The sequence below is a fragment of the Candidatus Methanomethylophilaceae archaeon genome (assembly GCA_017524805.1).
In the GTDB taxonomy this organism is placed as follows: Archaea; Thermoplasmatota; Thermoplasmata; order Methanomassiliicoccales; family Methanomethylophilaceae; genus Methanoprimaticola.
In genome coordinates, this window is sequence record JAFXUX010000023.1 from 1 (window position 1) to 55,925 (window position 55,925).

General features: G+C 55.8%; 59 protein-coding genes and 1 pseudogene (1 of these 60 running past the window's edge). 30 read left to right on the forward strand and 30 right to left on the reverse strand.

Annotated elements, in window-relative coordinates; all coding sequences use genetic code 11:
• The 8 genes from IKP20_04565 to IKP20_04600 all read right to left on the reverse strand — a co-directional run.
• The coding region (locus tag IKP20_04565) for a hypothetical protein (protein MBR4504225.1) at window positions 1-297 on the reverse strand (297 nt) is incomplete at its 3' end.
• 40 nt (window positions 298-337) lie between these two features.
• Window positions 338-1,126 carry a class I SAM-dependent methyltransferase gene (locus IKP20_04570; protein ID MBR4504226.1) on the reverse strand — a complete coding sequence of 263 codons (789 nt, stop codon included), beginning with the start codon at window positions 1,124-1,126 and terminating at the stop codon, window positions 338-340.
• Window positions 1,123-1,950, reverse strand: a complete 828-nt coding sequence (locus IKP20_04575) for a class I SAM-dependent methyltransferase (GenBank protein MBR4504227.1) — start codon at window positions 1,948-1,950, stop codon at window positions 1,123-1,125. The genes IKP20_04570 and IKP20_04575 overlap by 4 nt, the downstream gene beginning before the upstream one ends.
• Window positions 1,947-3,704, reverse strand: a complete 1,758-nt coding sequence (locus tag IKP20_04580) for an ABC transporter ATP-binding protein (GenBank protein MBR4504228.1) — start codon at window positions 3,702-3,704, stop codon at window positions 1,947-1,949. Before IKP20_04580 ends, IKP20_04575 begins: the two co-directional genes overlap by 4 nt.
• On the reverse strand, window positions 3,701-5,485 hold the full coding sequence (locus IKP20_04585) for an ABC transporter ATP-binding protein (protein ID MBR4504229.1): 1,785 nt from the start codon (window positions 5,483-5,485) through the stop codon (window positions 3,701-3,703). The genes IKP20_04580 and IKP20_04585 overlap by 4 nt, the downstream gene beginning before the upstream one ends.
• Before the next feature lie 16 nt (window positions 5,486-5,501).
• Window positions 5,502-6,260 carry an ABC transporter ATP-binding protein gene (locus IKP20_04590; GenBank protein ID MBR4504230.1) on the reverse strand — a complete coding sequence of 253 codons (759 nt, stop codon included), beginning with the start codon at window positions 6,258-6,260 and terminating at the stop codon, window positions 5,502-5,504.
• The gene (locus IKP20_04595) at window positions 6,257-7,309 is read right to left on the reverse strand and encodes an iron ABC transporter permease (protein ID MBR4504231.1); all 1,053 of its coding nucleotides are present in this window, start codon (window positions 7,307-7,309) and stop codon (window positions 6,257-6,259) included. Before IKP20_04595 ends, IKP20_04590 begins: the two co-directional genes overlap by 4 nt.
• Entirely contained in the window at window positions 7,306-8,403 is a 1,098-nt protein-coding gene (locus IKP20_04600) for an ABC transporter substrate-binding protein (protein ID MBR4504232.1), read from the reverse strand. The genes IKP20_04595 and IKP20_04600 overlap by 4 nt, the downstream gene beginning before the upstream one ends.
• Before the next feature lie 219 nt (window positions 8,404-8,622).
• On the opposite strand from IKP20_04600, the gene IKP20_04605 reads away from it, so the two are divergent.
• The 3 genes from IKP20_04605 (at window position 8,623) to IKP20_04615 (ending at window position 11,842) form a co-directional block, all read left to right on the forward strand.
• Complete coding sequence (locus IKP20_04605; GenBank protein ID MBR4504233.1) at window positions 8,623-8,838, forward strand: hypothetical protein; 216 nt, start codon at window positions 8,623-8,625, stop codon at window positions 8,836-8,838.
• Between the two features lie 274 nt (window positions 8,839-9,112).
• Window positions 9,113-10,474 carry an NADP-dependent malic enzyme gene (locus IKP20_04610; protein ID MBR4504234.1) on the forward strand — a complete coding sequence of 454 codons (1,362 nt, stop codon included), beginning with the start codon at window positions 9,113-9,115 and terminating at the stop codon, window positions 10,472-10,474.
• A 102-nt stretch (window positions 10,475-10,576) separates the two neighbouring features.
• Window positions 10,577-11,842 carry an alanine--glyoxylate aminotransferase family protein gene (locus IKP20_04615; protein MBR4504235.1) on the forward strand — a complete coding sequence of 422 codons (1,266 nt, stop codon included), beginning with the start codon at window positions 10,577-10,579 and terminating at the stop codon, window positions 11,840-11,842.
• A 1,161-nt stretch (window positions 11,843-13,003) separates the two neighbouring features.
• Here the strand turns inward: IKP20_04615 and IKP20_04620 are convergent.
• The 6 genes from IKP20_04620 to IKP20_04645 form a co-directional block, all read right to left on the reverse strand.
• The gene (locus tag IKP20_04620; protein MBR4504236.1) at window positions 13,004-14,548 is read right to left on the reverse strand and encodes a hypothetical protein; all 1,545 of its coding nucleotides are present in this window, start codon (window positions 14,546-14,548) and stop codon (window positions 13,004-13,006) included.
• Window positions 14,549-14,561: 13 nt separating this feature from the next.
• On the reverse strand, window positions 14,562-15,308 hold the full coding sequence (locus IKP20_04625) for a CDP-alcohol phosphatidyltransferase family protein (protein ID MBR4504237.1): 747 nt from the start codon (window positions 15,306-15,308) through the stop codon (window positions 14,562-14,564).
• Between the two features lie 34 nt (window positions 15,309-15,342).
• A complete protein-coding gene (locus IKP20_04630; GenBank protein MBR4504238.1) occupies window positions 15,343-16,716 on the reverse strand; it encodes a DUF2029 domain-containing protein in 1,374 nt (457 codons plus the stop codon).
• On the reverse strand, window positions 16,706-17,728 hold the full coding sequence (locus tag IKP20_04635; GenBank protein ID MBR4504239.1) for a hypothetical protein: 1,023 nt from the start codon (window positions 17,726-17,728) through the stop codon (window positions 16,706-16,708). Before IKP20_04635 ends, IKP20_04630 begins: the two co-directional genes overlap by 11 nt.
• 103 nt (window positions 17,729-17,831) lie before the next feature.
• Window positions 17,832-18,101 carry a translation elongation factor EF-1beta gene (locus tag IKP20_04640; GenBank protein ID MBR4504240.1) on the reverse strand — a complete coding sequence of 90 codons (270 nt, stop codon included), beginning with the start codon at window positions 18,099-18,101 and terminating at the stop codon, window positions 17,832-17,834.
• A gap of 9 nt (window positions 18,102-18,110) precedes the next feature.
• On the reverse strand, window positions 18,111-18,278 hold the full coding sequence (locus IKP20_04645; protein ID MBR4504241.1) for a DUF1610 domain-containing protein: 168 nt from the start codon (window positions 18,276-18,278) through the stop codon (window positions 18,111-18,113).
• Between the two features lie 184 nt (window positions 18,279-18,462).
• Here IKP20_04645 and IKP20_04650 point away from each other — a divergent pair, with 184 nt between their 5' ends.
• Both IKP20_04650 and IKP20_04655 read left to right on the forward strand, forming a co-directional pair.
• On the forward strand, window positions 18,463-19,356 hold the full coding sequence (locus IKP20_04650) for a DUF89 family protein (GenBank protein ID MBR4504242.1): 894 nt from the start codon (window positions 18,463-18,465) through the stop codon (window positions 19,354-19,356).
• Window positions 19,353-20,048: pseudogene (locus IKP20_04655) on the forward strand (nucleotidyltransferase family protein). Before IKP20_04650 ends, IKP20_04655 begins: the two are co-directional and overlap by 4 nt.
• Window positions 20,049-20,309: 261 nt before the next feature.
• Here IKP20_04655 and IKP20_04660 read toward each other — a convergent pair.
• From IKP20_04660 to IKP20_04670, 3 genes are all read right to left on the reverse strand, one after another.
• Window positions 20,310-21,260 (reverse strand): glycosyltransferase, encoded by a 951-nt coding sequence (locus tag IKP20_04660; GenBank protein MBR4504243.1) that lies wholly within the window; start codon window positions 21,258-21,260, stop codon window positions 20,310-20,312.
• Between the two features lie 67 nt (window positions 21,261-21,327).
• Entirely contained in the window at window positions 21,328-21,813 is a 486-nt protein-coding gene (locus IKP20_04665; GenBank protein ID MBR4504244.1) for a hypothetical protein, read from the reverse strand.
• Between the two features lie 17 nt (window positions 21,814-21,830).
• Complete coding sequence (locus IKP20_04670) at window positions 21,831-22,271, reverse strand: hypothetical protein (protein ID MBR4504245.1); 441 nt, start codon at window positions 22,269-22,271, stop codon at window positions 21,831-21,833.
• A 353-nt stretch (window positions 22,272-22,624) separates the two neighbouring features.
• On the opposite strand from IKP20_04670, the gene IKP20_04675 reads away from it, so the two are divergent.
• The 4 genes from IKP20_04675 to IKP20_04690 all read left to right on the forward strand — a co-directional run bounded on the left by IKP20_04675 (window position 22,625) and on the right by IKP20_04690 (window position 26,060).
• Window positions 22,625-23,647, forward strand: coding sequence for a kinase (locus IKP20_04675; protein ID MBR4504246.1), 1,023 nt, complete (start codon window positions 22,625-22,627; stop codon window positions 23,645-23,647).
• Window positions 23,640-24,677 (forward strand): HAD-IIIA family hydrolase, encoded by a 1,038-nt coding sequence (locus IKP20_04680; protein MBR4504247.1) that lies wholly within the window; start codon window positions 23,640-23,642, stop codon window positions 24,675-24,677. The genes IKP20_04675 and IKP20_04680 overlap by 8 nt, the downstream gene beginning before the upstream one ends.
• A gap of 71 nt (window positions 24,678-24,748) precedes the next feature.
• On the forward strand, window positions 24,749-25,111 hold the full coding sequence (locus tag IKP20_04685) for an acetolactate synthase (protein MBR4504248.1): 363 nt from the start codon (window positions 24,749-24,751) through the stop codon (window positions 25,109-25,111).
• Between the two features lie 19 nt (window positions 25,112-25,130).
• Window positions 25,131-26,060: a branched-chain amino acid transaminase gene (locus IKP20_04690; GenBank protein ID MBR4504249.1), complete on the forward strand. Its 930-nt coding sequence runs from the start codon at window positions 25,131-25,133 to the stop codon at window positions 26,058-26,060.
• Window positions 26,061-26,092: 32 nt separating this feature from the next.
• On the opposite strand, the gene IKP20_04695 is transcribed toward IKP20_04690, so the two are convergent.
• The 3 genes from IKP20_04695 to IKP20_04705 are packed head-to-tail and all read right to left on the reverse strand — an operon-like array spanning window position 26,093 to window position 28,909.
• A complete protein-coding gene (locus IKP20_04695; GenBank protein MBR4504250.1) occupies window positions 26,093-27,202 on the reverse strand; it encodes a glycosyltransferase family 4 protein in 1,110 nt (369 codons plus the stop codon).
• A complete protein-coding gene (locus IKP20_04700; protein ID MBR4504251.1) occupies window positions 27,199-27,492 on the reverse strand; it encodes a hypothetical protein in 294 nt (97 codons plus the stop codon). The genes IKP20_04695 and IKP20_04700 overlap by 4 nt, the downstream gene beginning before the upstream one ends.
• On the reverse strand, window positions 27,458-28,909 hold the full coding sequence (locus IKP20_04705; protein MBR4504252.1) for a glycosyltransferase: 1,452 nt from the start codon (window positions 28,907-28,909) through the stop codon (window positions 27,458-27,460). The genes IKP20_04700 and IKP20_04705 overlap by 35 nt, the downstream gene beginning before the upstream one ends.
• 113 nt (window positions 28,910-29,022) lie before the next feature.
• On the opposite strand from IKP20_04705, the gene IKP20_04710 reads away from it, so the two are divergent.
• The 7 genes from IKP20_04710 (at window position 29,023) to infB (ending at window position 33,572) form a co-directional block, all read left to right on the forward strand.
• Window positions 29,023-29,664 carry a hypothetical protein gene (locus IKP20_04710; GenBank protein MBR4504253.1) on the forward strand — a complete coding sequence of 214 codons (642 nt, stop codon included), beginning with the start codon at window positions 29,023-29,025 and terminating at the stop codon, window positions 29,662-29,664.
• On the forward strand, window positions 29,661-30,296 hold the full coding sequence (locus IKP20_04715; GenBank protein ID MBR4504254.1) for a hypothetical protein: 636 nt from the start codon (window positions 29,661-29,663) through the stop codon (window positions 30,294-30,296). Before IKP20_04710 ends, IKP20_04715 begins: the two co-directional genes overlap by 4 nt.
• A 103-nt stretch (window positions 30,297-30,399) precedes the next feature.
• The gene (rpl7ae, locus tag IKP20_04720; protein MBR4504255.1) at window positions 30,400-30,765 is read left to right on the forward strand and encodes a 50S ribosomal protein L7Ae; all 366 of its coding nucleotides are present in this window, start codon (window positions 30,400-30,402) and stop codon (window positions 30,763-30,765) included.
• 10 nt (window positions 30,766-30,775) lie between these two features.
• Complete coding sequence (locus IKP20_04725; GenBank protein ID MBR4504256.1) at window positions 30,776-30,988, forward strand: 30S ribosomal protein S28e; 213 nt, start codon at window positions 30,776-30,778, stop codon at window positions 30,986-30,988.
• 5 nt (window positions 30,989-30,993) lie between these two features.
• Complete coding sequence (locus tag IKP20_04730) at window positions 30,994-31,215, forward strand: 50S ribosomal protein L24e (GenBank protein ID MBR4504257.1); 222 nt, start codon at window positions 30,994-30,996, stop codon at window positions 31,213-31,215.
• A gap of 10 nt (window positions 31,216-31,225) precedes the next feature.
• Window positions 31,226-31,675: a nucleoside-diphosphate kinase gene (gene ndk / locus IKP20_04735; GenBank protein ID MBR4504258.1), complete on the forward strand. Its 450-nt coding sequence runs from the start codon at window positions 31,226-31,228 to the stop codon at window positions 31,673-31,675.
• A gap of 148 nt (window positions 31,676-31,823) precedes the next feature.
• A complete protein-coding gene (infB, locus tag IKP20_04740) occupies window positions 31,824-33,572 on the forward strand; it encodes a translation initiation factor IF-2 (GenBank protein ID MBR4504259.1) in 1,749 nt (582 codons plus the stop codon).
• 23 nt (window positions 33,573-33,595) lie between these two features.
• Here the strand turns inward: infB and IKP20_04745 are convergent, their stop codons facing one another.
• On the reverse strand, window positions 33,596-34,372 hold the full coding sequence (locus IKP20_04745; protein ID MBR4504260.1) for a glycosyltransferase: 777 nt from the start codon (window positions 34,370-34,372) through the stop codon (window positions 33,596-33,598).
• Between the two features lie 177 nt (window positions 34,373-34,549).
• Between IKP20_04745 and IKP20_04750 the strand changes: the two genes are divergently transcribed.
• The 3 genes from IKP20_04750 to IKP20_04760 are packed head-to-tail and all read left to right on the forward strand — an operon-like array spanning window position 34,550 to window position 36,559.
• Window positions 34,550-34,945 (forward strand): 30S ribosomal protein S6e, encoded by a 396-nt coding sequence (locus tag IKP20_04750; protein MBR4504261.1) that lies wholly within the window; start codon window positions 34,550-34,552, stop codon window positions 34,943-34,945.
• Window positions 34,945-36,183, forward strand: a complete 1,239-nt coding sequence (locus IKP20_04755) for a translation initiation factor IF-2 subunit gamma (protein ID MBR4504262.1) — start codon at window positions 34,945-34,947, stop codon at window positions 36,181-36,183. The genes IKP20_04750 and IKP20_04755 overlap by 1 nt, the downstream gene beginning before the upstream one ends.
• A gap of 4 nt (window positions 36,184-36,187) precedes the next feature.
• On the forward strand, window positions 36,188-36,559 hold the full coding sequence (locus IKP20_04760) for a twitching motility protein PilT (GenBank protein MBR4504263.1): 372 nt from the start codon (window positions 36,188-36,190) through the stop codon (window positions 36,557-36,559).
• 40 nt (window positions 36,560-36,599) lie between these two features.
• Here the strand turns inward: IKP20_04760 and IKP20_04765 are convergent, their stop codons facing one another.
• Window positions 36,600-37,109, reverse strand: a complete 510-nt coding sequence (locus IKP20_04765; GenBank protein ID MBR4504264.1) for a peptidylprolyl isomerase — start codon at window positions 37,107-37,109, stop codon at window positions 36,600-36,602.
• On the reverse strand, window positions 37,106-37,459 hold the full coding sequence (locus IKP20_04770) for a hypothetical protein (GenBank protein MBR4504265.1): 354 nt from the start codon (window positions 37,457-37,459) through the stop codon (window positions 37,106-37,108). Before IKP20_04770 ends, IKP20_04765 begins: the two co-directional genes overlap by 4 nt.
• 82 nt (window positions 37,460-37,541) lie before the next feature.
• Between IKP20_04770 and IKP20_04775 the strand changes: the two genes are divergently transcribed.
• The gene (locus IKP20_04775; GenBank protein ID MBR4504266.1) at window positions 37,542-38,348 is read left to right on the forward strand and encodes a sirohydrochlorin cobaltochelatase; all 807 of its coding nucleotides are present in this window, start codon (window positions 37,542-37,544) and stop codon (window positions 38,346-38,348) included.
• Window positions 38,349-38,614: 266 nt separating this feature from the next.
• The gene (locus IKP20_04780) at window positions 38,615-40,591 is read left to right on the forward strand and encodes a leucine-rich repeat protein (GenBank protein MBR4504267.1); all 1,977 of its coding nucleotides are present in this window, start codon (window positions 38,615-38,617) and stop codon (window positions 40,589-40,591) included.
• 123 nt (window positions 40,592-40,714) lie between these two features.
• On the opposite strand, the gene IKP20_04785 is transcribed toward IKP20_04780, so the two are convergent.
• On the reverse strand, window positions 40,715-42,079 hold the full coding sequence (locus tag IKP20_04785) for an MATE family efflux transporter (GenBank protein ID MBR4504268.1): 1,365 nt from the start codon (window positions 42,077-42,079) through the stop codon (window positions 40,715-40,717).
• Window positions 42,080-42,503: 424 nt separating this feature from the next.
• Here IKP20_04785 and IKP20_04790 point away from each other — a divergent pair, with 424 nt between their 5' ends.
• From IKP20_04790 to IKP20_04810, 5 genes are all read left to right on the forward strand, one after another.
• Complete coding sequence (locus IKP20_04790) at window positions 42,504-44,804, forward strand: ABC transporter substrate-binding protein (protein MBR4504269.1); 2,301 nt, start codon at window positions 42,504-42,506, stop codon at window positions 44,802-44,804.
• A gap of 324 nt (window positions 44,805-45,128) precedes the next feature.
• Window positions 45,129-46,205 carry an iron ABC transporter permease gene (locus tag IKP20_04795; GenBank protein MBR4504270.1) on the forward strand — a complete coding sequence of 359 codons (1,077 nt, stop codon included), beginning with the start codon at window positions 45,129-45,131 and terminating at the stop codon, window positions 46,203-46,205.
• Complete coding sequence (locus IKP20_04800; protein ID MBR4504271.1) at window positions 46,202-46,390, forward strand: ABC transporter ATP-binding protein; 189 nt, start codon at window positions 46,202-46,204, stop codon at window positions 46,388-46,390. The genes IKP20_04795 and IKP20_04800 overlap by 4 nt, the downstream gene beginning before the upstream one ends.
• 18 nt (window positions 46,391-46,408) lie before the next feature.
• Window positions 46,409-47,008 (forward strand): ABC transporter ATP-binding protein, encoded by a 600-nt coding sequence (locus tag IKP20_04805; GenBank protein ID MBR4504272.1) that lies wholly within the window; start codon window positions 46,409-46,411, stop codon window positions 47,006-47,008.
• A 22-nt stretch (window positions 47,009-47,030) separates the two neighbouring features.
• Entirely contained in the window at window positions 47,031-47,792 is a 762-nt protein-coding gene (locus IKP20_04810; GenBank protein MBR4504273.1) for a class I SAM-dependent methyltransferase, read from the forward strand.
• Window positions 47,793-48,459: 667 nt separating this feature from the next.
• Here IKP20_04810 and IKP20_04815 read toward each other — a convergent pair.
• The 6 genes from IKP20_04815 to IKP20_04840 all read right to left on the reverse strand — a co-directional run bounded on the left by IKP20_04815 (window position 48,460) and on the right by IKP20_04840 (window position 53,335).
• Window positions 48,460-49,410 (reverse strand): hypothetical protein, encoded by a 951-nt coding sequence (locus IKP20_04815; protein ID MBR4504274.1) that lies wholly within the window; start codon window positions 49,408-49,410, stop codon window positions 48,460-48,462.
• 70 nt (window positions 49,411-49,480) lie between these two features.
• Entirely contained in the window at window positions 49,481-49,678 is a 198-nt protein-coding gene (locus IKP20_04820; protein ID MBR4504275.1) for a CooT family nickel-binding protein, read from the reverse strand.
• 1 nt (window position 49,679) lies between these two features.
• Entirely contained in the window at window positions 49,680-50,453 is a 774-nt protein-coding gene (locus tag IKP20_04825) for an AAA family ATPase (GenBank protein ID MBR4504276.1), read from the reverse strand.
• Window positions 50,450-50,692, reverse strand: coding sequence for a DUF4198 domain-containing protein (locus IKP20_04830; GenBank protein ID MBR4504277.1), 243 nt, complete (start codon window positions 50,690-50,692; stop codon window positions 50,450-50,452). The genes IKP20_04825 and IKP20_04830 overlap by 4 nt, the downstream gene beginning before the upstream one ends.
• Before the next feature lie 3 nt (window positions 50,693-50,695).
• Window positions 50,696-51,184, reverse strand: a complete 489-nt coding sequence (locus IKP20_04835; GenBank protein MBR4504278.1) for a hypothetical protein — start codon at window positions 51,182-51,184, stop codon at window positions 50,696-50,698.
• Between the two features lie 279 nt (window positions 51,185-51,463).
• Window positions 51,464-53,335 (reverse strand): hypothetical protein, encoded by a 1,872-nt coding sequence (locus IKP20_04840; protein MBR4504279.1) that lies wholly within the window; start codon window positions 53,333-53,335, stop codon window positions 51,464-51,466.
• A 303-nt stretch (window positions 53,336-53,638) separates the two neighbouring features.
• Here IKP20_04840 and IKP20_04845 point away from each other — a divergent pair, with 303 nt between their 5' ends.
• From IKP20_04845 to IKP20_04860, 4 genes are all read left to right on the forward strand, one after another.
• On the forward strand, window positions 53,639-53,956 hold the full coding sequence (locus tag IKP20_04845) for a hypothetical protein (GenBank protein MBR4504280.1): 318 nt from the start codon (window positions 53,639-53,641) through the stop codon (window positions 53,954-53,956).
• A gap of 236 nt (window positions 53,957-54,192) precedes the next feature.
• Window positions 54,193-54,684, forward strand: coding sequence for a hypothetical protein (locus IKP20_04850; protein ID MBR4504281.1), 492 nt, complete (start codon window positions 54,193-54,195; stop codon window positions 54,682-54,684).
• 685 nt (window positions 54,685-55,369) lie between these two features.
• Window positions 55,370-55,876 carry a hypothetical protein gene (locus tag IKP20_04855; GenBank protein ID MBR4504282.1) on the forward strand — a complete coding sequence of 169 codons (507 nt, stop codon included), beginning with the start codon at window positions 55,370-55,372 and terminating at the stop codon, window positions 55,874-55,876.
• Window positions 55,873-55,925: the beginning of a tyrosine-protein phosphatase gene (locus IKP20_04860; protein ID MBR4504283.1), read on the forward strand. It continues 637 nt past the right edge of the window; only the first 53 of its 690 coding nucleotides appear in the window; its start codon is at window positions 55,873-55,875; its stop codon lies beyond the right edge, outside the window. The genes IKP20_04855 and IKP20_04860 overlap by 4 nt, the downstream gene beginning before the upstream one ends.

The following is a 55,925-nucleotide window of genomic DNA, read 5'->3' on the forward strand; positions in this document are numbered from 1 at the left end:
CTCGGACAATGCTGACGACGATCCGTAGCTCAGGCAGTTGATGGTGTTGAGGTATCCGATGGCCTGGCCTACGGACATCTCCCTTCTCCCCGATTCCCTTATCTCCGCACAGAGCTCGCATTTCAGGATGAGGGCCACGAATCTGATCAGCGAGCGCCCCATCATCGTGTGCTTGTCCGGGGTGCGATGCCTCCTGTCCTCCGATTTGCTGAAGTCGAAAGCCTGCTCGGTCAGCCTCCTGGCGTCGTACGCAGTCATCATCGTGGCCGGAGCGATGTACGACGTCCGCGACGGCATGGTGGAGTTCCTGGAAGGGCGATCCCCCGTCGATCGATTGTCAGAGCCTCAGCCGGATCAGCTTCGCCCTGAAGTCCCTGTCCACGACCTTCATGGCTATCCTGGTGTAGAACCCTGTCCTTTTCCTTAGCATCACCCTCGCATCGGTGAAGAACGGCCTGCATTCGAGATATTCCGTCCCCGTCTTTTCGCAGAACGCGTGGGCGTCGTCCACCGCGAAATACATGGCCGCAGACTGGTTGCCCGTCTTCTTCACGTACTTGGCGGCATATCTCAGCCCGTCCGTGGTAGTCGCGTCGAATACGAGCTCCGCCCCTGGGAAGGCTTCCTTCATCCTCCCGATGACGTCCAGGATCTGCTCTTCATGGAAATACTGGAACACCCCCAGGACGAGGATCATCACCGGCAGGGACTTGTCGACCTCGTCGGCCCACTTCATGTCGAACAGGTCGCCAGCGATCAGGGTCTCCTTGTCCGACGGCGGCAGCAGCTCCCTCCTCAGCCCTATGATCTCCGGGAGGTCCATGTCGTAGAAATGCGCATCCAAGTCAGACAACCTAAGGTAAGCAGTCTCCAATCCTGCGCCGAGATGCACGATGGCGCTCCTTCCGTTCCTTCTGACGAAATCCCTCTCCATGGCATCAGTGTTGTAGTACCTGGCCACGGATGCCAGCAGGGCATACTCCGACGAGCCCTTGGTCACCCCTTCGGGTATCCTGTCCTTCAGCTTCAGGGCGGCGTCGTCCCTGAAGTAATCCGGGAAGCGCTCCGTCGAGTAGATCCTCGCGGCCAGGGGGATGTACAAGGTATCGGGCACGCCATCCGTCATTCGGTCGCCCCCTTGAATCTGACCTCTGCGAAGGTCATGGATTCTTTCCTAAGGCAGCGCTTGAAGAACCACTTGTAGAAGAACGGCAGCGCCTCGTATTCCGGGGGCATCTCGTTCATCACGTCCACCGATTCCACCGTATCCGAGAAGGCGGCGACCTCCTTCCTGGCGTCCTCCATGCTGAAGGGCATCCAGGCTCCCTTGTTTCCCGTCTTCACGACCGCCTTGTTCGACTTCGCCAGCATCCTGGCGTTCTCGTAGTCGAAGACCATGGTCGCCCCCGGGAAACGCCTGCCCATGGCGTCTACGAGCCTCTTCACGTCGTCCGGCTCGAAATAGAACAGGACGCCCAGGCTCATGACGAAAACCTTGTCCCCGGGATTGAATCCGATCTCGTCCATCCAGGTATGGTCGTTGGCATCCTTCCCGATATCGATCTCCCGGTCCTTCGGATCGAACAGCTTCCGCCTGAACTCCATGACCTCGGGGAAGTCGATGTTGACCATCCTGCACTCCCCGTTGTCGATATGGTCGAATATGGTGTCCAAACCGCATCCGAGGTTGACGAGGATGCCCTTCGGATTCCGGGCCAGGAACTCCTTCGCCTTCCTTTCAGCCACGTCCTGCCTCATGCCGTACACGAACTGGGGCCCCTTCCCCATGTCCGACTGCTCTATGTCGTAGTCTATGCGGTCGATGATCTCCTTCGCCGTCGTGTCCTTGAACAGCTGCGGATACATCCGGTTCGCCTTGTACCTCCCGTACAGCGGGAGCATCAGGGTCTCCTGGGGGGTCCCCCTCTTTATCGTCACCTTTTCCTTCATGCGCCTCTGCCTCCTATGTTCCAGTTTCCGGAACCTGACTGCAATCTGACCATGTTGGCGAACGTCCCGTCCCGCTGACGCAGCTCCTCGGGGCTTCCCTGTTCCACGACGCTTCCCCCCTTCAACACGACGATCTTGTCAGCTTCCATGACCGTTCTCATGCGGTGGGCGATGATGATCACGGTCTTATCGGAGATGAGCTCGGAAAGAGCCTGCTGCACCCTGCTCTCGGACTCGGTATCCAAGGACGCGGTGGCCTCATCCATGATTATTATGGGTGCATCCTTCAAGATGGCCCTGGCGATGGATATCCTCTGCCTCTCCCCTCCGGACAGCTTCCCTCCGTTCTCGCCTATCACGGTGCCATACCCTTCCGACAGCCTGGACACGAAATCGTCGCACTGAGCTTTCCTGGCGGCCTCCATGACCTCCTCGTCGGTGGCGCCTTTCCTTCCGATCCGGATGTTCTCCATCACGCTTGTGTTGAACAATACCACGTCCTGGAAGACGATTGAGAACTTCGACATCAGCGATTCCGGATCCACGGTGGAGATGTCGATGCCCCCGAGGGTTATCTTTCCTGAATCTATATCCCAGAATCTGGTGCATAGCCTGGCCACCGTAGATTTGCCCTCGCCCGAGGGTCCCACGAGCGCCGTCACCTGACCCTGCTTCGCGGTGAAGGAGACGTCCTTCAGAACCTTGTGTCCCCCGACGTAGGAAAATCCAACATGGTCGAAAACTATGTCGTAGCCATCAGTGGAGAAGTCCGTGTTCCCACCCTGCAGAGGCATGTCGTTGATCTCCTGTATGCGCTCGCAGTTCACATGCGTGGACAGCGTGGCGGCCAGAAACATCAGCGAGGTGTCTATGGGGGCGTATATGCGGGAGACGATGACGACGGCGGCGATCAACATAATGAGCGGGAGCTCCCCGTTGATGAACAGGATGGATCCGAGGACGGCGGTGGTCGCCATTCCGAGCTTCAGCAGCAGCTGTGCGGAGACCACGAACAGGGCGCAGATGTACTCGTACCTGAATTCCGCGCTTTCCACTCCGTCGAGCTCCTTGTTCAGACGCTTCATATAGGTCGCCTGGGCGTCGTTGGCCTTGAGGTCGTCGGAGCACTCCAGAGATTCCTGGATCATCTCGGTGACGGCCTCCATGCGTTCGAACTTTACCCTGTTGTACTTCTTCTGTATCCTTCCGGACATCACCACGATGGCGAAGGCTATCGGTATGGGCCATACTATGGCGAGACCGATCAGAGGAGACCATATGAGAGTCATCAGCCCGATCACAGGCGTGAATATGAGCGAGGCGACAAGGGCCGGCACCCAGTGGGAGAGCATCGACTCCTGCATCGCCACGTCGCCCATCACCCTCACGCTCAGGTCGGTAGGGTCCTTCTTGGAGAAGAACGACAGCGGAAGCTTCCTCATCCTCTCGGCCAGACCCAGGCGGACACGCGTGCTTTCCTGATAGGTGTCGAAGAAGCAGCGGTTGTACTCGTACCTGTACGCGATTCCCACGCACAGCAGGAGAAGCGCAAGCAGCCCCGCGTAGATCCACAGGTTCAGGTCGTAGTCGTATTCGTTGTCGCCTACGATGTCGGCTATGAACATGATCGTCAGCATCATCGGGATCATGAGCACGACATCCACTATCACGGACGCCCTTACCGCGCCTTTCAAATTCTTCCATCCGGTCTCCGAGAGCGCGTACCTCCTCTTGAGGGCCTGCGAAAGGGTCATACGGCAGCCCCCTTGACCTTCCAGGACAACGCCTTCTGATAATCGTCCCACATCGTCCTGTACCTTCCGTCCATGTCCATGAGATCGGAATGCCGACCGGATTCGACGATGGAGCCGCCGTCCATGACGCATATCACGTCCGCGTTTATCACGGTGGTCAGACGGTGCGCTATGAGCAGCACGGTGCGTCCGCGGGCCAATTCCTCGAAGGCCTTCTGGATGAGGTGCTCGTTCTCGGGATCGGCGAAGGCGGTTGCCTCGTCCATGATGATTATAGGGGAGTCCCTGAGGATCGCCCTGGCGATGGCCACCCTCTGGACCTCTCCGCCCGAGAGATAGACGCCGCCCGGACCTATGAGGGTGTCCAGCCCGTCGGGGAGCTTCGCGATTATGTCTGAGCACTGCGCCGATTCCAAGGCCTTGCTCACCTCGTCGACGGACGCGTCAGGCCTGCCCAGTCTGACGTTGTCCATCAACGTGCCCTTTATCAGATGGTTGTGCTGGAACACGAAGCATTCCATTCCGCGCAAGGTCTTCGTGGAGATGTTCCTGAGGTCCTTGCCGCCCAGGGACACGGTCCCGCCCTGCGGGTCCCAGAATCTGGACGCCAGCCCGGCGACAGTGGATTTGCCGCTTCCGGACGCCCCTACGAGGGCCGTCACGGTGCCGTGCCTCATCTCAAGGGTGAAATCTTTCACGGCAGGAGGCGCATCGGGGGAGTAGGAGAACGTGACGTGCTCGAACCTGAGGGTGCAGTCCTCGGGCTCTTCGGGGGCTGCGGCCTCGGGAAGAGGCTGCATCGCGAGCACTCCGTTTATCCTGGAGAGCGCGTCATCCACCCTGTACGTCTGGTCGGACGTGAACATGATCCTCATCATCAGCGTGGATATCAGGGGCGTGAAAATCACGTAGAACACAATGGCGGCGACGAGGGAGTTGTTGACGCTCCCGTTCTCCAGGAATTCGATGATCACGACGGCCGCCGCCACCACGAACGTCATGCATCCGTTGATGAGCGTGAAGAACTCCGTCATTGGCCTGCGTGCCAACTCCGTGTAATTCTGGCAGTACTCCGCCCACCGGTCGACGGAATCCTTCAGGCTCTGGAATGACTCCACGGTCTGCTGGAAGATCTTGACGACGGATATGCCGCGGATATATTCCACGGTCTGGTTGCTCACGTCGGCCATCGAATTCTGCCACATGGCCATGCTCTCCTGCATGGCGCTCTTCCCCATCATGGACATGGAGACGTACGTTCCGAGGACGACGGGAATCATCGCCGCGATTCCCAGCCTCCAGTCGAACACGAGAAGCAGCGCGACGATGGCGAAAGGCAGCACCTTGGAGCCCGCCAGATCAGGCTGGTTGTGGGCTATGAACTCGTGGGTGGATTCGACGGAGTCCTGTATGACCCTGCGTATCCTGCCAGTGCCGTCCTCGTCTAAAGCCCCGGGCGGAAGGGTCAGCACATGGCCCACCAATGCCTTCTTCATGTTCTTCGATATACGGAATGCGGCCAGATGCGAAACCATCAGCGCCGCGATGTATACCAGGACGGAGGCCACGGCGGTCCCCAGAGCCATCAGTCCGTTGAACACCATGATGTCGGTGGTGCCGTCCAGGGCGTCGCGAACCACGAGCCAGATGAAATAGAAAGGAATGACCGACAGAATCGCGCTGAGACCTGAAAGCACAAGAGACGCGGTGATGAAGCCGTGCCGGCCCTCGGCGTATTTCTCGAATTCCGCTATGCGATTGGATTTATGTCTCTTTTTCATTGTTCCATCTCTGCTGTCATTTAGAGAACGGGGACACCGAACGTATGGGTTCGACGTTGGGAATGCCCCTCGAGTTGACCGATATCTCCGCCTCTACGCCGTAGACGACGCGAAGCATGTCCTCGGTGACCGTCACCGCCGGAGTGCCGGAGGAATACACCTCGCCCTGGTTCATAACGACGATACGGTCCGAGAATCTGGACGCGAAATTGAGATCGTGAAGGATCATGACGCAGGTTATGCCCCTGTCGTCGCATTCCGCACGCATGATCTGGAAGATGTCCAGCTCGCGGCGGAGGTCGAGGTTGTTCGTGGGCTCGTCGAGGATGATGAAGTCGGGTTCAGACACGAGGCACTGGGCGATGGCCACCATCTGCCTCTGCCCACCCGACAGATTCCCCATGTCCTTCTCCGCCAGTTCGTCTATGCCCAGCTTCTCCAACGGCCTGTATGCGATGTCGATGTCCTCCCCCGTGACCTTGAGGCCGAGCTCGTCCGCCCTTCCCAGAAGCATGTATTCGAGAACCGATAGGTCCCTGATCGGAGGCGAGTCTTGGGCCAGATAGCTCATCGAGGGCTTTCCCTCCCCGCCGGCGAATCTGACGGTTCCGCCTGCGGGCTTGAGTACGCCGGCTATGCATTTGGCGAGAGTGGATTTGCCTGCCCCGTTGGGGCCTAGGATGCCGTTGATGCCAGGCATGAACTCTGCGTCTATTCCCTTGAGGACCTCGAAGGAACCGTATGAGAAACGAAGCGAGGATACGGTCAGGCTCATCCGATCACCGACCTCTTCCTCAAAATGAGGTATACGAAGAACGGCACGCCAATGAGCGAAGTGACGACGCCGATGGGCAGGACGGAGGTGAATGGAAGGATCTTGCATATGATCGAGGCGCCTAGGACCATCGCCGCTCCGCATAGCGCCGACATCGGAAGGAAGAACCTCTGATCCTCTCCCACCAGCATCCTGGCTACATGCGGGCCTACAAGTCCGACGAAACCGATCGTCCCCGTGAAGCTGACGGCCGTGGCGGTAAGGACGGATACGCCCAGAATCACGTTGCGTCTCAAACGGGCAACGTTGATTCCCATGGAGCTTACTTTGGCGTCCCCGAGCTTGAGGGACGTGAGCTTCCAGATGTTTATTGCAAAGAATAACGTGCATATGACGATCACCGCTGCAAGGAGCAGTATGTCCTCGTAGCTGGAGTCCCGGCCTATGCTTCCGAACATCCAGAACATTATGCCTGTGGCCGCGTCCTTGCTGGTAAGGGCCTGCACGAGGCTGACAAGGGATTGGAAGAAGAACAGCATCGCGACCCCTATGAGTATAGTCGTAGTCGGGCCGGCGGACCTCCGACTAGCCACCGTGGAAACGACGAGGCATACCAGCATCGCGAACGCGAAGGCCAAAACGATGGTGGAATAGCTTCCAAGAATCCCTGCGCCGATGCCATAGGCGATGGAAAGGGCTGCGCCGAAAGACGCCGCGGCGGATATCCCGAGGGTGTAAGGCTCGGACAGGGGATTGTTCAGGACCGTCTGCATCTCCGCCCCGGCCACTCCGAGCGCGATTCCCGCCAAGAGCCCGAAGCAGCTCTCAGGCAGACGGTAGTAATGCATTATGTTGTAGACGCTGCGAGGCACCGATTCAGAGTCGAAAAGCGCCCGGATGCCTACATCTGGGCCGGCAGAAAGATTTACAAGCATGTTGACGAAGAAGACCGCGACCACGATGCCCAAGGATATGCCTAGGAACAGTGCCCTTCTCTTGTTCAGATGCCGGTACACGGCGCGTCCTGCGGCCTCCTCCGTCCGGATCATGCCATCACATAGCCGAAGTATCCGCTGAACTTCCAAGGCAGGACCGTTCCCAGATCCGTCTCCAGCTGAGCCAGTTCCGCATCGGAGACGAGGCCCTTGTCGATTATGTTCGCCATCTGATATGCGGTGTAGAGGCTAGACACGCTGTGCCTGAGCTCCCCGTATACGAGAGCCACATGCTTGTCCTTGACCGCGTCGAGATCGCTCCATCCGTCGCGGGAGGTGTACTGCGAAAGGGTGGAGGCGGCTTTGGAGTCGTCCTTCTTCGTGAAGAATCCCATGCACTGGTCGCCGGAATAATACGAGGTGTCGACTATGAAAATCCAGTCCGGATCGGCAATCGTCATCTTCTCGATGTTGTACTCCATGTCGACCGGCACGCCAGAAAGAACGTTGGTTCCGAGAAGATCCACCTCGGGAACGCCCATGTTTATGACGCTTCCATATGCGGACGCGGTTACGCCGGGAATCTCGTAGTAGATTCTGACGCTCTTGTCATGAGACGCGAGCTTGGACTTGAGAACGGCAAGCTTCTCGTTATGGAAGGCGACGATGGCATTGCAGCGGGCGTCCTTCTGGAGGATCTTGCCCATGGACCCGTAGTTGGGTTCTGCGACGATCTCCGTCAGGCCGTTGGTGTAGAACATCGTGTTGAACACCGGGACCCCCGAATTGGAGAACAGCTTGTAGAATCCTTCCAGGCCGGTGATCCATGCCATGGTCGCACCGGGAAGAACCACCAAGTCCGGATCGGTATCGAGGATCTTCTCCGCCACAGCGTTGGGGTTCGATCCCATGGAAGTGAACAAATCAGGGCATTTAGGCAGCTTGGAGAGGTTTGGCCAGGTATCATAGATGTATTTTCCGAGCGACGCGTCCCTGGAAGAGATATCGCCGGGCATCATGCAGACGTGGTCGGCCCATCCTTCCCCCCAACAGGATGCGAAGAACTCGACAGTCGATATGTCTGTAAGCGCGACCTTATCGATCTTGTGCTTCACGGTCACGTCCGAACCAAGGGCGTCCTTCACCGTTATAGGCTGGTCGAGGGCCGTACGGTCGTCGTTATGGCTGGATCCGCCGGAGAATGCCAAGTAGATCCCTGCGCCGCATATTACGACTGCGATTGCCGCGATGACGGCTATTAGCTTAGTGTCTATGGAACCACCATGTTTAGGAATACCTAAACATATTTAATTGTTTAGGATTGCCTAAATATATTTAATAATGGCAAATTTTAAAATCAAAAATAAGCAAAGCGAGAGGTTCATAGAGTTCTCCAATGATATCATCCTATCATCTTTGGGGGGCTGATGAATATGAAGGATCAGAAGATGGTGGCTTTGCTGTCAGCCATGGGCAAGGATGCCATGAGCGCCGATGACATCATGGATTCCATGGGCCTCAACAGCAGGTCATACTTCCTGAAGAACTACATTCGTCCGGCCTTGGAATCGGGATTGGTGACGATGACGGGTCCGGATCATCCTCGCAGCCGGAACCAAAAATATCGCAAGACTATAGTCTGATGTCTGGATCGGGCCCAGAATTCCGCTGCGGTTCCTGTCGCACAGCAGTATATCGCCGGAGGATTGAGTGCGCTTTTCTAAGCGGGGCTGTAGCCATGTTTATATCGTCCGGAAACGGTTATCGCAGAAATGAGGGCATCAGCGCGCTTTAACGCATATCGTAGCTCTGACTACGTTGTTCGTCGTCAGATTACATATAAATATGGAATTAGGCATGACTGATGATAAATTTCGAACCGTTTTTTACGGAATTCGTAGAGATAGGTGAACCAACATGGCAGCAGAGAAGAAGGACTACAAGGATTTGACCCCCGAAGAGAGGCTGGAGAGAGCTCAGAAGCCCGGAAAGGACGCCCTGAAGATGCATCCTTACTACGGCGGAAAGATCGAAGTGGTCCCCAAGGCATGCGTCAGGAATTTCGACGATTTCGCGATCTGGTATTCTCCCGGAGTGGCTGAGCCCTGCAAGGACATCGCCAAGAACCCCGATATGGTGTATGAGCACACTTGGAAGTGGAACACCGTAGCCGTGGTATCTGACGGAACCCGCGTTTTGGGTCTGGGCGACATCGGCCCCGAAGCCGCCATGCCCGTCATGGAAGGCAAGGGAATGCTGTTCAAGTACCTCGGAGGAGTCGATTGCGTCCCGATATGCCTGGACACCAAGGATCCCGACAAGATCATCGAGACCGTGAGGCTCATCGCGCCTTCCTTCGGCGGAATAAACCTCGAGGACATCTCCAACCCCAAGTGCTTCGACATTTTGGACGAGCTCAGGAGGGACTGCAAGATCCCCGTCTGGCACGATGACCAGCAGGGAACCGCCACCGTCGAGGTCGCCGGAGCGATCAACGCCATGAAGCTCGTCGGAAAGAAGCTCGAGGAGTCCCGCATCACCGTCATCGGAGCCGGAGCGGCCTCCATAGCCATCGCCAGGCTTATGCTTGCCACCGGATTCAAGCCCGAGAACATGTGCATGTGCGATTCCAAGGGAATTCTGAACCTCGAGAGGAAGGATGTCGAGGGCAGCTTCAGGCAGAAGTGGGAGATATGCAAGAAGACCAACGGAGCCGGCAAGACCGGAGGCATGAAGGAAGCGTTCAAGGACGCCGATATCGTCATCGCCGCATCCAAGCCCGGGCCCGGGACGATCCCGCCGGAATACGTCGATCTCATGGCCGATGACCCGATCATCTTCGCCACCGCCAACCCCGTGCCCGAGATCTGGCCTTGGGAGGCCAAGGAGCACGGATGCAAGGTGTTCGCCACCGGAAGGTCCGACTTCCCCAACCAGGTCAACAACTCCATGGGATTCCCCGCGATCTTCCGCGGTGTGCTCGACGTGAGGGCCAAGACCATCACCGACGAGATGTGCATCGCCGCCGCCAAATCCCTGGCCAAGACCGCCGAGGAGAAGGGAATCTCCGAGGATTACATCGTGCCGACCATGTCCGAGACCAACGCCTTCATCGAGGAAGCGGTTGCGGTCGGATTGAAGGCCCAGGAGCAGGGAGTCGCCAGGCTCAAGCTCTCCGCCCAGGAGCTCCGCGACAGGGCAGAGTTCATGATCACCAGATCCAGATCACTCACCGCCAAGATGATGGCCGACGGGTACATCAAGGAATACAAGGAGTGATCCCGGGGCCATGCCCCTCCCCGGGTTTCCGGGGGCTGCAAACTTTTTGCTTATCCATCTTATTGTTATATATCGGATAACCCATCACACGGACCGATTAAGATGAGGCTTTTCACAGTCGGACCCGTAATGATGTACCCAGATATCCTTGAGGGATCGGGCAAGCAGCTTCCTTACTTCAGGACCAGCCAGTTCTCCGAGATCATGCTGGAATCCGAATCCATCCTGAAAGGGCTGCTCGGAGCCGGGGAAGGTTCGAGGGTCGCGTTCCTCACGGCATCCGGGACCGGGGCCATGGAAGCGTCCGTGGCAGGGTTCTTCGGGCGCACGGACCGCCTTCTGATAATCCGCGGGGGTGGGTTCGGAAAGCGCTTCTGCGAGATCTGCGACGCCCACGGCATACCTCACGACGACGTCGAACTTCCGTTCGGGAAAGCCTTGACCGAAAGCGATCTGGCTCGGTTCGCTGGGACGGAATATTCCGGAATGCTCGTCAACATGGATGAGACCTCGACCGGCCAGCTGTACGACATAAAGATGCTGTCGGCATTCTGCAGGCGCAAAGGGATGTACCTGATCGTCGACGCCATAAGCGCATTCCTGGCCGATCCCATCGACATGGAGAAGGATGGAATCGATGCCATCATAATCAGCTCCCAGAAGGCCCTCTCCTTGGCTCCAGGCATATCCGCGGTGGTCATGAGGCGCGGCATTTACGAGGAGAAGCTTCTTCCCAGGGACTCCGGCCTTTATTATCTGGATCTCAAACGCCACATTCTGGATCAGGAGCGCGGCCAGACGCCCTTCACCCCCGCCGTCGGGATTCTCTTGGATCTCAACGCGATGCTCAGGAAGGTCGCCAAGGAAGGCTTGGAGGCTAAGATAAAGCGCACAGCCGATCTCGCGGCGTATTTCAGGAAGGGGGCATCCGAGATGGGCATCCCGATGCCGGATTACCCGCTTTCCAATGCTGTGACTCCGATACTGTTCGACGGCAATGCGTACGATGTGTTTCTGAAGCTCAGGGACGAATACGACATCACCCTGACGCCCAGCGGCGGAGACCTCCGCGGGAAGATTCTGCGCGTGGGGCACATCGGGAATCTGTCGGAAGAGGACTATGACGTTCTGTTCGACGCTCTGAAGGAAGTTCTGGGCAAGCGAGGGTGCCTCGCCTCTTCCTCTCGCTTACGAAATCGATGTAGGCGCCGCAAGGGAAGCCTCCGGCGCCTTTGCGGCCCCCCTCCGGCGGCGGGGTCATGTAATCGCCGAACATGTGTTCCAGCATATGGTCCCACTCCTGCGGGAGCGGTATTTCGGTGTCTTCGAACGCGTGCATTACTGGCTTCCCGTAATCCTCTTTCTTGAAGATGTAATCCTTGAATTCGGTAGAATGGATCGTGGTGAGCCCGCACTTTTCGCCGGCGGTCATCCGCGCCAGCTTCGAGAAAGATTCGTGGGTCCATCTCAGGCGCCTATGGATTGCCGGAGATTTCACGCGGTCCAATGCGTATATCGAAATGTTATCCCCCCAGATCATGGCGTCGGTCAGAATCCGCCTGGCCTTCCCTGATGGGTAATACGATATAGGGAAGATGTCTATGAACGGCGCATCCCTGTTTATCAGGCCTTCTTCTCCTTTCTCAAGCGAGATCACGTGCGGATGGTTGTCCGCGGAGGGGATGTGGTAGTAATAATCAGAGGGATCCAAACCCTCGGACAGAGCGCGATTGACCTCTGGAATATCCTTCTCCCATACGACCAGATCTATATCGTCGTCCCATGGGATGAAGCCGCTGTGCCTCACAGCCCCCAGCGCCGTCCCGAAATGGCAGTAGAACTCTATACCGTTCCGCTCCAGAACTCTCTTGACGTCTTTGTACATCGAAAGGAGAGCGGCTTGGGTCTCGTTCATCAGCATTCCTCCGGGGTCCGACAACGATCTCTTGGTTTAGTATTGTTCCGTCGGTTCCGATCGCATCGCACAATTCCCGGCCAGGAACGTCGTAAGGATTTGATGCAAATGATACATTATTGTCGCCTTCTAATCTGTTCCCGATGGCACCGGCACAATCATAAAGGATGCGGCGAAGATGCTGAACAGGAACTGCCCAAAGACGATAACTGCCTTCAAATAATCCAAAAGGAGTAAAACTCACGCAATCCATTCGTTTCACAGGAAATTCAGCCTTTGCAAGAAGAGGCGTCGATTATGCCGCTCCAATGCAGATTCGACAGGCCAGACGATATTCTTGAGGACGAGGAGCAGAACATGTATGCATATGCGATGTGATAATGGCCTGTGTGCAGATTTTGCGCCTTTGATTTCGCTAATTGCACCTCCTTATCGATGGCAAATGCTTCACACACGTTTTGGGTTGGAACCGTTAATTGCGAAAAAACTATTTTCTGCAAATAACGAAAATCATAATTGCGTAAATTCAATTTTTCGCAATTAAGAAGAAGGCAGACTCATTCGAAAGAAATGATAAAAATCGTAATCATTCGAGTCATTCCATCATATGGCTGTCAGCCCATGACCTTGGCGGCTATTTTCCTGAGGCCATCCGGCATTATCGAAAGGAGGATTTTTTTGTCCTCTTCCTTGGAGAAGCGGAGGACAGCGAATGCGTAGGCCAAGAATACGGCGGCGAAGAGAGGGATTATTGCGGTCCACGTTCCAGGGATCGAGACTGCCTGGGAGAGTGCCCACAATCCTCCCATGCAAAGGGCCATGACGCAATACCCTTCGGCAATCGGCGCCAGATAGAGCCTCAGCGGAGCCCCCATCATCCTGGCGGCGAGAGGTATTGCCGAGAAAGTGAATCCCAGAGTGCATACCAGCCATATCGTTATCACTCCGTCGATCCCCATGCCGGTGAAGCTCAGTAGGGCCGCCGTAACGGCGATGTTCAGGAAGCCGAAGGCGAACGTCGGCAGGGTCAGCTCTTTCACCTTGAGATATATCACGGGCACGTCCTGGAGCACGGTGTAAGCGCATACCGCTATGTCCCCGGCCAAAGATATGGCGACCGCCGCCGACAGATATCCGAACTCATCCCCGACCCAAGCGTGCAGCACCTGCGGGGCGAAAACGATGATGAGCGCCAGCGGCATTGCCATCATCAGCGAGACGAATTTCATCGAGACTGATGTCAGTCTTTTCAGCCCGTCGATGTCTCCGTCGGAGTAGCACGCATAAACCAGCGGCTCCAAAGAGGCGGTTATCGAGTAGCAGGCGGTGTGGATCATGGATACCAACGAAGCTATTATCGCCACGCCGGCGTCTGCCTCCGATCCCAGATATACGTTCGTCAGGATCAGCGACGCTTCTATGTACAACAGGTTGCCGACGCGGTTTATTATCGCCCACGCGCCGAGGTTGCCCATGGTCCTGAACAGCTTCCTGTCGTAGAGCTCCGGCGAGAGCTTCATCTTCGGGTATTGGCGTTTGGCGGTGACGTACACCAGAAGGAGCAGCAGCAGCGAGGAGCCGATGTATGATGCTCCGACATGGGCCAGGGACGGCTCGAAGAATCCGAACATGAACAGGATCAAGGCGACCTGGGAGACAGTGTAGATGAGCCTGGCACCGTACCACACGTACAGGGTGTTGAATGCGGAGTACACGCCGAAGAATACGGAGGGGATCGCAGATATTAGCGAGGCGGCCAGCACCATCACGAACAGGGCTTGGACATCCCGGACCGTGCTCCCGCTTATGTCTATGGCGTAAGGCACTGCGACAGATATCAGGATGATCACAGGGAGCAGGATCAGGCATATCCTCAGGATTCCGAACAGGGCCGTGGATATGGATTTCGAGGCGTCATCCGTCTTCCTGATGGCGAGCGTTATGTAGCGGGAATTGGCAGTCCCCAGCGAGTCGGTCAGTATCATCACGTAAGAGGTCACGGTGGTGGCGACGGGGATTATCCCGTAGGCGGCCACTCCCAGCGAATCCACGTAGAACGGTATGAGCCAGATTCCCACCAGAGCCATGACCGCGGTGCGGATGACGTTGGTGACCATGTTCAAAGGGGTCTTTTCCAGTGAGAATCCGTTGAAAGCCATCGATCCACCAGTTTCACATCGGCTTCGGCAGCTTTCTCAGGTATATCGCGTATCTGACCATGGCTCCCAAGGGATACATGATGCCATAGAAGATTATGAAAATGTCAAGGCGGTCCAAGGCGGCGAAGATCGGTATCAGAACGATCATGTTGGTGAACGCCACCGGATTCAGCATGAAAAGCGCGGCGACGCCTTTCCTGCCGGCGAACCTTTTCCCTTCCACTCCGAGGGACCCCTCGTTCCCGTCTATGGTTTCTTCCGGCATCAGGCGGTTGTAGATGTTGGTCAGATCGATGATCAGGACCATGCAGATCCCGGCGGCGACGCCCAAGATCAGATACGCCACGGGATCGAATCCGAACCCCAATATCGGCTTGCATCCGGCGGCATACGCGGAATGTCCGATGAAGAACATCAGCAGCGGATACGATACGCGGTGGTTGACCCCGTCCAGGTAGTCTCCGCGGGGTGATTTGAGGCCGGTATATCTTGCCACAGGCCCGTCGGTGCAGTCCAAGGCGTATGCGATGACCCACGCGATTCCGCAGAGGATGTTCAGGATGTAATCCCCGAAATAGAACCCAATGGAAGCGACGATCATCAGGAGGCCCCAGAAGGCGGTTATGGCGTTCGGGGTGGCGCGGATTTTGAGGCATATCCCTCCGAGCGGAACGGCCAGAGGATTGTATACGTACTTCTCGGACGCGTTGAGGTTCTCGTGGTCCAAACACTCGATATAACGGCGCCAATCGATGCTCATCTTAACGTAACCTTCTTGCAGTTGTCCTTCGCCATTATATAACGGTATCTTCGCTTGCCGCATCCCCAGGGGAGGCTTTCCTGGTCCCCAGCCTGTCCCGGATGTAGATTATGGCGATGGACGCGATCCCGATGTACTGGACGACGAAGCCGAGCACGTACACGAGGTTAAGGTACTTGCCTCCGCTGCTGTCCAAAAACGCGAACATGTCAGATATCCACTCCAACGAAGGCCATCCGGTCGCCAAGGACAGCGGCAGAAGGTTGGTAGGCGTCGTAGACGCGAAGATTATCGCGGAGCTGATCCAGATTATTATCCATGGCACGAGGAACCTCCTGTCTTTGGCCGCGATCTGGATCGCCAGCAGGGGTATCAGCGACACCACGTATTGCGGCGCGGGAGGATACAGCATGCAGAGCGTCATGCAAATGAAAGAGCCGGTGAACAGCCTCTCCTTCAGGTCTTTCTCATCTCCTTTGTACACCCACAGGCCGACGAACAGGGTGGCAACTACAACAGCGCCGTAGCATATCACGCGCGTGAAGCCCTCGATCTGGGATGTCACAGATGTTGCTTTTGACCCGGTCGAGAATCCGGTGCGGTCGGTGATGAATCTGAAGCACTCGGATATGTCTCCCGTCATCAGCTGAGGCAGGAAGATAGCCGCCAGTATCCCCAATCCGCCCGCTGCCGCTATGAGGAAATGGGGGACGGCTTTTTCCGTCCCTCTCTCAGACGCGAAGAAGTAGAATACCATCGGCAGGAACAGGAACACGGGGAACAATTTCGTCGTCGCGGCGATCGCAAAGCACATGCCCATCAGCAAATACTTCTTGTGGAGGAGGAAGAACAGCGACAAGACCATGAAAGCCGCCCCTATTGAATCCGGCATCCCGATGATTCCCGAGGATCCCATCACGGTCAGGCTGAGCCACACCAGCGAGAACGCGGCTATCGAGCGGAAGCGGTCTCCGGTGAGTTCCTTCGCCAGCCTGCCGGCGACCAGCGATGCGACGAGGTCGAACAGTATCAGCGGGGCTTTGGAGCAGTAGTTGAACACGACAGACGTCACGATGGATATGGTGTGGTTCGGGCTCTGCTCGAAGAGCGCTATCTCCGGCACTTTGACTCCCATCTCGCCGATATCCAGGAAGGCGTTCGATAAGCCGTTGACCAGCCCCAGGATGTAGCCGCAGACCGGCGTGTAATAGTATCCTTCGATGTCGTACAGGCCTCCGCCGGCGTTGATGTTGCGGATGATTATCGCCCAATAGTTCGAGTCGAATATCAGCGCGAACGCCATGATAATCAGGCGCGCGATCAGCCCTATCGCGAATACCGTGAGGAGAGGATGCTTCGACCTCTCGGTCCAGGCGCGCACGGATCCTGCGAACCCATCAAGGCGCATAGAACGTCCTCCCCCAATCAGTGTACGTCCCTCCCATGTACACATACAGATGGCATTCCCCGTCGAAATCCATCGACCCATGGGCGGTCCCTCTGGTCACTTTCCCTTCGGCGCAATCCAGCACAGAGCTGTCGCAGCCTATCCCGGCCGCAATGGTCTGCCCTATGTCATCGAACTGCTCCAGATCGGGGCCTCCCGCGAAGACGGTTATGCAGCCGCTTCCGAAAGGCGCCGCGGCGATGGTAGAATATCCTTCGCGGACGTAGCCCAACTGCAATCCTTTGCTGAGGCCGAATAGCGTGGTGCTGCCTTTGAGCGAGAGGGCATCCGTGAACCCGTTCTCTATGACATCCCCGGTTATGTACGAAGAGATGTCTTTGCTGGAGGCGTCGATTGCGTCGTCGCTCCCGAAGAGCAGTTCCCTGTTTTCCTCGACCAAATATATGGCATCCCCGTCGGAATGGAATCTGCCCGCTTCGGATCCCAGCCAATACAGCCTGCCTCCATCGCGGACCCAACTCAGAAGCGGGTCGTCGGCATTCCCTGAATACACCGAGGACGGCAGCGCGAAAGATACGGACAGTATTCCCGTATTGCCGGGGTCGTCGGTGGTCTCCGCGATGGCTTCCTCCAGCCCGGCGCGGTCCACCGTCTCGACTGAAGTGAACCCTCTGAAGCGGAGCATCTGGGTTATCTGCTCGGCGGCATATCCCCAGTCGAACGCCAGAGGTCCCATGCCATCCGCGACCATGCCGCTGGCCTCGCTGTGGAGGTCTCCGGCGCGCTCGTCAACGTATATGTACAGCTTGCCCAGAGGCTCCCCGCCGCCGATGAGGACGGCCGAATACACGTCAGACCCGCTGCATTCCACGGAGAAATCGACGCGGCCGTCCGACCATTCCGCGGACGCATCGCGGTCGATCCCGGGGTTATACGTCAGATAGCCTCCAACCAGAATCAGCGCGACGAGAGCAATCGTCAGGATGGCGTAATGGGTGGTGCCGAATTCCATGTTCCGTCGCCCATCCATGTGTCCATATAAAACCTGATTAGATAGATGGATCGCAGGGATGCCAAAGAAAACGGAAGAATCGGGGGAGTTCCCCCTTTAAGTTTCAAAGAACCGTGGAATCGACGCAGGAAATCTCTCCGACGCCTTCCATCTCGCTGATGGCGGCTTCGAGCTTTCCTCCGACTCCCTCGTCGGAATCGTCGATGATGAATTCGGCGGTGAGCTTCATCATACCGAAGAAAGCCTCTTCGAGACCGGTTTTCTGGAGTTTGACTCCAGCGGGAAGTACGGAGGGGAGTTTCTCGAGGACCTTTTTCATATCGACATCGGGGTTCTCGGGCATGATTTCGTATTTGGCGAACAACTCTCCCATATGAGCACCTCAAGGTCCAATGAATCCGCATTTCTTGCATTCGTAGGGGACGCCCTGGTCGCGGCACTGATCGCACCTTCCGATCTCATACTCCCCGCATTTGGGGCACTTGAAGAAGGTGTTGCCGTGGCCGATGAGCCTCTTGCCGCATGAAGAGCATATTTTATCGGCTGCCATGATGCGTCCGATATTGCTACACCTATTTAAGAGGATAGCCCGATTCTTTTCTTTAATAAGATTGGGACGGCTTTTTTTGAGGAGGTTCGGACCGCCGGCGCTCAGGCATCCGCTTCCCATATCTTAAGCGATTTTCGGCATTGTTTGATAAGGCCATACGACTATTCTCCCGCAGGTGTAATAGATGAAGATACAGGCTGATTGCATCCCATGCCTCATGAAACGCGCTCTTTTCCAGTGCAGGCTGGACGACCGCGTAGACGACTATTCTGCCATGGAAGCCTGCGCGAAAGCCATGGCCAAGGCGTTAGGGCCGGACAAGACGACATCCGAAGTCGGGACTGCCGTCCACGAGGCCTCCTATGCCAAGATGCTTACCGAGGACCCTTACAAAAAGATAAAAGTCAGCGCCGACAACATCGCCGACGGCCTTGCCATGCGCGCCCAGAGCCTCGTCGACAACTCCGAAAACAAGTTCGGGATGGCGCTTCTGATCGCCGCCGTGGGGAACATCCTCGATTTCGGCATCGACGCCAGGACCGTGGACAGCCCGGAGGATTTCGGCGAAAGATTCGACGCTTTCATGGCGGAGGGATTGGGCCTCTATGACGAGGAGCTGATCAACTCTCTGCTTCTGGGCGCAAGGAGGATCACTTACGTGTTCGACAACTGCGGCGAGTCCCAGCTTGACAGGATCCTGATCAGGGAGCTCCGCAAGAACGGCAAGCATGTGATAGGCGTGGTCCGCGGGAAGCCCATCTTCAACGACGTGACCAAGTATGACGCCGAGAGATCCGGATTGGCCATGGATCTGGATGAGATCTACGACACAGGCAAGTTCTATGTCGGGGTCGACTGGGAAAATATACCTGAAGATACCAAGAACGCTGTCTTAAGCTCCGATCTCATCATAATGAAGGGGATGGCGAACTATGAGAGCGCCTCGGAGAAAACTCTCTCAGTGCCAGTGATCCACATCCTCCGCGCCAAGTGCGTCCCGGTCGCCAAATCTGTAGGGGTGCCGCAGGGAACCAACGCGGTGTTCGCCGTCCTCAACGGGAGGAGAATGGACAGATGAGGGTCCGGCAGGCCGTGATAATGGTGGGGGGTCAGGGCACAAGGCTCCGCCCCCTCACCGAGAGCTGCCCCAAACCCATCCTCCCGGTTGCAGGGAGGCCTTGCATATGGTATCTCATGAGGTCCATGGCCAGGGCGGGCATAGAGGAGATAATCCTCGCCTGCGGCTACCGCCCCGAGATGATGGAGGGGGCTCTCGGAGACGGCTCTGATTTGGGGATAAAGATATCGTATTCGTACGAGAGCGAGCCGATGGGCACCGGAGGCGCTCTCAAGCTCGTGGAAGACAGGCTGGACCCAGTCTTTCTGGCGTCCAACGGCGACGTGTTCGCTGACATCGATCTGAGGGCGGAGATCGATCGCCATCTCGATTCCGGAGCGGAAGTGACGGTCGCCCTCGCCTCGGTTCCCAACCCATGGGAGTTCGGGGTTGCCCGCGTCGCGGATGACGGCTCGATACTCGAGTTCCGCGAAGGCATGAAGGAGGGCGAGACGTTCTCCGACCAGATAAACGCGGGTGTCTATGTGGCGGATAAGAACGTCTTGGAAAGGATCCCGGCGGGAAGGTTCTGCGATTTCTCTAAGGAGATATTCCCCGAGATCATATCCTCCGGCGGGAAGCTGATGGGATACCCGTTAGACGGCATTTGGATGGATGTCGGCCGCCCCTCTGACTATGTCAAAGCAAACCTGTGCATGGCATCCAGAGAGCCCGGGGATTCGAGCTCGCGCATATCCGGGGGCTCGTCGGAAGGCCCCGTTTTTGTAGGGGAGGGAGCTTTCGCAAAGGATTCGGACATCAATTCCGCCGTCCTGATGGGAGGGGCGGAGGTCGTCGGATCTCGCCTCAGGCGCGCCGTGGTCCTGAGCGGCAGCAGGATAGAAGGGGCCGACGTAGAAGACAGCATAATCGGCAGGGGCTGCAGAGTGTGCGCCGGCGCCGTTGTCAGGAATTCAGTCCTTGCCGATGGGGACGTCGTCGGTCCCGGCGAGAAAAGGGATGACGGCAGGAAAGTCCGATCGGACCTTTTTCGTCGTTTCGACCGGGTCCCAGACGTTCACGTCGCAGTTCCCGGATTCGATGTATTTCTTCGCGTCCGAGCGCGCTTTCATCTCCAAGCGCCCGGCATAAAGCATTTTCACGGGGTGGAAGCCGAGGTCGCGGATCATTCCCAGCGCGGCTTTGAGGACGTATTTCCTGTTCCACGACGGGATGTCGTAGTCGAACTTCTTCTTCATGTTGCATTCGCCTATGTTAACGCGGGTCCTCTGCTTGAGGAAATCCTCTTCCGTCTCCGGGCCTCTGTTATAGACGATCGCATCGGGGGCATAGGCGCATTTGTACCCCGCTTTCTCGAGATTCATCCTGATGATGTCCTCGTCCGACTGCTGGTCCAGCGCGAGGCGCGTCCCAATGTCGCGGAAAGCTACCAATTCCCCGATCTTCGGATAGATCATGGCGAGGTTGTGGTGCATGCTCCACAGCACATGGACGGCGAACCCGACTCTGTCCTCTTTGCTGTTGGTAGGCATCGGGTGGCCTCCGACCATGCCCATCTTCTCGTCTTCGAAAGGCTCCACGAGATGGAGGAGGGATTCGTCGGTCCCGAGGATGTTGTCTGCGTTCAGCATGACGACCAATCCGCACGTTTTCGCGTCAAGATAAGCGTTTATGGCGGAATTCTTCCCTTCCCTTCTGTTCTGGACTATGAGATTGATGTCTTCATGCTTTTTCTGGAGCTTGCGGACGATGTCGTCGGTCCCATCCGTGCTTCCGCTTGACACTATTATGACCTCTTTGACGTGGAATCCCGGCGTCTTCTGGGAATAAATCGAGCTCACGCAACGCTCTATGTTCTGCGCTTCGTTGTACGCGCATATCCCAATGGTTATGTCTGGAAGCATGGCCGCCGGTCGCACTATATTTTCCTATCATAAAACCAATGCGGTTTTTAGGGTCCGATCTTATCTGTCATCTCGGTTTCCCGGAAGCCTTCTTTTCGGACAATTCCCTCAGCAGATCCGACAGGAACGCCTCAAGGTCGCGATTGCGTTGGTACGGCGGGATTTCAAGCTTTTCGGCCGCTTTGATGGCGACCTCCAAATCCTTCAGATCCCTCAGGACGACCGCTCTGCCCATGGCTTCGACCTTGGCCGCCACCTCTTCCTGCCCATCCGGAGTCCCGTCGGTGCTCCTGACGACCACGGTGCGCGGGACCAGAACCATGGGTATCCTCCTCTCCAAGCAGTTGAGGATGGTCCCGATCCCGGCGTGGCACACCACGAGGTCCGCTTTCCCGTACAGCTCAGACATCCCGTCGTCGGGAAGGAAATCGAAGCATCTGCTGTGGGATCCATTGAACCCGGTTCCGGCCACCTGCTGGACTACTTCTTTCCCGCTGCGTTCCGCGTATGCGTCCATGCGCTCGAAAAGCGGGCCGAAGGGGTAATCGTTCATCCCGATGGTGACGAGTATCAGAATATCCCCCCATGATATTCGGCGCCGATCTGTTCCGCGAGGCTCTCCCATCTGACTATGAAGCGGTCGCAGAAGCGGCGTATGAAAGAGGCCGAACCGGACAGCTCGGTGACGTTCGCTCCCGATTCTATGTAAATGGTGTACGCGCCCAGGAACTTGCAGAGCGGGAACAGGAAAATGTCGGCATGCCCCATCCCGGTGCTGATCAGGACGTCCGGCTTGTCGAAGAGGACCTTCGGAAGCAATCTGGCCAGAGATAGGATGAAGCGGAATCTGCTTTTCCAAGGGGGGATCAGCAGAAATTTGGGCTCTTCCAGATCGTCAGTGCGCACGCTTTCATAGGTGATGAATCTGCAGTTGTAGGCTTCCCATGCGCCTTTGAGCTCCATCATCTCTTGCAGATGCCCGCCCCAGCTGCACAGAAGATCCACGCGCATGAGAATCCAACCGAGCGCTGGTATATGCTTTTGGCGGTCGGCTTTTTCTCGCCCATCGGTTTCCTCCCGCCAATATTCTTTTTCTCGCAGGCGGAATCGACATCTGCGTCCGAAAGCGGCGCGGCGAGATAGAAAGAATGCCGAGTGAACGGGCAATTTCTTCAGGTTTGGGCGTCGGACTTGCCGTTTGCCGCCAATCGGAATAGCTGTTTTAGAGGTTAAGATAATTCTTATTGGAATATAGGGTATGTACTTATATATACAGGAAGCACGTAAGCAACACGGTCAGTTCTCACGGGATATGTCGGTTTTTCGTTTGAACCGGTTCGGAAGCCGACGCAGAAGGTGAATCGATGGATGGGATACATTACAGTGCCAGAGCCCCATTAAGAATAGGTTTGGCGGGAGGAGGAACGGACGTTGACCCCTATGCTACCGAAAAAGGCGGCGTAGTCTTCAACGCTACGATTAATAAGTACACCTATTGCACGCTTATTCCTAGGGCCGATGGCAAGAGGACTGCCAGATCATCATTTTACGGCAATTTCAGAGCCGATCTGGCGAATGGCCCATTCGTTCTCGATGGGAACCTTGACATAGTGAACGTGGTTGCCGATCATTTCGGCATAGACAGCGGATTCGACGCCATAATGCAATCGGAAGTGCCGCCCGGATCTGGCCTCGGGGGATCTTCCACCGTCATGGTATCCATAATCTCCGCTTTCTCCGAATGGACCGGCCACAGGATCTCCGCAAAGGACATGGCAAAGCTGGCGTTCGATCTCGAGAGGAAGAAGCTCGGGTTAAAAGGCGGCCGCCAGGATCAATACGCTGCCGTCTTCGGCGGATTCAATCTGATGAAATTCAACGGCGACAACGCTGAAATAGAGAGCGTGCGCGTCGGCAAGGACGTGGTGGACGAGCTCCAAGCCCGCACCCTTCTCTGCTACACCGGGGCGACCCGCAGTTCCGGAGACATAATCGATTCCCAGATGAAAGCGTTCGTCAAAGGGGACAACGAAAAGGCTCTGGACGAATCCAAAAGGATCGCATCTGAGATGGCCAATGCCATCGGCAGGGGAGAAATCACCCTCGCAGGAAAGCTTCTCCGCGAGTCATGGCAGTTCAAGAAGCAGTTCTCCAACAAAATCTCTAACAGCACGATCGATTCCATGTACGAATCGGCCCTGAAAGCGGGCGCCATAGGCGGCAAAGTCTCCGGCGCGGGCGGAGGGGGATTCATGTTCTTCATATGCGATTACGACCGCAAGTATAAGGTCGCAGAAGCCCTGCAGGATGCTAACGAGAAGGCCATCGTCACGGATTTCATGTTCGAGCCGCACGGTGCGACTTCTTGGAGGTATCCGAATGAGTGATTCCATATCCGAGCAGTTGGCGACCAGTTCCAGCGTAATATCCTGCATAGATCCAACGCAGATTCGCGCCGCGGCGGATGTGCTGGCCGAAGCTTTCAAAAACGGCAGGCAGGCCTATTTCATGGGGAACGGAGGGTCCTCCGCCGATGCCGCGCACATTGCGGCCGAATTTTCAGGCAGATATCTGATGGAGCGCCCGGCGCTTCCCGGAATCGCGCTATCCAACATAGTCCCGGTGACGGCCATCGGGAACGATTATTCGTTCTCCATCGTTTTCAAGAGGCAGATCGAGGCCATGTGCCGCGCAGGAGATGTGGCTGTCTGCTATTCGACATCAGGGAACTCCGAGAACGTCATTCTGGCGGCCGAGGAGGCACATGCCCGCGGGGCCAAGGTCATATCCTTCACCGGGGACTGCGGCAAGCTCAGGGAGATCGCCGATGTCCCGGTCGTGATCCCTTCCAAAGAGACCCCCCGCATCCAGGAAGGCTATCTGTGCGCTTCCCACATCATCTGCAGCATCGTCGAGAAGGAGCTGTTCGGCAGCCGAGCCGTCTTCATCGACAGAGACGACACTCTCGCCCCCAATGTTCCGTATTGCTCCGATCCGGATCTTTTCGTTCCCTATGACGATGTGCCGGAAGGTATCGCGAAGCTCAACGCGGCCGGATTCAAAGTGATTCTGATCACCAATCAGTCGGGGCTGAACCGCGGTTACTTCGGGTTGGAGCAGCTGGAGGCCATACACTCCAAGCTTTTGCGCGTAGTGGAGTCGGGAGGGGGTAGTATTGACGGGATTTTCTTCTGCCCGCACAGGCCGGATGAGAAGTGCGGCTGCCGCAAGCCGCGCATAGGCATGGGTCTGGATGCCATCCGCAAGCATTGCGTGAACCCTCTGAAGTCGTACATGGTCGGGGATTCGGACTCGGACATGGAATTCGGAAGGCGTTTGGGATGCAAGACGTTCAGAGTCGGGAACGGGGTTCCGTTCTCTGACGCGGTAGAATTCATACTGAAAGACGCTGGATGACGCCGTTTTTTCTTTTTCTCTTAACATATAAGTATCTGTGCAGAGGTTACACGGCCAACGAAGGTGCAACCGTGTACGTCATCTCGCTGATCGTCAAGAACGAGTTCGGAGTCATGCAGAGGGTCATGGGAGAGTTCACTCGCAATAAGATCAACGTCGAGACGATAGTCGTCGGCAAGTGCGAGCGCCCCGGGAAATCCCGCATAGTTCTGTCGGTCGTCGACAGAGCGGTCGCCGAGATGGCGATCGGCAGGCTCCAGAAGCTCCAGGACGTCTACGATACCGAACTGGTTCCGGAGTCCGGGCAGTCGGCATACGCGCTCCTCTCCACTTCCAGCGGGAACGTGGGAGTCGTCGGAGGATCGGATCAGGTTGAAGAGCTCATCGAGCGCAGCAAGCCTGAGAGATACGTCAAGGCACTGAACGCACTTTAAGCTCCAATAAGGTGGATCAATGGATAAGACAGAGAAGATTTGGCTCAACGGAAAGCTCGTCGACTGGGCGGACGCCAAGGTCCATGTCCTTGCGCATGCCCTCAATTACGGCACCGGCGTCTTCGAAGGCATCAGAGTCTATCAGACTCCCAAGGGGCCCGCAGTGTTCAGGCTTAAGGACCACGTCAGGAGGCTGGTCGACGGGTGCAAGATGATGGGCTTCAAGCTCGAGTTCGACGGCAAGGAATACGATGAGGCGGCCATCTGCAAGGCCATCAAAGATGTCGTCAGAGCCAACGGCGAAGCGGTCGATTACATCAAGCCATGCGTCTTCCTCAGCGGCGAGGAGACCGGGCTGAACCCCGTGAAGGTTCCCGTCTCTTTCGCTATCACCTGCGTCCATATGGGCAACTACCTGGGCAAGGACGCCGACGCTGGCGCCAAGCTCATAACGTCCTCCTGGCAGAGGCCTGACAACCTGTGCGGGCCTGCCGGGGCAAAAGTCAACGGCGCTTACGTCACTTCCACGCTCGCCAAGAGGGAGGCGGTTTCTCAGGGAGCAAACGAAGCGGTCATGCTCAACTCCGTCGGGCATGTGGCCGAGTGCACCGGTGAGAACATCTTCATGTACCGCCACGGAAAGATCCTCACCCCCCAGGCCGCGGAATCCATACTCGAAGGGATAACCAGGGATTCCGTCATCAAGATCGCCAGGGAGATGGGGTACGAAGTCCTCGAGACCCAGATCTCCAGGTTCGAGCTCGTATCTTCGGACGAGGTTTGGATGACCGGCACTGCGGCGGAGATCGCGCCTGTCACCAGCATCGACGGAAGGCCCATCGGCGGCGGCAAGATCGGCGACGTCTCCAAGAGAATCCATGCCAGATTCCATGACATCGCGACCGGCAAGGTTCCCGAGTACGAATCCTGGCTGGATTACGTCAACTGAAAATCATTTCCCGCCCTCCGGGGCGGTTTTTCTCATTCCGGAAGGTCAGGTTCTACCGGCTTTCCGGATGCGATGTCTTCCAAGATTCTCTCGTATTTCGGGATGAATCTCTCGTAGGAATACGATTTGGCATGTTCCAGCGCCAGCTTTCCCATGCTCTCCCTCAGATCGCCATCGGAAAGCAGCCTGTTCATGGCTTCCGCCAGGGCCTTGGGATCTTTCGGGGGCACGGTTATCCCGCCTTTCCCGACGGTATCCGGCAATCCGTTGACGTCCGTGCAGACTATCGGCCTTCCGCGGGACATGAGCTCGATGGCGGCCAGGCCGAACGATTCGAACAGGGACGGCATCACGAACAGTTTGCAGCCGTCCATGAGGCGTTCCTTCTCGTCTTCCTCTACGAAACCGCGCATTTCAATCTTGTCTTGGAGCCCGAGGCGGGATATCTGCCTCTTCAAATTTTTGGTTTCAGGCCCTTTTCCGCATATTATGAGCTTGGAGTCGACGTCCTGCATGGCTTCGACCATGTACTTCAGGCCTTTCGTCTTCACCACGCGCCCTAGCGACAGGATATAATCCCCTTCGGGGGCGCAATTTGGTTCGGGGTCTTCCGAGAGGCAGCACGGGACGAAAGACGTCTTTTCCGCAGGCCATCCCCGCTCTATCGTCGCCGTCTGGACATGTCTGCTGACGCATACGACATGGCTGAACGAGGGCAGAACTTTCTTCATGAAGCGGCGGTCGTTGATTTCGGACGCTTTGGCAGCCATTCCGATCCCTTCCCCCCACATGTTATGGCAGGTGAACAGTTTCGGGCCGGAATATCTGCTCAGAGCTTTGTTCCAGGATGGGGCCCAGCGGTAGTTGTAGTTCACCACGTCGGCATCCAGGGATTCCAAGGCTTCCAAAACGCCCGGAGTGGAGACGAAAGGGGGGTTGTAGATGTTCAGATATGACGATTTCAAGCGCACGATGCGGTATCCGGAGGGATCAGTCTCCTCTTCTTCTGTGTCCGGGAGCCTGGACGTCAGTATGGTCACGTCGTGTCCCATTTCCGCGAGGCGTTTTGCGATGTCGTCCATTCTGCGCTCTATCCCGCCTTTGTAGGGGAAGAAAAAAGGGTTCACATCAACGAATCTCATGAAGCATCCCACCCGCTCTTTTTCTTGCGTACGTACGAAGCGATCAGGCTCAGTATTATCACGGCTATGATAAAGACGAGCGTCACTTTGAAGGCCATCGGCCCGCTGAAATACGCGTAGAAGTAGCTTGTCGCCAATAGTATCGCGCCGTATTTGATTATGCACCCGATGACAATGTAGAAGGCGCATTTTTTGGGGTCCCACGAATCTATCATGGCGATGAACGCCCCGGCGAAGGGGATCATCGGCGCGATCCTATTGACCAGCAGCATCTTTTCGTCGCTGACCACCAAGAAACCCACGTATTTGTCGACCGCCGATTTGATTTTCTTGGGGACGCGGATGCGTTTGACGATGAAATACAGCGAGAAAACACCTGCCAGCTCGGCGGCTATGGCCATGGCTATCAGCAGCACCCCATATAACGGGGTCGGATTGTAGTCGTAGCCGACGATGAAGAACAATTCGGGGAGGGCGGGGAATATCAACGCGTCTATGAGGAAAATCAGGAACACGCAGATCAGCAAGCCCGCGTCGCCGTAATCGCCGAACAGCCCATAGATGAAATCGGATACCACGCCCATCTCGTTTCCTCCGGGCTTCTATGAGTTCAGAATAGAGTTTTTCCAGGCGCTCAGCGGTTTTGTCTTCGGAATTGTCCAGCGCGGTCGCCAAGGAATTGCGTCTCACTTCTTCGGATGCGTCCAGGCATCTCTTTATGGCGTCGGCGCAGTCCTCTTCCCCGCTGAAAAGGAATCCGTTCTCTCCGTCGCGGATTATATCGTGGAATGCTCTGGCATCGCAGCACGCCACGGGAAGCCCCGAAGCCATAGCTTCCAGCACCGAGAGCCCTTGGGTCTCGAATCTTGAAGCCGAAACCAGCATGTCGGATGCGGCATAGGCATAGACGACGTTCTGGTTCTCTATGTAACCGGTGAAAACGACTTTGTCTTCCATGCCCAATTCTTTCGACAGATTCTTCAGATCCGGGCCGGCCGGGCCGTCGCCGACGATGAGAAGCATGGCGTCGACGTCTTTCATGGCCCTTATCACCATGTCGATGTTCTTTTCGTAGGAAAGACGGCCAACGGAAGCGACTACCTTCCCCTCCAAACCGTGCTCCTTCCTGAATGCGGAGCCATCCACGCCGGGATGGAATCTTCCCACGTCGGTTCCGGTGGGGATGATCTCGGTCCTTTTCGGGGATGTCAGCGAAAGCAGCTCCTTCTCTATGCTGGGGCTGGGCACGATCAGCGCGTCGGTCCTTTTCACTATGGCGCGGATGTATTTCCAGGCGCATTTCTTCACGAAACCTATGTCCAGTTTGACCGGGCAATAGAAATCCAGGACATCTCCGACCATGGTATGGAATGTCATCACGGAGGGTATGCCCAGCTGGCGGCTGTAAAGCAGCCCTCTGAGGGCCATGACAGCCACCCCGTGTATGTGAATGATGTCTATGCGCAGTTTTTCGAGCTTTCTGAGGGCTCTGGAAGGCATTATCGGTATGAAATACCCGTCGTACGACTTGAATCTGATGGATTTAATGTAGATGACGCCTTCCAAGCGATCTTTCTCCCCCGGGTCCGGAGCCACTATGAACACTTCGTGGCCCCTCTTCTCAAGGGTTCTCTTGGCGATGGAGACAGATGTGACTACCCCGTCCTTCGTCGGATAGTAGCTGTCCGTAATCATCGCTATGCGCATGCGCTCTGGATGCTGTGGTTTGATATAATGTTTCACCGCCCGCCCGCAGATGGTTGGGCCGATGGCAGGAGGCCAATCGATACGGTTTTAATCTGATTCATTCTGTCTTGGGCATGGTAAAACGGAACGCGGTGGCTGCGGTTTCATGCGCTCTTTCGGTGGCGGTGGCTGCGGTTTCATGCGCCAGAGGCGAATGGTTTTGGCTTGCGGTATCCGCTTTTTCCATATTCGCTCTGTTCTGCCATAAGGCATTCAGATCCGATAGGGGGCTTCGCGCCGGCCTATTGGCATGGACTATAGTCCCGTCCGTCCTTCAGCTGGCGTTCATAGCCGCTGACGAGTGGTTTCTCCCGCTTTCGGATGGCACCATGGTTCTGTCAGGAATACCGTTGTTCGAGTATCTGTCGTCTCTGTCGATGTCCATCCAGAGCTTCGCGTCCGGATTCGCCGTCCTTGTGGCTGCCGATGCGGCCGGGCGTTTCACGATCGGGAAGGCATGGATGCTGGTGCTCTCGATGATGATTACGCTCGCTGTCTCTGCCGCGTTCATGTTCTATGAATACGGGTGGATGTACTTCCACGGATATCCGCTGGAAGGCTATCAGCTTCCGACCCGCGAGATCACGCATTGGGCGAACGGCCTCATAATGACCTTCTCCCTCGTCGCCGCAATATCCGGATTCCTGATGTTCGCGGCCGGATACTTCTATTTCAAAGGCGTTCCCAAAGAGTCTCTCACGGAGGAGGCGTTATGAGGAAGGTCCCATACGATGAGCTGGCATGCGTTGCCGTGTTCGTCGCTATGCTGGTGCTCTGCCTTCACGCGTATCTCAACGGTTTCTGCCATGATTACGAGAGGAACACGGGGGTATTCTGCAGTTTCATATGCTTGCTTCCCGTGGCTTTCAAGCGCCTTGGGCTCCTAACTTTGCCTGCCCCGTTCACGATTCTGATACTCATAGCGATTGCCCTCCATGCCTTCGGGGTGCTGTACTTCTCCTATGATGAGCTGTATTTCTACGACAACATCACGCATTCCCTGTCTTCGGCCGTCGTCACCGCCTGCGTTTTCCTGACTATGCTGTGCTACCACGTGATGAGCTCGAAGGTTGATTTCGCCGGGAGATCGCTGGCGATTTCCGTGGCGCTGATAATGGTCGGATTCAGCGTTTACTGGGAGCTCTTGGAGTATGCCGTGGACACGATAACTGGCATCAATATGCAGTACAGCCCGATGGACACCATGCGCGACATGATCTGCAACACATTGGCATCGTTGGTCGCGTCCGTGCTGCTGCATCGCTATGCCGAGCATCATACGCCCGAGGCGGTGGTCCAGTCTCTGAATCTCCATCCAGCCCTCCGCAGATTCATTTCCAACCGCTGAGGCCTCTGCGCGGTTGTTAAATAGTATCAGCAAATTGGGGCATTGCTTTACGAGGCCCGATGAATAATGACGGTGCGTTGAGCGCCAGAATGAGGTAGTAATCATGTCTATATACGTTAAATTTGACACGCCAAAGGAGCTTTCTGACAAAGCCTACACCCTCGCGGAGTCCGCGAAGGACAGCGGAAAGGTCAAGAAAGGGACCAACGAAGTCACTAAGGTCGTCGAGCGCGGAGCCGCGTCCATGGTCATCATGGCCACCGACGTCGAGCCCCCGGAAATCCTCGCCCACATCCCCGCTCTGTGCGAGGAGAGGAACGTCCCCTACGTCTACGTCCCCAGCAAGGCCGAGCTCGGAAAGGCCATCGGACTCAACAAGCCTGCCGCATCCGTCGCCATCATGGACGTCGGAAAGGGAAAGGCAATCTGCGAAGAGATCGCCCAGGCAGTGAAAGCCCTCAAGAACTGAGGTGAGCTGAATGGTCGACACTGACAGCATCCCTTCCGAGGTCGTAGAGATCATCGGCAGGACCGGGATGACCGGAGAGGCCACCCAGGTCAAAGTCCGTGTCCTCGACGGCCGCGACAAAGGAAGGATCATCACCAGGAATATTATGGGCCCCGTCAGAATGGGAGACATCCTCATGCTCAGAGAGACTTCCAGAGAGGCCAGAAAGCTTGGAATGAGGTGATTCCAATGGTAGACACGTCCAAAGTCTGCTCCTTCTGCGGAGCCTACATCGAGCCCGGAACCGGTAAGATGTACGTCAAAAAAGACGGAACCGTCCTTCTCTTCGACAAAAACAAGTGCTACAAGAACATGATCCAGCTCAAGAGGGTCGCCAGGACCACCGAGTGGACCAAGAAGGCCGCCGAAGAGAAAGCCGCGAGGCTCAGATCCGCCGAGAAGAAGGAGTGATCCCATGGCCATGGAACAGACTTATCTCATGGTCAAGCCCGACGGAGTCCAGCGCGGGCTCTGCGGGGAGATCCTCTCCCGCTTCGAGAAGAAAGGCCTCAAAATCGTCGCCGTGAAGCTCATGGTCATCTCCAAGGAGACCGCCGAGAAGCACTACGCCGAGCACAAAGGCAAGCCCTTCTTCCCCTCGCTCATCAACTACATCACCTCCGGGCCCGTATTCGCTATGGTCCTCGAGGGTGAGGACGCCGTCGCGATCTGCAGGAACCTCATGGGCAAGACCAAGCCCAGCGAGTCTGCTCCCGGAACCATCCGCGGCGACTACGCCATGGTCACCGGATGCAACATCATCCACGGATCGGATTCCACCGACTCCGCCAAGAGGGAGATCTCCATCTTCTTCAAGCCTGAGGAGCTCGTCTCCTACGACAGGACCATGGACAAGTGGATCTACGAGTGAGATCCCTTCCCACAAACGTTTATCTTACTCCGGGGAGAAATCCCCGGTATTTCCGGTAACTTCTGCGGCCAGCCATACTCTTGCCGCATGGAGAGGCCAAAAAATACTATCAATCTAAACTGCCATCCAGTGGCATCCAGGTGATCTAATGGCTATAAGGCAACCCGTCGTCAGCGTTCTCGGCCATGTTGACCATGGCAAAACCAAACTTCTCGACCGCATCAGAGGGACGTCCGTCCAGGCGAGGGAGGCGGGAGCCATAACGCAGCACATCGGGGCCACCGAGGTGCCTATAGACCACATTTACAAGGTATGCGGGAAGCTCATAGGGAACAAGAAGTTCAACGTCCCCGGGCTCCTTTTCATCGATACGCCCGGGCACCATTCCTTCGTCACCCTCCGCGCCAGAGGCGGTTCCCTGGCGGATCTTGCCGTCCTGGTCATAGACATCAGGGAAGGAATAATGCCCCAGACCATCGAGTCTATACGCATTCTGAAGCAGTACAAGACGCCGTTCGTCATCGCCTTGAACAAAGTCGACACGATCCAGGGCTGGACCAGCGAGGATGGCAGGCCGTTCGTCCTTTCGGAGAGGGCACAGCAGGAGCATACCCTCGAGATGTTCAACGAGAAGCTGTACAACGTCATCGCCCAGCTCGCCGAGAACGGGATCTCAGCCGACAGATACGACAGGATAGAGGATTTCACCAAGGCCGTCGCTCTCGTGCCCATAAGCGCGAAGGAAGGGGAAGGGGTGCCGGATCTGCTCCTGGTTCTGATCGGACTGGCCCAGCGCTTCCTGGAAAGCCAGCTGGAGAAAGGAGAAGGCCCTGGCAGAGGCACCATATTGGAGATCAAAGAGGAGCGCGGGCTCGGCAAGACCCTCGATCTGATCCTTTATTCCGGGACCCTGAAGAAAGGTGACACTGTCGCCATCGGAACGCACGGCGAGCCTTTGGTGACCAAGATCAGGGCAATCCTGAAGCCCAAGCCCTTGGATGAGATACGCGATCCCCGCGACAGGTTCGATTCCGTGAAGGAGCTCCACGCCGCCGCGGGAGTCAAAATATCCTGCCAGAGCTGCGAGGGAGTGATCGCCGGCGCGCCGATATTGGTGGTCAAGAACGCCAACGACCCGGCCATAAGCGGCATCAAAGAAGAGCTCAGCATGAAGATCGAGACTCAGGAAAGCGGCATAATGATCAAAGCCGACGCCATTGGTTCTTTGGAGGCCCTCGCATTCGAGGCTAAGGCCAACGGCATCCCGATCAGGAAATACGGGGTGGGCGAGATCACCCGCAGGGACATCGTCGAGACTGCGTACGGCGACAAGAAGAACAGCGTCATCCTGGGTTTCAACGTCTCTGTCTCCAAGGATGCCGAATCCGAGATCCTGAACCATCCGGAAGTCGAGGTCAAGACCAACCAGATCATCTACCAGCTCATAGACGATTATCTGGAGTGGGTCGAGGACAGCAAGAAGAAGAGCGAGACCGACAAGAGGTCCGAGTTCTCGTTCCCCGCCAAGATCCTGCTCCTTCCGAACTGCACCTTCCGCGCCAGCAAACCCGCCATAGTCGGGGTCAGAGTGCTGGCCGGCAAGATCAGGCCCGGAGAGAATCTGATAGGCGCCGACGGCCGCGACGCAGGGAAGATCAAGAGCATACATTCCGGCGAGGACACGCTCAAAGAGGCGTCCCAGGGCGAGGAGATTGCGCTGGGCATAGAAGGCGTGGTCGCCGGCAGGCAGATCAACGAAGGCGACATACTTTACATCGATCTTTTGGAGTCGGGATACAAGCAGTTCCCGAGCATAGACCTCAACGAAGATGAGAAGATTGCCCTTGAGGAGACGGTCGCCATCAAGAGGAAGACCGACAATTTCTGGGGAATGTGATCCCCAGACCTTACTATGGGCGCTCAATATCTCGATCGGCGCTTCTCACCGGGATACAATCCGTAATAATCTATGCCTTTGACTTTGGCGTAGAATTTCGCCATGAACTTGCCGAATCCCCACATCTGGTGGAACGTCCTGATGACTACGTTCTCGTCCAGATGGCTGTCGCCTTCATCCCTGGATTCGAATGTGTATTCCACCTTCGCGATCTTGAGCTTGCGGTCGCTGTATTTCAGCAGATCCGCCAGGACCTTCCAGCCTTTCAGCTCCATCTCGTCCCAATGATCCTCGATTTCGGGCTTGAAGACGTCAGTGCGCCCTCCGATGAGGCCGCTCATAAGATCCGTGGTGGTCTGCTTCCCATGGAATTTCAGCGTGAGGGAGTACCAAATGTTGAATATCCATGATCCCAAGCCGCGTTTGAAGCCCATGATCATGCGGTTGGTCCTCGTTCCGACAACCAGATCGCACCCTGATTCCAGTTTTTCGTAGATCGGGCCGACAGTCGATATGGGGTGCTGGAAGTCGCAGTCCATGTTTATGAAGTAATCCGTGCCGCAGATGAGAATCCCCTGCATGACGGCCGCGGCCAATCCGCGCTCGTTAGGGTCCCTGACGAAGAATCTGACCATGGGGTCGCCCATACTCTTTATGAGCTCCCTGCTGTCGTCCTTGGAGTTGTCGTCCATGAAGAGGATGCGGAAATCCGGATAGGATTCGCGGAGAGCTTTGGCCATCTTAACGATGTTTTTCTCCTCATCGTATGTGGGTATAACTATCGTGCAGGTGCCAGGCATCCGTTCATCTCTTTGTCGGCGGTTAGGTAGAGGGAATATAAATTAGGTTCTCGCTCAACCGCCGGCGAAAAGTCTGTCCGAGGTCAGAAAACATTTGTTTCAAGGGGTTTCGATGCCGTCAATCCAAGCCAATATTTATTAATGACATGCCATTAACTCCGCTTCACAGGTGTTCAAATGGTTGATTACAAAGTAGTCGTCAACGATGTGAAGACTGGGAAGTCTTACAATGTTGCTGTCACCGGAAACCACGCGGCATCTCTGACTCGCATGAGCCTGGGAGATGTTATCGACGGCGTTTTCGTTGGGCTCCCCGGTTACAAGCTCAAAATCACCGGCGGTTCCGACAAGACCGGAACCCCTATGAGGTCCGACCTCCCTGGGAACAGGAAAGTCAAGCTCCTCATTTCCGACAGTCTCGGCTTCCATGAGAGATATCACGGAGAGAGGAAGAGAACCGCGATCTGCGGCCGCGTCATCTCCGAGAGCATATCCCAGATCAACATGAAAGTCACCGAGTACGGGGAGAAGTCCATAGAGGAATGCCTCGCGCAGCCTCCGGCGGAGAGCTGATGAAGGTACCTAGCCAGCCCGAGATAAACATCGGGATGATCGGCCACGTCGACCACGGGAAGACCACCCTCACCAGGGCCCTTTCCGGCGTGTGGACCGACCGGCATTCCGAGGAGCTCAAGAGAGGCATCTCGATCCGTCTCGGGTATGCGGATGTTGCGTTCTATAGGTGCCCCGAATGCCAGGGGCCTGCCGCATACGGAACCAGCAAGAAATGCAAGAATTGCGGCGCCGACGCCGAGTTCCTCAGGTCAGTATCTTTCGTGGACGCTCCCGGGCACGAGACCCTGATGGCTACGATGCTCTCAGGGGCGGCCCTCATGGATGGAGCCCTCCTTCTGGTCGCGGCCAACGAGAAATGCCCCCAGCCTCAGACGAAAGAGCATCTCATGGCGCTCTCGATCATCGGGATCGATAAGATAATCATCGTCCAGAACAAGATCGATATCGTCACCAGGGAGCAGGCGGTCGAGAACTACAAGCAGATAAAGGAGTTCGTTAAGGGGACCATCGCGGAGAACGCTCCGATCATTCCCTTATCCGCCAACCGCGGCGTCAACATCGACATTCTCATCGAAGCGATCGAGAAGCATATCGTCTCCAAGGTCAAGAGGGACCAAGACGCGCCCGCGCTCATGCATGTGGCCCGTTCCTTCGACATCAACGCCCCCGGAACCAAGCCGGAAGACCTCAAAGGAGGTGTCCTCGGCGGAACTCTGATCCAAGGGACTCTGAAGATCGGGGACGACATAGAGATTCTGCCCGGAAGGAAGACCGAAGTCGCCGGGAAAGCCGTGTACGAGAGGATGACCGCGAAGGTCATGTCACTCGAAGCCGGCGGCAAGAGCGTGGACAAGGTCCTCCCCGGAGGTCTCATAGCGATCGGGACCGGATTGGACGCTTCCCTCACGAAGTCCGACGGCCTCACAGGAAGGGTCGTCGCCGTACCCGGGAATCTTCCGGATGTCAGGCACGACTTCACCATGAAGACTACTCTTCTGGACCGCGTCGTCGGGTCCATGGCCGAGCTTTCCGTCGAGGACATCAAGAGCAACGAGCCTCTGATGCTCAGCGTCGGAACCGCCACCACCGTCGGCGTCGTGAAGAGCGCCAGGAACGGCTCCGCCGAAGTAGCCCTCAAGATTCCGGTGTGCGTTCTGCCCGGGCAGAGGGTGGCGATCTCGAGAAGGATCTCCAACAAGTGGAGACTCATCGGCTACGGGATCGTCGATCAGTGAGACCATGCAATCCGTGGTCCTGGACACAAACGCTTTGCTAATGCCTTTCGAAGTCAGGATAAACCTGGATCTCGCCCTCAGAGACCTTTTGGGCGAGGCCAGGATCCTGGTTCCCGGCCCTCTCATAGGGGAGCTGAAACATCTGAAGCACAGGTATGCCAGAGCCGCTCTGATGCTGGCCCGCAGATACGAGATCATCCCCACCGAAGCGTCCGGAGACGATTCCGTCATCGAGCTGGCTTTGAAGGAAGGAGCATACGTCGTCACCAATGACAAGGAGCTTCGCAGAAGGCTCAGAAAGGAATCGGTGCCGATAATATTCCTCCGTTCGGGAAGGCATCTGGTTCTGGACGACTATCTCGGCCAGCAGTCCTGATGCGCTTCCCGGGAGGGAAGAAAGGGTTTTTGGGATGGAATCAGTCGTCGCGGACTTCCATCCTCTCGATTACGACGTCCCTGATGGGCTTGTCGTTGAAGTCGGTCTTCACCTTGCTGATGGCGTCGGCGACCTCCATTCCGGATATGACGGTTCCGAACACAGGGTGTGCGGAGGGGGTTCTCGGGTCTTCCTTGTCGAGGTACGTGTTGTCCACGACGTTGATGAAGAACTGGCTGCCGCCGCTGTTCGGGCGCCCGGTGTTGGCCATTGAGATGGTTCCTCTGACGTTCGAGTGGCCGTGCCCGAATTCGTCCTCGATCGTGTATCCGGGGCCTCCCATTCCGGTTCCGTCCGGGTCCCCGCCCTGGATCATGAAATCTTCGATGACTCTGTGGAAGATAACGCCGTCATAGAATCCATCGTTGGATAGTTTGACGAAGTTTCCGGTCGTTATGGGCATGTCGTCGTGCAGCTTTATGACGATGTTCCCCATCGAAGTATGCATTATGACGGTAGTCATGTTTGCGAGAATGCTGTGAGCCGTCATATATTTTCGTCTTCGTTTCTCGGGAAAACGTACTCTACGCTGTTCTTCCCGCACTTTCTGGCCAGTGATTCGGTGGCCATTCCGAGTTCCAGGAAGGCCGCGCTGTAGACCGCGTTAGGCACCAGGCAGGTGGGCGTAAGCTGCCCGCGGATGTCGTCGCGGTTGATTTTGCTGTCCTGGAATCCGTAAACGTCCTCCGGCGATACGGTCCTCAGTCTGGACGCGTATCCCATGACCACTTCGCAGTCGGATTCCATTTCTACGTCGAGGTCGCCGTCATCCCTGGCGGATACCGTCACCTTGGCTTTGCGGCCGCACATCCTCATGTCAACCTCTACCGTGGATGCCATAGGACGGAATCCCCGTCCCCATGCATAATTGTAACCGCCGAATCTCGAAGCGGTTTAATCCCATGGATGTAATCTCCACCGCATGATGCCTATGTCCAAGAAAGCTATATTGGTAGTGAGTTTCGGCACCAGCTACAACGACAACTGCGAGAAGACCATCGGAGCCACCGAGAGCCTCATCTCGAAGAGCTTTCCCCAATGGGCGGTTCTGAGGGCCTTCACCAGCAAAATGATCATTAAGAAGCTCAAGGAACGCGACGGGAACGTCGTCTATTACATCGACGAGGCCCTTCAGAGGCTCGTGGATGACGGCTTCGACACGGTCATCGTGCAGCCGACGCACATCATGAACGGGACCGAATACGATTTCGTGGCGCATTTCGTCGAGAAATTCAGGGACAAATTCAGATGCATAAGGATCGGGAAGCCTCTCCTGACGTCCGGCGAGGATTATGAGAAGGTCGTGGAAGCCATCTCCGCAGGGATAATCATCCCAGCGAAGGAGATGGCCGGGCCCGACGCGGGAATCGTGCTGATGGGCCACGGCTCGGAGCACTTCGCCAATTCCGCCTACAGCCAGCTTCAGCTTTGCCTTTGGCTCTCCGGATATGAGGACGTCTACGTGACCACGGTGGAAGGTTTCCCGGATTTCGTCGACACGATGGCTCTGATGAAAGGCATGGGGATAAGGAACGTCGTCATCCAGCCGCTGATGCTCGTTGCCGGCGACCATGCCAACAACGACATGGCCGGGGATGAGCCGGATTCCCTCAAGTCGGTCCTTGAGCACAACGGATACAAGGTATTCCCAATGGTCAAAGGCCTCGGAGAGATCCCAGAGTTCCGCCAGCTTTTCGTGGATCACATCTCCGACTTAATGAAGGAATGATTTTATCGGGGCTTCGGCCCCCATTTTTGTCATGAAAATTCTGCCGAGAACCTGCGTGTACCAAGCGGTCTCGGCGCCCGCTCCGCATTGTCTTGGGAAAGTCATAAGCACGGATTCTTTCGCATCCAGACGTCAGGGAACCTCTGGCCAGCATAATGTTGTGTGCAAAATTACGTTTGATTATTATACTTATCAGGGCGATTTCAGTCCAGAGCGTCCTGGCATGCGAAAAGCATCCTGGGCCCTTCTGAATCAGAGGCATTCACATGCATGATAAATGCGGCATCTCAGAACGGGGCGGAAGTTTCTACCTCAGAAAAGAGACGGTCATCGCTTTCCTGGTAGTCGCCATCTCTCTGGCCGCGGTCATCTCCTTTGCGGGGGATTCCGACGCAACCAGCGGCAACTGCGGGAAGAACGGAGACAACATGACTTGGAGTCTGGACGGCACCAAGCTGACCATATCCGGCGTAGACGACATGGAAGACTACGACAGCAAGGCGACGCCTTGGGGGACTTCTGTAACCGAAGTTGTCTTCCTTGGCAACCCATACAGCATCGGGAAGAACGCATTCACCAACTGCTCATCCCTCTCATCCATAGATTTCGGCAATGTGAGGCAGATAAGCGAGGGCGCATTCTCCGGCTGCGTCTCCCTCAAATCTGTGGCCATCTCCGATAAAATGATATCCATAATGGGCGACGCTTTCAAAGGAGATTCGTCCCTGACCGAAGTGACCATCGGCAGCAAGGTCAACAGCATTGGCAAGGGCGCATTCTCCGGCTGCGTCTCCCTCAAGTCCATCACCATCGGAAACTCTGTCGTGGACATAGAATCCGATGCGTTCAAGGGAGATTCCTCTCTCAGCAGCGTAACCTTCGGAAGCTCAGTGAAGAACATCGAAAGCGGAGCGTTCTCAGGCTGTCCTTCGCTGACCTCGCTAACCTTCCCCGACTCCGTGAGGACCATCAAGAGCAACGCGTTCAACGGAGCGTCCCATCTGAGCACCGTAACCTTCGGGACCGGCCTGCAGATGCTCGGAAACGATGCGTTCTCCGTGGAATTCCAGAATAAGAGCGGCAGCAAGGTAACCAATCCCATCGATCTCGCGGGACACACTTACAGATCCGTCAGCGACGGAGTTCTCCGCGAGGCATCGGACGAGCCCCAGAAGTGCGGGGACAATCTAACCTGGGTCCTCAACGGAACCAAACTGACCATCTCTGGTACCGGCCCCATGTACAGCGATTTCCACAAAGCTCCCTGGGGAACAGACGTCACCGAAGTCGTCTTTGTCGGCACTCCGACCAGCATCGGAGACAGCGCATTCAGGGAATGCAATATCAAGTCCATCACAATCCCCGATTCTGTCACGACGATCGAAGATGACGCGTTCAGTTATTCCGCGCTCGAGTCCATAGACTTCGGCAACTCTCTGACGTACCTCGGCAGCTATGCTTTCAATGGCTGCGAGAAGCTCGTTTCCGTGAAGATACCAAGCACTCTGAGGACCATCCATTCCTGTGCGTTCTACAGCTGTTCCAGCCTCAGCGAATTGGATCTCGGCTCCGTCACCTACATCGAGGGCAGTGCGTTTGCAGGATGCTCCGCACTCAAATCCGTAACGATACCCAATTCGGTGAAGACCATCGAATACGGTGCGTTCCAGTATGACAGGAACCTCAATTACGTCTCCTTCGGGAACGATCTGGTCGAACTCGGCAAAGACGCGTTCTCCGTCCAGTTCCAGGACAAGAGCGGGAAGACTGTCACCGCTCTGTCCGATCTCCGCGGCCACGCATTCGAAGGCAGCGACGGCGTCCTCCGCGAGACCGGAGACGTCCCAGCTCCCATCCACGTCACCGGAGTAAGTCTGGATAAGACCAAAGCTTCTTTGGATGTCGGCAAGAGCCTGAAGCTGAATGCGACGGTATCCCCCGACAATGCTACGGATAAGTCGGTGCACTGGGAGTCCAGCAACGATCTGATCGCTACTGTAGACGGTGACGGGAATGTGAAGGCAGTGTCCGCAGGACAGGCCACGATAACGGTCTCTACCAATGACGGGTACAAGAGCGCTTATTGCTTGGTGACGGTCAATGCCGAGCCATCGCCCACGCCGACTCCTACCCCAACTCCGTCCGGATCGGACAACACCCTGCTCTATGTCGGCATCGCTGCGGTCATCGTGATCCTGGCCCTTCTGGCTTTCTTCTTCCTGAGATCCCGCGGAAAGGTCTGATCCCATAATGGGCGGCGCCCTTCGGGGCCCGTCCAAAACATTTTATTGAGTTTTGATAAAGTCTGAGAACGATGAGATCAACGGTATGTCAGCGTCGCGGTCAGCTGGGCGATACACTTCCGTTCATACCACTTCTGAAGGCTGTACCGATTTTTCCGTCGAGCGGAGGGCGCGCGAGTACAGGAAATAGTTGATTCCTATGCCTAGATAGCTCACGAAGGTCAGAGCGTAGATTATCGCTTCGAATCCATGCTGGCATACCACTCCGTAGAGGGCGAGCTTGATGAACGACCACAGAAGATTGGCGTGCATGGCATCCTTGGAATGCTTCATGGATTGCAGAGCCGATGCCAGGAACGCGCGGACGCAGCTGGCCGGTATGAAAAGAGCGAACCATCTGAGGGTCCACACCAGCTGCGGGCGGATCTCCATCATGGTCTCCTCGTAAGTGAATGCCATCGCGAAGATATCCGCGAAGATGAACAGCATCGCGGACAGGATCAAAGACATCAGCAGCGACCATTTGAAAGTGTATCCGAAGCCGTCCTTCATCTTATCCAGTCTGCGGGCTCCGAGGGCCGCCGCGCAGACGGGTATCATCGCTGTAGCCAAAGCGGCGGATGGGAGGTTTATGAGGGACACGTATCTCCAGGGGAGGTTATAGAGCATGATCGCAACGGTTCCGCCGGCGATTACGAGGAATATCCTTTGGATGATGTCCGTGACGGCGGTGATCAGCTGCTCCCCGGTCTTGGGCCCGGCAATCTCAAAGAGCTCCTTGCGGTAGCTCATGTCGCTTTCAGAGCGTCTGAAGGAGAGTTTGACCGCTGTGGACCCATTCAGATACCACCTGAAACCAATGGCCATGGATACGGCGTAGGATATGCAGGTTGCCAGAGCCGCGCCTGTGAGCCCCAATCCCAGGCCGTAAATGAGCACCGGATCCAATGCCATGTTGAGGAATGCAGCGGATATCTGGATCACCGTGGATCTCTTGGCGGCGCCCTCTCCTCTGAGCATTCCTCCAAGAGATTGGAATACGATTATCGTGGGAGACAGGACGATGAAGGGGAGAAGATATTCCCAGCAGTAGCTGCGGACATCGCCCGCTCCCATGATGTCTATTGCAGCGTCGGCGGAAGCCAGAACTATGATCGATGCAACGGCCGACAGTATCAGCGACCATTTCACGGTCAATGAGGCGATCCTTCCGGCGGATTCGCGGTCGCCCTTCCCCAGACGGAATGCGATGGTGGTGGTGGCCCCCACGCTCATCCCTATCCCTATGTAAATGAATGCGTCGTAGATCGGGATGATCGTAGATAGGCCAGAGCTGGAAGCGATTCCGAGACCGCTGGTGAAGAAAGTGTCCACAAAGGAATTCAGTTGTCCCACGACTAAAGCCGCAAGCAGAGGTATGAACATAGACGCAATGGCCTTGCGAGGGTCGCCCAGCATTTTTTCCAGTTCTTTCTCCGAAGCCGCCATGTTCGTCCTTTGGTCCGTCCGTGGTTTGCTGCTGCAAGCAAAGCTCTCAGCGTGTTTATCAGCTGGACGCAAGCGCGGAATGGCTCTCATCGTTCCGCAAACTTGCGTTCCACCCATCGATTCGTATATGCTAGGGATATAAAAATGTTCACAATTCAGCGATATATTGCCGAATATTCTGTATGATCAAGCCGGTCAAAAAATTCGTTTGCAACAATTATTGGAGCATTATATCTGTTATTGCATAATCAATTCATTATCATAGTGTGTTTAATAACACTAATTTTTTTATTAGTATGTATATAAATACCAATAATATATAATTCGTATGCATAACATGATATAGTAGGATTGTAATGCCAACTCATTGATGGATGGTTCTTTGTCATTCGAAAAGGGCCGAGCATCATGATTTGGTGATCAAATGGACAAGAAGATTCTGATTGCCTTGGCAGTGGTCGCAGTGGTGGCCGTCGCGGCGATCGCGGCTTTCTGTCTGACTCAGGGGAACGGAAACAATGGCAGCAACGATTCCCCCGATGCAGATAAGAAAGCTGTGAACGTGAAATGCGACCCCTATACCATCACCAATTCGCTGGGCAACACCTACACATTCGACCATACATTCGGCGCCGTTGCCGTTCAATGGAGCATATCCGGAGGGCCTTTCGTGACGATGGCGGCCCTTTTGGGCGATGATCTGCCGAAATATCTCGTCGGAATAGACAGCACGCCGTCATTGTACCGTATGGACTCATGGGAAGCGTACTGCAAATCCATGCCTGAGCTGAAGAGTTTGCCGGTAATAGGCGATATAGGAACCGACTGGGACAACACCAAGGTTCTGTCTCTGAAGCCGACGGCGCTGATTCTCCCCGAGAGGGTCAAGACAGATGCGGTGAACGGCAACGTCATTGAGACGTTCGAAAAAGCCAACATCCCGATCATCTACGTGGATTTCCACAGAGAAGACATAGACACCATTAAGAGCACCATCATCAACCTCGGGAAGATGTTCGGCAAAGAGGCGAAGGCCCAGGAGCTGGCGGATCTTTACGAATCCAAGACCAAGCCCATCTATGAGAAGGCGGCCAGACTCATAGACAGCAACGGTTACATCGATGTATATAACGAGACCGGGCAGCTGGGACCCTCGGCCACCGGGCAGTCCAGAGACAACACTCAGGATTGGGGCAAGCTGATCTACGAGTGCGGAGGCAACAGCATCGCCGAGAAGACAGGCAAGCTTGACATGAGCTACGTCCTCACCAAGGACCCTGACAGAATCTTCTTCGCAGGATCATATTGGCCCAACCAGCCCGATGCCATACGCATGGGATTCGGAGTGACTGAAGCGCAGGCCAAGAAGACCGTGGACAAATACTTCGATGAGAGGGCAGGATGGAAGAGCCTCCAGGCTTACGAGAACAACGAGGTCTATATCATCGCCCACTGCCTTGGCAGAGACATATACGACTTCTGTTCGCTCGAGTTTATCGCCAACATGATCTGGCCCGACGAGTTCAATTACAACCCGACCGCGGATCTCAAAGCGTTCTACGACAAGTATCTGCCTTTCGACTTCAGCGGAACTTGGTTCTTGAAGTATGATACCGGACAGACTCCGGAGCCTACCACTGAAAAGGCTACGAACAAATCCTGTGCTCCCTACACCGTGACCGATCTTGCCGGCCAGACCTTCACCTTCGACCACACCTTCGGTGCAGTCGCCACCCAGACCACCGGCAGCGGCGGCCCCTTCTTCGGAATCGCCGCGCTCGTAGGCGACGACCTGCCCAAATACCTCGTCGGTTTGGACGGAGGGTTCAAGAACCGCATGGATCTGTACAACGCATACCTGGAAGGAATGCCTGAGCTGAAAGAGCTTCCAAACATCGGTGCCATAGGGACCGATTGGGACAATTCAAGGGTGCTTCTTCTCGGATCCAATGCGCTTGTGGTGAACTTGGGCAGCAAATCCGCCATCGAGAGCAACGGCGTGAAGTCCGCTTTCGACAAGGCCGGAATCCCCATAATTTACATGAACTACCACACGGAGTCCATCGAAGACATCACCAAATCCATCAGGATCTTGGGGATGATGTTCGGACAGCAGGAACGCGCGGAGCAGCTCGCAACCCTGTATGAGACGAAAGCCGGCCAGGTGTACGACAGGGTCGCCCAGATCCTCGCCACCGGAAAGGAAAGGCCTACGATCTTCATAGAATGCGCCAACGGAGGCCCGGACAAGATTGGAAACAGCTATCCGGACAACAACATGTGGGGCGCCATAGCCAGCAACCTCGGCGCTAATGTCGTATACAACAAGAGCGAGAGCTACGCGCCTTTGGATGAGCCTTTCATCCTGAGCAGCAACCCTGATCGCATACTGTTCACCGGGTCTTTCTGGGACACGTCGGTGAAAGACTACATAGCGATGGGATTCACCGCCACTTCGGATCTCACCAACGAGCGTGTCGACGGATACTTCGACAAGAGAGCCGGATGGAAGAGTTTGGATGCGTACAAGAACGACCAGGTATACGTGATATACCACGGGCTGTCCAGAGACGTCTGGGATTACACCGCCATAGAGTTCGTGGCAAAGGTCATCTGGCCGGACGAGTTCGCCGATTTGGATCCTGCCAAAGACCTTGCGGAATTCTACGAGGAGTATATGCCTTTCGATCTCTACGGCAACTGGTTCCATCACTATACCAAATGAAAACGAGGGGGCCCATAGCCCCCGATTTCATGATTGATCGAAGCAAAAATGAGCGGAAGGGGAAATCCACAGCCGTGCGGAGAAGATGCAATGCCAATCGCCAAACGTTTGAGGGAGGCCGTCTCCGACGCGTAGGTTCTTTGCAAAGACAATCATATTGGCAATATATTCCATAAATCCTGTTCGGTTAGAACGTATCAAAGGAATGTTATTTATTGTATGTTGGATGATATAAACAACTGCTCTCATTGCCGGCGGCAATATGCATAAATGGTTGCTGCCACGCTGCCGTCGGCTGAGAGCGCCCTTAATTCCGGAGTTTCCATGAGCGACAAAGAAAAGAAGAAACTCGTAAACGATGCCATAGGATCTCAGAATTTCAACTACACCCAGTACTCTGCGAAGAAATACATGATCATAGCCATAGGCATTGTCCTGTGCGTCGTGTTCTTCTTCCTGGATGTCGTTTTCAGCTCGACGTATATCGATCCGGCGGTGATCATAGACAATCTGCTGCACCCCGGCAGAGACGACATAATGCACATCATCGTCTTCGACATCAAGATCCCGGTCGGTTTGATGGCCCTGATCTGCGGGGCTTCATTCGGTTTCGCCGGTGCGATCATGCAGACCATGCTCAACAATCCCTTGGCCAGCCCTTACACCCTCGGAATATCCGCGGGAGCCGGGTTCGGAGCCGCTCTGGCGATGGTCACCGGTTTAGGAGGCATGGCAGTTCTGGGCGAATACCTGATTCCCGGAAGCGCATTCCTGTTCGCCCTTCTCGCTTGCGGAGGCATATTCCTCGTCGCGAAAGTCAAAGGGTTCTCGGCCGACATAATGGTGCTGGCCGGTATCGGTCTGGTGTTCTTCTTCCAGGCCTTGCAAGCTCTGATGCAGTATCTGGCTTCTCCGGAGGCTCTCCAGGGCATAGTGTTCTGGACGTTCGGAAGCCTGACCGGTTCCGACTGGGAGAACATCCCGATAGTCCTGGCCATGTTCGTGATCATCTTCATACTGATCTACCGCAAGGCTTGGTTCCTGACTGCCATGAAGCTCGGGGACAGCAAGGCCGCCGCCCTCGGAATAGACACCAACAACATCAGGAAGTGGATGTTCGTGGCGATCTCTCTTCTGACCGCGACCTGCGTCGCGTTCGTCGGTTGCATCGGATTCATAGGCATAGTCGGTCCCCACGTGGCCCGCATGATCCTCGGCGAGGACCAGCGTTTCCTCATCCCGATGTCCTGCGTGTGCGGTGCCGCTATATTGACCATGGCGGACGTCGCGAGCAAAGTCATAGGCAACGGTGTGATATTCCCCATCGGTATCCTGACTTCCTTGGTTGGAGTGCCATTCTTCTTCTACCTGCTCCTCAAGAAAAAGAAGGCGGTAGCATGAAGGTCCGCGTGGATAACGTCGGATTCTCATACGGCGACACCCCGGTTCTCAGGGATGTGTGCTTCGAGGCGCTCCCCGGGGAGATCACGACGATAATCGGCGCCAACGGCGCTGGAAAGACCACCCTGCTGAAATGCATCGCCGACCTCCATAAGCACAAGGGGGACGTGTATTTCGACGATTAGGTCGTCACCCGCAAAGACATGCCCAGCATCATGAGCTACATGGAGCAGAATACGGACTGCGAAGCCGAGCTGAACGTCTTCGAGATAGTCCTTCTGGGAATGGTGCAGTCGCTGTCCTTCTACGTGTCCGAGCAGGACGTCGAGAAGGTCACGGGCGTCCTGAGGCTTCTGGGAATCGAGAAGTATGCCGGACGCAAGATCGGCGAGCTCAGCGGCGGCCAGAGGCAATTGGTCTTCATAGCCCAGGCATTGGTGAAGGACCCCAAGGTCCTCGTTCTGGACGAGCCCACAAGCGCATTGGACCTGTACCACCAGTTCAAGCTGATAAAATTCATAAGGAAGGTCACCAAAGAGCGCGGCTGCGTCACGATAATGACCCTCCACCACCTCGATGTCGCTCTGAAATATTCCGACAGGGTCGTCGTCATATCGGAGAACACCGTATATGGCGAAGGGTCCGCTGAGGAGATGTTCACCGAGAAGATGCTGGCGGAAGTCTACCGCGTCAAAGCCGACATCATCAGGGACGCCAAAGGGAACAAGCACATCCAGGTCCTGGAGCCTCTTGACGAGGAGTATGAGGACGATGCCGAAGTGGCCTTCCCCTCAGAGGAATGACCGCCGACGGAGTTGCAGCGATATGGGCGAAGAATTGAAATCCACCATAAGAAAAGGTTGGGACGCGTCCGCCAAAGGCTACACCAACGTCGTGTCAGACGATTTCCATGAGCCTATAAGCAAGGAATGGACGGATCTGATACTCTCCTTCGCTCCTGCGGAGGGAAGGATGAGGATACTGGACGTCGGCACCGGGCCGGGGGTGTTCGCCACCCTGATGTCCAAAGCCGGGCACGACGCAGTCGGGATAGATATCTCCGACAGCATGCTGGAAGAGGCAAGAAACAATTCCAGGCTGGCAGGCGCATCGCCCGAGTTCGTCAGGATGGATTCGGACCGCCTCGAGTTTCCGGACAATTCCTTTGACATGATCATCAACAGGAACGTCCTGTGGATCATGCCGGATCCCGTAGCCGTCTACAAAGAGTGGCTCAGAGTGCTGAAGCCTGGAGGGAGGCTCCTCTATTTCGATGGGGTACATCCCGCCAGGGAGAAGGACTACGACTTCAAGGCCCACGACCTCAAGAGCATCGGAAGGATAGAGGGCGGGAAACCGGTCAAGACTTCCGTGACCAAAGAGAACTACGACGTCACCAGAGGATGGAAGAAGGAGCTTCCGCTGTCCTTCGTGGAGCGTCCGAAATGGGATCTGGAGAATGCCGCGAAGGTAGGTTTCGTCGGCATAGAATGCGCCGATTTCCTCGGCGTCGAATCGGATCCCAGATACAAGGATCCTAACAGAGAGTATCGGATGTTCCGGCTCTCCGCATCGAAACCACAATGATCAAGGCCCCTTCGGGGGCTATCTTTTACCATGCTCAGTTTTGCTCGCAATGCTGATGATGGGCACACACCCGATGGGTTCGTTCTTCCAAGGTCAAGGTGAAGAAATTATGGACGGGGAAAACAGCGATCTGAAAAGGAGGATAAGGGAAGGCTGGGATCTGTCGGCCCCAGGGTTCACCGGCGTGGTCGTACCGGTGGACCTTGCAGAGCCGAGGAGAAGCAGATGGGCGGATCTGATACAGTCGAAGTCGCCGTCCGGCCGCTTGAAGGTGCTGGACGTCGGCTGCGGGCCCGGAGTGTTCTCGATAATCATGGCTCAGGCCGGACACGATGTCACCGGGATAGACGTCTCAGAGAAGATGAGAGAGGAAGCCGCCAAGAACTCCGCAAAGTTCGGGGTGTCTCCCACGTTTTTAGTCATGGATTCCGACGGCATGTCTTTCGAAGACGGCGCGTTCGATCTTGTAATCAGCAGGGATGTCATGTGGGTCATGCCCGATCCCGACAAGACCATGAGGGAATGGTTCCGCGTCCTCAGAAGCGGCGGATCATTGGTCTATTTCGACGGGGCGCATCCTGCCAGGGGGAAGGATTTCGATATCAGGAGCGAATACTCCGGTCAGAGGAACGAATACGAGAGGGAAAACGGGAAGTCTCCGCCCTGCTCATACAAGCCCGAAGATTTCGAGAAGGCCCGCGGGTTCAAACGCGATCTCCCGCTGACTTACGTCGAGCGCCCCGCTTGGGACGTCGCCGCGGCCGCTAGAGCAGGGTTCGCAGAGATAAGATGCGAGGGCATTACCGAAGATCTTGACGTCCTTTCGGAGGCCGGGAACGCCGGGGGATTCAACAGATTCAGGCTGTCTGCCGTCAGACCCTGAGCCAAGCCGTCGCCAGTCTTCTGGGACTTTGCTGTCCAGGATCTCCTTGAATGCATTGAGATGGGAGATCGGATCGGCGATCCTGGTTTCGGCTCCCGCATTCTTCAGGGCCTCTGCGCATCTTACGGCAGACGGCCCGTCGAAGGATACGAACATAGGGATGGCCGTTATTCTCTTGGCTCCATCCGATATCAGTTTCTTTATCGCGGTTTCCGCATCCGGCTCGCCTATCCTGGAGTAGCGGACCGCCGCCGGCCACCCTTTGTCTTCCAAGAATTCGGAGTAGGATTCCATATCCTTTCTGCAATGGGACATCTTGGATCCGTGGGCGATGAGAAGCGCGGCATCGCCTTCGCGCGGTTCTCCCAGGGATTCGCGTATCGCTTCCGCCATGCGCGGGTCGAAGCCTAAGGCGGTGGAGAATCTGGTGGCGATCTCCGTCCCATCGAGGATCGTCCAGGATCCGGCGTTGTCCGGCAGCGACAGCCTCTTGGGCATGTCCCATACGGTCGTCTGCCCCTCCGATATGGCCAGAGGAAGGATGGAGAACGTTTTGATGCCTTCTTTGTGGCACATCTCCGAGATGACGTCAGAAGAGTTTGGAGAGCCTTTGTGATACGCTATGCGGACGTTCTTGCGGCCGCGGGATATCAGGTATTCCGCGCATTCTTCGGCCATCAGCTTTCCGCCAGGAGAATCCGAGTTCTGGCCCAGAACGATGATGCCAGTTCTCATGGGAGCGCCTTCCAGAGGTGATGGGACGGGCCAGCTTGGTCCGCCCCCGGAATATGTTTTCCAGTCAGAGTCATCGCTGCACGGAAGCGAGCCACAGCTCTGCCATGATCGTGTCCACTTTGGTGATGGCCGCTTTGGGGACTTTGATGACATTCCCTTCTACGTTCATGAGGGCTACATACTCGGGCTTCACTGTCGCTTTGATGACCTTGTCGGCTACGATGTTGCCGTCTTCGTGCCCGTCCAGATATACTGTGAATTCGCACATCTCACATCCCTATGATCTGCTCTATCTTTTTCTTGACCGCTGTCAGGTCTTTCACCGCGTCCGATTCCGGATACGCATCCATGAGTGTCTCGCCATTTCTGTCGGCCTGTATCACTGAGCGGTCGTATCTGATGCGGACGGCTTCGTCCGGTCTCAGTCCGACCAACGACGACATCCTCTTTATGTCCTCTTCGCTCTCGGATTTGTTGATTATCAGGAGGTTGTTTTTGACCTCCAGATCCTTGGCCATCTTCACGACCTGCCTGGAGACTTCGGCGGACTTGGGGGTAGGCTCGGTCAGGACAGCGTTGCAGTCGAACTCTCTGGCAAGCCCTCTTCCGAGGATCTCCGGCCCGGCTTGGGAGTCCACGAAAGCTATGTCGTACTTCTCTTCGCATCTGTCCGAGCCCAGATAGTTCAGGAGCATCTTGACGAGGTTTATCGGGGCGCAGAGGCACCCCCCGCCGCCGTGCTCTATTGCGCCCATGACCACTACGCGTATGCCGTCGGCGTTGACTTTAGAGTGCTCTTCAATGACCTTCCGGCCGATCTCGGAGATTCCGTCCTCCTCAAGCTCCCTTCCGATCTCATCCCTTTCGTCGGCGATGGTGGGGACTTCCATGAACGGTATCCCCAAAGTCATCGCCAGGTTCATGCTGGGGTCGGTGTCGAAGACGACGACCTTCCGGCCTTCGCGCGCCATCATGGTCGCGACGGACGATATGGTGGTGGTCTTTCCGACTCCTCCTTTTCCTGTCGAGATTACGGTCTTCATTCCGCACACTCGAACGTCTGGGACATCACGTTCATGACTTCGTCATATTCGTCCTCAACGGCTTTGCTGGCATCGGCGTATCTTACAACGACCAGATATTCCCCGACGGATTTGGCTTCGAAGGAGATCTTTCCGTTCTCGTCTGTGACATAGTTCTGGGTGTCCTCCGCGGCCTTGTCGAAAACCGCGACCTTGACGTTCTTGAGGGGTTTGCCTTCGTAGATGATCTGAGCCGACACGGTCTATCCTTTCTTGGGCTTCACGCAGCTCAGCTGCATGTCTATGATGGAATTCATTATGGTCCCGGGGGTGCCGGTCTTGGAGATGACCTTCTTCGAGATGACCTGATAAGCTGCGGAGCGGTTCACGTTCTTGAAATCTTTCTTGAGGCCGTTGAACCATCCTTCGTCTGTTATGACCCAGATGATGCTGCTTTCGCATCCGAAATAGACCGTGTAGATGTCGTCGTCGGTATCGTCGAATGTGAGTTTGCTGTTTTTTTCGGTCGTCTCCAGCTTGTATTCGACATCAAGGGGGCCTTTCTCGTTGAAGATGGCTATCTTGGAGTACGAAGCGGGTATTGGCCCGTCGGACACCATGCGGTGGCCGTATCCGCCCATGACGGTGACTTTCCCGTCTTTGATCTCCGCGCCGTAAAGCCAGTTCTCGTGCCCATAAACCATTCTGTTCAGCCTGCGGAGATCTTCGGGGCTATTATTATTACAAACCATGATCATCGTAATACTGTTTTCGTTGAAATATATTGGCATACTAATTTAGAATTCGTAATAACATTGGGATGAATCAGCCACCGCCCGGTTTTGAAAGCGGATGCCCATGCATTTGCCATAAAAACCGGCGATTCCTGCTGTATCGGGGCTGTCAGGAAGTATATGGTGGTTCAGGCCGTATTTGCTGAGGTTTATGGATGTCTGCGAGCAAACGATGCTGTTCTGCGGCCTCAGAAGTAAAGGCGGGGCTTTTCGCCCCTTTATTGTCCTGAAATCCGGTCAGAGACCGTTCATTTTTTCGTAGCTGGCCAGGATTTCGGAGGTTTTGTCCACATCATATATGTTGAACTGCGTCGGTACGTTGGGATCCACTCCGGCTTCCGCGCCGGTGAATTCGCCGGTGGTCTCGTTGTACAGCCCTATATGATTCGACGACGAGTGTAACATGGTTTGTCCGAAGGGGAAAGCGACGGTGTCGACAGTGCACTCCCCTCCTCCCGATCTGGATCCTGTCGTCATGGCGAACCCGTTTTTCTGCGCATAGAAAGGCATTGCGTTGCCGCAGGAGAACGAATAGGGGCTGGTGATTATGTAGAACTTGAAGTGCTGGCCGTAGCAGTCCTCGGCGTCGTATACGCCGTCGCCGTTGGTGTCCACGCGGAAGGAGTACTTTGTCACGGCGCCGCTGTTGTCGTTCTTCAGGTAGAGGCTGGCATTGTTGTCCTTGGACATGAGCGCCAGGAGCTTTCCCAGGACCAGCACGTATCCGCCGCCGTTCAGGCTGTCGTCGATGACTACCCTCTCCACGCCGCCTTTGTTCTTGATGTCCTTCAGATTCTTCAGGAAGGCATGGTAGGTGTCCCTGTAAAAGTCGCTTTCGGTGGGGGTTTCCTTGTAGTAGTGGGCGATCATGAACTCGTCGAACGAGAAGTATGCGGTCTTTCCGTCGGAGCTGTATCTGACGTCCTCCTTTTCCATTGTTTCCCCTGCCTTGGCTATCTCGGCCTCCCTTATAGGATTCAGCAGGCGGTTCAACGCTGAGCGGTCGTTGAGCAGGGTCTGCGGGTAGCTGGTGGGCGCCAATACGCTGCCTTCCCTCAGATAAAAGGAGTTGCCGAATGAGGTATGCCCGTCGTTGAGCAGGGATACCAGGACCGAATAGGCCGAAGAGCGGGTTCTGTCGTCTTCAGAGAGGAGCGAGTCCTTGTAGACGGTATTGTCCACGTAGTCGCTCATGTCTTTGTATCCCAGGACTTCTCTGAGGCCGTAGTAGTTGTCGATTATCCAGGTGAACAGTTTCTTCGTGTGCTCCAGCATGTAGGCGGGAGGCACGATGGTGCTTTTTTCCCCCTCGCCCTGCTCATACTGGGCCATAGAGCCGGACATTATCTTGTCTATGCTCGCGAACTCTCCGTAAGGTTCGTAGGAGAACGACGATTTCTTCTGCTCGGCGTCAGCGTATTCCAGCAGCATGCTGTCCTTGGAGGAGTAGAGGAACGCGCGTTCGATGTCGTGCTGGGTATGCATGGACAGAAGCCCGATGGGCAGGTATGCCTTCCCTTCATGCATGATGGGATCCAGACCGTAGCCCTTGAAGGAGTAGACGGATTCCTTTCCGGCGTTCTTGATTTCGGTGACCTGGAAGCTCAGGCCGTCCATGAGGGTGTTCTTGCCGTCATGGCGCTTGATCGCCTGGAAGGTATCGCCGTGGCTTCTGAATTCCTGTCTGTCCGCATCCACGGTGAGGTGGTAGATCTCTTTTCCGTCCTTGTCTTTGATGGTCCAGGTGGCGGCGTTCCCTGCGCTGGTCACGGAGCCGGAATAGCCGTCTGCGTAGTCGTTCTTGTAAAGGCTGACGTAGTTGTCGAAAGTGGTGTACAGAACCTCTTTCTCCCCTTTGATGGTCATGAACTGATAGTCGCCGGTCTTGTATTCGGAGGCCGGCTTCGGATCATCGTAGTAGCGGGGGTCGTTGGGGTCGTAGGGGAGATACGATACGTTGTATGCCCCTACGGTCACCGGCACCAGCTCGGGTTTTTCGACATGATCGTCTTTGTCCTGTTTATCGCCCTGTGTGATGAACAGGCAGGCCAGTATGGCCAGCACTGCCACTGCGCAGACGATCAGGAGCGCCATGTTCTCTTTTTTCATAGTAAAACCTCGGCAACAAGTCCGATGGCCAGAGCATCCGCCGCTGCAAATCGGCTTGTTGTTCCGTCTGAAAGGAAACATCAGCCCCGTGATAAATGTTGATGCTGGCAACGGCGCCGAACGGTCCCCTCGGGCCGTCCAGCAATCGATTTTGCCGTAGTCAGGATGCCGATTTGACGGCCATAGGCGAGCCCGGATTCCCGGATCCGGAAGGCAGCGATGCGGTCTGGCTATCCATATTTCGCTATCCCCTCGGTATTTTGCCCGGATTGTCGGTATAGGGGCCGGCGCCCAGGCGAACGCGTGGCCGTGCCGGTCCCGAAGACAGGATACGGCGGCTGTCGCGCGTATGATATCACGGCGGACGGCTGGGCCCATATTCTGTCCCCTGTGGAGGACGGGAATATGACACTGTTCCACGCGGTCAACGGCCTTCCTGTGGATATGGCCGGACGTTACGTCCTCGGAGAGGAGGGCGAAATGTATCTCGAGACGCATTTGCCGCCATACCCGGTCTATTACCTTTCAGAGAAGATGCCGGGGAAGGAGCCGACGTCAAATCTGCCCCTGATATGCCTGGTGGCTTCGCAGTTGCGGTCATCGTCCATCTTTCAAAGATAATCCGTAAGGCGGGGCATCCACGGCATTTTTACGGCCGTGACATAGCAAGCCGGAGAGAGGACGCGCTACGCTGTGCTATGGGGCTTCCGTCCAGGACTATGGGCGGCAATGCCATTGGGATGGATGGCTGCCGGTATCCTCTGAAAGACAATGCGATCCGATAGGCCATCATTATATGTGCTCCCCGGAGATGTTTTTGCCCTCAAGGTTATCTGCATGTCAGGCTATCGGCACCCATGCATGAAAAGGCAGCAGGCCTGTACATATTGGCGGCGTTCCGCACGCTCACGGGATGGATCATGCTATGGCCGTTCTTCGACAAGATGTTCGGGCTCGGGTTCCAGACCCCTCACGGAGGCGGATGGATCGACGGCGTATCTCCATCGTCGTATGTTGTCTATTTGGCCGACGGCGTGTTCAAGGATTTATATGTGTTTTTGGCAGGCAATTTGGCAATAGACATTGTGATGATGGCCTCCCTGCTGGTGCTCGGAGTCTCGCTCATTCTGGGGGTGGCGTCCAAGCTTACAACGTTCGGCATGTGCGCGTTCCTGCTGGTAATGTATTCCATTCACGTGCCGCCGTCAGACAATCCCGTTGTCGACTACCATATATTGCTCGTTCTAGGGATTTTGGCGGTGTATGCCCTGGGCGGATACGAGAAACTGTCCCTGCATCCCAGATGGAGAGAGACCAAGATGGTCAGAAGGTTCCCGATCCTGGAATGAGGCGCGCAAAGGCGGCGGAGACTGTCTGCACTGGGATCATTCCCGCCAAAATGTGTCGATATATGGATTTCCGAGCAGATGCGAAAATGCGGCATGAAACCTTCCAGCATCCCATATTCATCGCGATATAGACAGGTATCCTAAACCTGTTTTTAAGGATCTTTTGAAAGCTGGTATGGGCCCGACGGGGATATGCATCTGCCACCTATCCTACCGGCAGGTATGCTCCGGGGCAGATACCTCGGTCGCGATTTCAAATCGGGCTTAAGCATTCGGCGAAGGATGCCGATGATGTTTAGATTATGTTTGGGATCTGAATCAGAACAGCCTCTGAATGGCATAATGTCACGCGGCCCAAATATCAGTCTTTTATGATGTCAACAAGCAACGCAATCTGTTCACGTCGCTCAAAACCGATGTGCCGGCGGCCAAGTCCGTGCGCTCCTTGTTTTTCGCATTCATCCATGCGAACGGGCGCCTCACAGTGCCTCGCAATCCGGCACAGCCGTTTCCTGCTCCGTTTTTCCTGTCGTTTCGATGAGGCCGCTTCCGATCTGCATCTGCAGTTCTCATATGGCTGGATCAGTCTCGGCGCCGGCGCGAATCGCCCGGAAGTCATTTCTCTGCCGGCGATTTCCGTCGGACGGGGGTTAAGCTAATAGTTTGAATCGGCACGGGGCATGTCATGAAACCCAGGTCCTACGCATTATTGGCCGCTGTGCTGGTGATAGCGGTATTCGGGAGCATATTCGCGTCATGCTTCTGGCCTTCGGATTCACCGGAGGAGGAGTACTCCGTAACTGGCGTAGTGACGGGGCTGAGCCCCTACAACCAGCCCAAGCTCGACGTGAGAGCCGATGACATCTTCGAACAGGGGATAACTTTGGGCGCGCTGTTCGATATTCAGGCAGGAGACAGGGTATTCGAGGATGCTATACTGCTGGGCAATTATCTGGGTACGTTCATGTTCGATAAATTCGTCAACGTGGAGTCAGACGGGTACTTATCAATAGGATGCGTTGGGAAGCTGATATCGGTTCCTGAAGGCTCTGAGGTGACGCTTACTTACTCCGGGGATCCGAGAGATATCAGAAGACGCCTCTATACAATGCCGGTTCCACCGATGTCAGAGCGGATTATGCTTCGGACGAGGAGTTCGCCAATTTCTACGAGGTCACGGGAGGGGATTTGAAGCCTGGCATGCTGTATAGGTCGTTCAGTCCTCTGTATCCCCCCGACAA

Excerpts from the sequence above, each read along its gene's own strand:
- IKP20_04570 (MBR4504226.1), bottom strand. The coding sequence starts at position 1,126 with ATGACGGATGGCGTGCCCGATACCTTGTACATCCCCCTGGCCGCGAGG.
- IKP20_04575 (MBR4504227.1), bottom strand. The coding sequence starts at position 1,950 with ATGAAGGAAAAGGTGACGATAAAGAGGGGGACCCCCCAGGAGACCCTG.
- IKP20_04580 (MBR4504228.1), bottom strand. The coding sequence starts at position 3,704 with ATGACCCTTTCGCAGGCCCTCAAGAGGAGGTACGCGCTCTCGGAGACC.
- IKP20_04585 (MBR4504229.1), bottom strand. The coding sequence starts at position 5,485 with ATGAAAAAGAGACATAAATCCAATCGCATAGCGGAATTCGAGAAATAC.
- IKP20_04590 (MBR4504230.1), bottom strand. The coding sequence starts at position 6,260 with ATGAGCCTGACCGTATCCTCGCTTCGTTTCTCATACGGTTCCTTCGAG.
- IKP20_04595 (MBR4504231.1), bottom strand. The coding sequence starts at position 7,309 with ATGATCCGGACGGAGGAGGCCGCAGGACGCGCCGTGTACCGGCATCTG.
- IKP20_04605 (MBR4504233.1), top strand. The coding sequence starts at position 8,623 with ATGAATATGAAGGATCAGAAGATGGTGGCTTTGCTGTCAGCCATGGGC.
- IKP20_04610 (MBR4504234.1), top strand. The coding sequence starts at position 9,113 with ATGGCAGCAGAGAAGAAGGACTACAAGGATTTGACCCCCGAAGAGAGG.
- IKP20_04615 (MBR4504235.1), top strand. The coding sequence starts at position 10,577 with ATGAGGCTTTTCACAGTCGGACCCGTAATGATGTACCCAGATATCCTT.
- IKP20_04620 (MBR4504236.1), bottom strand. The coding sequence starts at position 14,548 with ATGGCTTTCAACGGATTCTCACTGGAAAAGACCCCTTTGAACATGGTC.
- IKP20_04625 (MBR4504237.1), bottom strand. The coding sequence starts at position 15,308 with ATGAGCATCGATTGGCGCCGTTATATCGAGTGTTTGGACCACGAGAAC.
- IKP20_04630 (MBR4504238.1), bottom strand. The coding sequence starts at position 16,716 with ATGCGCCTTGATGGGTTCGCAGGATCCGTGCGCGCCTGGACCGAGAGG.
- IKP20_04635 (MBR4504239.1), bottom strand. The coding sequence starts at position 17,728 with ATGGAATTCGGCACCACCCATTACGCCATCCTGACGATTGCTCTCGTC.
- IKP20_04640 (MBR4504240.1), bottom strand. The coding sequence starts at position 18,101 with ATGGGAGAGTTGTTCGCCAAATACGAAATCATGCCCGAGAACCCCGAT.
- IKP20_04645 (MBR4504241.1), bottom strand. The coding sequence starts at position 18,278 with ATGGCAGCCGATAAAATATGCTCTTCATGCGGCAAGAGGCTCATCGGC.
- IKP20_04650 (MBR4504242.1), top strand. The coding sequence starts at position 18,463 with ATGAAGATACAGGCTGATTGCATCCCATGCCTCATGAAACGCGCTCTT.
- IKP20_04660 (MBR4504243.1), bottom strand. The coding sequence starts at position 21,260 with ATGCTTCCAGACATAACCATTGGGATATGCGCGTACAACGAAGCGCAG.
- IKP20_04665 (MBR4504244.1), bottom strand. The coding sequence starts at position 21,813 with ATGAACGATTACCCCTTCGGCCCGCTTTTCGAGCGCATGGACGCATAC.
- IKP20_04670 (MBR4504245.1), bottom strand. The coding sequence starts at position 22,271 with ATGCGCGTGGATCTTCTGTGCAGCTGGGGCGGGCATCTGCAAGAGATG.
- IKP20_04675 (MBR4504246.1), top strand. The coding sequence starts at position 22,625 with ATGGATGGGATACATTACAGTGCCAGAGCCCCATTAAGAATAGGTTTG.
- IKP20_04680 (MBR4504247.1), top strand. The coding sequence starts at position 23,640 with ATGAGTGATTCCATATCCGAGCAGTTGGCGACCAGTTCCAGCGTAATA.
- IKP20_04690 (MBR4504249.1), top strand. The coding sequence starts at position 25,131 with ATGGATAAGACAGAGAAGATTTGGCTCAACGGAAAGCTCGTCGACTGG.
- IKP20_04695 (MBR4504250.1), bottom strand. The coding sequence starts at position 27,202 with ATGAGATTCGTTGATGTGAACCCTTTTTTCTTCCCCTACAAAGGCGGG.
- IKP20_04705 (MBR4504252.1), bottom strand. The coding sequence starts at position 28,909 with ATGCGCATAGCGATGATTACGGACAGCTACTATCCGACGAAGGACGGG.
- IKP20_04710 (MBR4504253.1), top strand. The coding sequence starts at position 29,023 with ATGGTAAAACGGAACGCGGTGGCTGCGGTTTCATGCGCTCTTTCGGTG.
- IKP20_04715 (MBR4504254.1), top strand. The coding sequence starts at position 29,661 with ATGAGGAAGGTCCCATACGATGAGCTGGCATGCGTTGCCGTGTTCGTC.
- rpl7ae (MBR4504255.1), top strand. The coding sequence starts at position 30,400 with ATGTCTATATACGTTAAATTTGACACGCCAAAGGAGCTTTCTGACAAA.
- IKP20_04725 (MBR4504256.1), top strand. The coding sequence starts at position 30,776 with ATGGTCGACACTGACAGCATCCCTTCCGAGGTCGTAGAGATCATCGGC.
- IKP20_04730 (MBR4504257.1), top strand. The coding sequence starts at position 30,994 with ATGGTAGACACGTCCAAAGTCTGCTCCTTCTGCGGAGCCTACATCGAG.
- ndk (MBR4504258.1), top strand. The coding sequence starts at position 31,226 with ATGGAACAGACTTATCTCATGGTCAAGCCCGACGGAGTCCAGCGCGGG.
- infB (MBR4504259.1), top strand. The coding sequence starts at position 31,824 with ATGGCTATAAGGCAACCCGTCGTCAGCGTTCTCGGCCATGTTGACCAT.
- IKP20_04745 (MBR4504260.1), bottom strand. The coding sequence starts at position 34,372 with ATGCCTGGCACCTGCACGATAGTTATACCCACATACGATGAGGAGAAA.
- IKP20_04750 (MBR4504261.1), top strand. The coding sequence starts at position 34,550 with ATGGTTGATTACAAAGTAGTCGTCAACGATGTGAAGACTGGGAAGTCT.
- IKP20_04755 (MBR4504262.1), top strand. The coding sequence starts at position 34,945 with ATGAAGGTACCTAGCCAGCCCGAGATAAACATCGGGATGATCGGCCAC.
- IKP20_04760 (MBR4504263.1), top strand. The coding sequence starts at position 36,188 with ATGCAATCCGTGGTCCTGGACACAAACGCTTTGCTAATGCCTTTCGAA.
- IKP20_04765 (MBR4504264.1), bottom strand. The coding sequence starts at position 37,109 with ATGACGGCTCACAGCATTCTCGCAAACATGACTACCGTCATAATGCAT.
- IKP20_04770 (MBR4504265.1), bottom strand. The coding sequence starts at position 37,459 with ATGGCATCCACGGTAGAGGTTGACATGAGGATGTGCGGCCGCAAAGCC.
- IKP20_04775 (MBR4504266.1), top strand. The coding sequence starts at position 37,542 with ATGATGCCTATGTCCAAGAAAGCTATATTGGTAGTGAGTTTCGGCACC.
- IKP20_04780 (MBR4504267.1), top strand. The coding sequence starts at position 38,615 with ATGCATGATAAATGCGGCATCTCAGAACGGGGCGGAAGTTTCTACCTC.
- IKP20_04785 (MBR4504268.1), bottom strand. The coding sequence starts at position 42,079 with ATGGCGGCTTCGGAGAAAGAACTGGAAAAAATGCTGGGCGACCCTCGC.
- IKP20_04790 (MBR4504269.1), top strand. The coding sequence starts at position 42,504 with ATGGACAAGAAGATTCTGATTGCCTTGGCAGTGGTCGCAGTGGTGGCC.
- IKP20_04795 (MBR4504270.1), top strand. The coding sequence starts at position 45,129 with ATGAGCGACAAAGAAAAGAAGAAACTCGTAAACGATGCCATAGGATCT.
- IKP20_04800 (MBR4504271.1), top strand. The coding sequence starts at position 46,202 with ATGAAGGTCCGCGTGGATAACGTCGGATTCTCATACGGCGACACCCCG.
- IKP20_04805 (MBR4504272.1), top strand. The coding sequence starts at position 46,409 with ATGCCCAGCATCATGAGCTACATGGAGCAGAATACGGACTGCGAAGCC.
- IKP20_04810 (MBR4504273.1), top strand. The coding sequence starts at position 47,031 with ATGGGCGAAGAATTGAAATCCACCATAAGAAAAGGTTGGGACGCGTCC.
- IKP20_04815 (MBR4504274.1), bottom strand. The coding sequence starts at position 49,410 with ATGAGAACTGGCATCATCGTTCTGGGCCAGAACTCGGATTCTCCTGGC.
- IKP20_04820 (MBR4504275.1), bottom strand. The coding sequence starts at position 49,678 with ATGTGCGAATTCACAGTATATCTGGACGGGCACGAAGACGGCAACATC.
- IKP20_04825 (MBR4504276.1), bottom strand. The coding sequence starts at position 50,453 with ATGAAGACCGTAATCTCGACAGGAAAAGGAGGAGTCGGAAAGACCACC.
- IKP20_04835 (MBR4504278.1), bottom strand. The coding sequence starts at position 51,184 with ATGGTTTGTAATAATAATAGCCCCGAAGATCTCCGCAGGCTGAACAGA.
- IKP20_04840 (MBR4504279.1), bottom strand. The coding sequence starts at position 53,335 with ATGAAAAAAGAGAACATGGCGCTCCTGATCGTCTGCGCAGTGGCAGTG.
- IKP20_04850 (MBR4504281.1), top strand. The coding sequence starts at position 54,193 with ATGCATGAAAAGGCAGCAGGCCTGTACATATTGGCGGCGTTCCGCACG.
- IKP20_04855 (MBR4504282.1), top strand. The coding sequence starts at position 55,370 with ATGAAACCCAGGTCCTACGCATTATTGGCCGCTGTGCTGGTGATAGCG.